This is a genomic window from Roseivirga spongicola (assembly GCF_001592965.1).
Classification (GTDB): Bacteria; Bacteroidota; Bacteroidia; order Cytophagales; family Cyclobacteriaceae; genus Roseivirga; species Roseivirga spongicola.
This window is the reverse complement of the sequence record NZ_LRPC01000001.1, coordinates 1,441,786-1,499,456: the sequence shown is the minus strand read 5'-3', so window position 1 is coordinate 1,499,456 and position 57,671 is coordinate 1,441,786. Positions and strand designations below refer to the sequence as shown.

Genomic DNA, 57,671 nt, shown 5'->3' with positions numbered 1-57,671 from the left:
AAAACTCAAAATGTTATGAAAAAAGTAGTTGTAAGATTAATAGCGATAATCGCATTTGTAGTTGCCTTGCAAGTTCAGGCTTATACTCCCTCTAAACTGAATGTTAGAGTCATTGGTGAAGGCCAACCCATGATTATGATTCCAGGTCTTACTTGCGATGGTGCCGTTTGGGACACAACCATTGAAGCTCTGGGCGATCAGTATCAGTACCATGTACTCACTCTACCAGGCTTTGCTGGTCAGGCACCCTTAGAGAATCTGGAAGCTGGCTTCTTCGATCAGGTAAGAACCTTGGTTTACAATTACATCGATGAGAAACAGATAGAAAAACCAATAATTGTTGGTCATAGCCTTGGCGGTTTCCTTGCGCTTCAAATAGGCATAGAAAAGCCAGATTTGGCTGAAAAGCTAGTAATTGTTGATGCTCTACCTTTTATGACAGCCATTCAAATGCCTACGGCAACCGAAGAAAGTGCCAAGCCATTTGCTGAAAACATGAAGCAACAAATGAGAGCTGCTGCAAACCAGACAGACGAACAAAAAAGAACCTTCCAGCAAATGCAGTTGCAAAGCCTTATCCGCAACAAGAAGTACATAGAAACCGCAACCAACTGGGGTGTTTCCAGCGATATGAATACCGTAGCCCAAGCTATGTATGAAATGTACACCACCGATATTCGTGCCGATTTGGCCAAAATTAAAGTACCGACATTGGTATTGGGAGCTTGGGCAGCTTACGAGTCTTATGGTTCAACCAAAGAAAGTGTCATGAATATGTACCAGGCACAATACTCCAAGCATCAGCATTTGGATTTAGACCTCTCTGAAGGTGGTTATCACTTCATCATGTGGGACGACCCAGAGTTCTTTCACAACTGGTTGAACAAATTCCTATAAAGCTAAACCCGATTGGTGAATGATTTAATGTTAAATTATTCACCAATCAATTTCTAAGATGAGCAAAAGAGTCATTTATTGGATCTGTCAGGTATTAGGTTGGGGACTTTACACCCTTTTCCTCATAGGTATGATGGCGCTCTTCGGTGGAGAAGGCTACATCACTTCCTCTTCATTGATTCTCCAAGGTATCATTTACGTATCACTAATCCTCTTTTCACACCTTTTCAAACTACACATACAACGCAGCAATTGGCTCGAGCTAAGGCTGAGCAAACTCATACCCAGGGCCTTTGTAGGCACACTAGTTACTGCTATTGTTACTCAAGTTTTTATCCACCTGATCATCTATCTGATCTTCCCTCTATCAGGAATATCAGGCTTTAGTTGGAGTGGTTTTATTGGCTATGTCTTCAACATATATATAGTACTCATACTTTGGGCGTCCATTTACTTCATCATCAAGTTCATGGAGAAGAACCGCAAGTCTGAGCTAGAAAAACTAGCGCTAAAATCGGCCTTACAAGAAGCTGAGCTAATGATTTTAAAGAATCAGGTTAACCCTCACTTTCTCTTCAATGCCTTGAACAACATCCGCTCGCTTATACTGATTGAGCCAGAAAAGGCTAGAAAAATGGTTACGCACATTTCAGACTTACTGAGATATTCCATTCAATTCAACGCTTCTGAAAAGGTGGCTTTAAAAGAAGAGATTGAGATTGTGAAAGACTACCTACAATTGGAGTCAATCCAGTTTCAGGAGAGGCTCAGTTACACTTTCAACATATCATCAGAAACACTGAAAGTGCAGATACCTCCAATGGCTATTCAACTATTGGTTGAAAACGCAATAAAGCATGGTCTTTCAACCCAGAAAAATGGAGGCCAAATTTTAGTTAGCACATCATTGATTGAAAACTACTTACTCATTGAAGTAAAAAACTCTGGCCAACTACGCTCTAGCCAAAAGAGAGAGGGCATTGGCTTGAAAAACTTAGTAGAACGAATGAAAATTCTGTTCGGCACTTTTGCAGAGTTTAAACTCGAAAACAGCTCTAACCAAATGGTCTCAGCCACCTTAAAAATACCAACCTCATGAAAGCCCTTATCATAGACGATTCTCATTTAGCAAGGCAAGAACTCAAGCATTTACTGAAGGCTTTCGATCATGTACAGGTTCTGGGAGAAGCCGAAAATGTGGAACAAGCGCTGGAGCTAATAGAAGAAAAGCAACCGGAATTGCTATTCTTAGACATTCAGATGCCAGATAAAGATGGTTTCGAACTATTGGAGGAATTGGTTGATGTGCCAGAAGTTATTTTCACCACGGCATTCAATCAATACGCCATGAAGGCCTTTGACCACAATGCCTTGGACTATCTACAGAAGCCTATAAAGGAAGAGAGACTCGGTTTAGCCATAGAAAAGGCCTCCGAAAAAATTAGGCAAAGAAAAGATCGGGAGTCCAAAGCCAAACTTCTAGGTTTAGACAATCAGGTATTTGTAAAAGATGGCGAACAATGCTGGTTTGTAAGTCTTGCAGAAGTTAGAGTGCTGGAGATTATGGGCAGCTATACACGTATTTATTTCAAGGAAGAAAAGCCAATGATTCCACGTTCGCTCAACTATATGGAGTCTCGGTTAGACCCTGAAGTATTTTTTAGAGCCAACCGCCAGCAAATCATCAACCTCAAATACATCGATAGAATCGAACCATGGTTCAGTGGCACACTTAAACTATACCTCAAAGGTGGAGAAGAAGTGGAAGTAAGTCGCAGACAAAGTATTCGTTTTAGAGAAGTAATGAGCTTTTGATGCTAAAGCCTTATAGGGTATAAAACGAAATGAGTTTTGCCTTTGCCATCCATCCAAAACCACCTAATTTTCGCCCATGAATAAGGTGGAGATCAAGGCGAGGCTAGAAGAATCTTACGATCATTTTCTAAAGTATCTCGGCAAACTTTCCGAAGACGAGTTCGAATATGCTCCTGATGGCAAATGGAATGCAGGTCAACAAGCCGAGCACTTAATTAAAAGTACTCGTCCGCTGATACAAGCATTGGGCTTCCCTAAGTTCATGATCAGCTTTAAGTTTGGCAAGTCCAATAGACCTTCTAGGACTTATGATGAATTGGTTGCCAAATACAAACAAAAGCTAACCACGATGGAGGGCGATCCTCCAGGTTCGTATGTACCAAAAAAGGTGAAATACTCGGAGTACTCTAAGCTCTCCAAAACCCAAACCGAGATTATTGAAAAGATAGAGAACAAGCTCAGTAAGTGGTCTGAAGATGATTTAGACCAATACATTTTCCCTCACCCTTTGCTTGGAAAAGTGACCGTAAGAGAAATGCTCTATTTCACCATCTACCACGCAGAACACCATCAAAACGTGGTAAAGATATACTTGAAGGGTATCTAACCCCCTCCAACTCCCCCTAAATTAGGTGGAGAGTTAGCCTCGTCTACGACAATCAAATTCCAAGAGCAGAATTCAATTCCCCTCCTTGTTTTAAGGAGGGGTTAGGGGTGGTAAAAGTTTTTCCTAAATTCCGTCATGAAACGCGTATTTACTTTTATCCTAGCTATTTTTTCATTGACAATCATGAAAGCTCAGGAACAGAACCCTCCCGTAAAAGTGGCTGTAATAGGCCTTACACATACCCATGTGCATTGGATTCTCGGCAGAGAAGACCGTGGCGATATCGAAATAGTAGGTATTGTTGAGCCCAACACCGACTTAGCCGAAAGATACACCAAGCAACATGGATTCTCCATGGATATAGTTTACCCAACTATGGACGCATTGATGGAAATCGTGAAGCCTCAAGCAGTGACTGCCTTCGGTACAATTTATGACCACCTAAGCGTGGTTGAATTCTTTGCCCCAAAGGGCATCCATGTAATGGTTGAAAAACCTCTGGCTGTTTCTTTAGATCATGCCAAAAAAATGCAAGCCCTCGCTCAAAAGCATAACATTCACCTGTTAACCAACTACGAAACCACTTGGTATGGTAGCACCCTGAAAGCCTATAAAATGGTGCATCAAGACAATATGATAGGCGATATCCGCAAGATTGTGGTGCATGACGGCCACCCCGGGCCTAACGAAATTGGTGTAAATGAAGAGTTTCTCGAATGGCTCACTGATCCAAAATTGAATGGTGCCGGAGCCCTAACCGATTTCGGCTGCTATGGAGCCAACTTAGCTACATGGTTAATGAAAGGAGAAAGACCACAATCGGTTTTCGCCATGACTGCTACCAATAAGCCTGACATCTATCCTAAAGTAGATGATGAAGCCACTATTGTTCTACAATACCCAAAAACTCAAGTGATCATTCAGGCCTCATGGAACTGGCCGGTTTCCCGAAAGGATATGGAAGTTTATGGCGTGACCGGCCAAATCATTGCAGACAATGGCAGCACCATTCGCTACCAGCTAGGAGATAATGCCCAGGAACAGAAACTAACCGACCTTAAAAAGGAAAGCCCGAATGATGATCCTTTCACTCTATTGGCAGCAGTTGTTCGTGGACAGATTACCCCACAAGACGCAGACCTCTCTGCTCTTCAAAATAATATGGTGGTGATGGAAATTCTAGATGCAGCGATGCAAAGTGCTAAGAGTGGGAAGGTAGTTAAACTTAAATGACCACCCCTAGCCCCTCCTAAAACAGGAGGGGAATCAGTGCCAGTAACTGTCTGGATTAAGTAATCGATGGTTTTTCCAGAGTTTCCCGGACTTCTGTCCTCTGCTGGAAGAGGTACGGTCTCGAGACTTCGGGAAGCAGAGGGGAAGTTTACAAACAGGATAGATCAACCTTATTGCATGGCCCAGTTTCTCAAACTATCGAAGTCTTCAGGGTCAACTGGTATTTCTCTGATATCTTGGGTCGTATCTCCATAGGTCATTACCAGCGTAACTTCCCAATGCGGTTCATATAGATAATTGAATTTCCTCTCAAGAATATAACCAGTATCAATATAATTGACCCTGTAACGATCTATTTCGTAGATCAACTTATTGTCAAATCTTCTTATCTCCTTCTCAAAATGACCCAGAGTTCCGCTTACCTCATAACCTGAGTTCCAAACCTGAGTTGTCCAATAATGATCCTGCAGCCTCCTTCTCCTAAAATAAGGCCCAGGCTTTTGTGAAGTTGATTTTGTAAACCAATCATCTGGTAATTTCTCGAGACCTACGCTATTCCTGAAGTCATTATACTTTACACCATAGGGTTCAAACTCCGATTGATTTTGATAGAAAATGATCGTATCACCATAAAGCACGGTATCTCGGTATATTCTATAAGCATAGAATATGAAGATTAATAAGGCTCCGATAAAAAGAACCTTCTTCTTGATCACTGACCCAGGAATTTAATACAAACCGGAGTTGGTACTTCCTCAATGTATCCGGTATCAATCAGCTCACCGGTTTCTTGATTGATCTCATAAGTAACAATGGTGTTAGTATCTTGATTGGCTACCAGCATAAATCGACCTGAAGGATCAATCTCAAAGTCTCTTGGAGTTTTTCCTTTTGATGGATAAGCTCCAATTTTTATCAATTCACCATTATCACCAATTTTGAAGGCAAGAATTTCATTGATCTCACCTCTATTGGAGGCATAAAGGAACTGCCCACTCGGATGAATCTTAATGGCTGCAGCAGAAGATTCTCTATCATCTCCATTTTCTTGTAAGGCTATCATCTGTACCTTTTGCTCTAAACGAAGGCTATCAGAGAAAGTAGCTACTTCAATAGTGCCAATTAATTCATTCAAGACATAGACAATATCTTTCTCTGGGTGAAAAACGATATGCCTTGGCCCCGCCATTCTTGGTGGATTGATAAAGTCTCTCAGATAATTGAGTGTTTGCCCAACAGTGTCCAACTCATATGCATAAATCTTATCAGCGCCTAAATCAACAGCAGCCACCAATCCATTCCTTGGGTGCTGAATAATCTGATGCGCATGAGGTGCGTCTTGCCTAGGGTGAGAAGAACCACCTTCATGCTTTTTGTATGAAGAGTAGTTGCCCAACATTCCGTCTTCCATAATGGGTAAAAGCACAACGCTGCCACCCACATAATTAGCAGCCATTACAAACTTGCCTGAATTGTCTATGCTCAAATAGCAAGGATATTGCCCAACACTACTCACTTCATTGAGGTAGGCCAAACTGTAATCTTCCGGATTGTATTCAAAAGCCGTTACTGCTGCAAAACTATCCTCTCCTCCATCGAATTCATTCACAGCATAGACATTCTTACCATTTGGATGCACAGCTAGATAAGACGGACTAATAACCGCATCACTTGTGGCTTTGTAGCTTATAGCGCCTGTTTTCTTGTTCATGGAATAGACATAAACGCCTTCGCCCTGCCCATCTACATGACCTTCTTTTTTGGTGTAGGTTCCTACAAAAAATATGGCTTCGTTGCTTTCTGGCTTTGCCACTTGTTGTTCAGTTTTCTTCGACCCACAAGCCGTAAAAAAAGCCAGTAGAGCAAGGAGGATTATCTTTTTCATTTATAGTTTTTTCAGAACCTCAATTGTCTTGGTAAGGTCATCATCAGTAAAATCGTAATGTGTTACGAAGCGAATTAATTGAGGACCAAAGCCAAAAGCCAGAATATCATTTTCTGCTAACTTATCCAGAAAGCTCTGATTGGTATACTTATCTGTCAGTTTGAAAATGAGAATATTCGTTTCGCAAGGCAATACTTCTTCAACATAATCAAGCCCTTCAAGAACCTTAGCCATTTCTTTGGCTTTGTTATGGTCGTCCACCAATCTATCTACGTGGTTTTCTAAAGCATAAAGCCCTGCAGCAGCCACATAACCAGCTTGCCTCCAAGCTCCACCCATTACTTTTCTAATGCGCTTAGCTCTTTTGATATCTGCGTGACTTCCAATTAAGAGTGAACCTACAGGAGCTCCTAATCCTTTACTTAGGCAAATAGAAATAGTATCGAATACCTCACCATATTGCTTAGTAGTTTGGCCAGTAGCTACCAAGGCATTGAACAGCCTAGCACCATCTAAATGTAACGCCAAACCATGTTCATGACAGGTCTCACGAATGGCCCAAATTTCCTCGAAGTCGTAGCAACTTCCTCCACCTTTGTTGGCCGTATTCTCCAATGAAACTAGCCTAGAAACTGGTGAATGAATATCATCTGGCTGAATGGCAGATTCTACCGCCTTGGCTGTAATCCTACCTCTTTCTCCTTCTAATAACCTTACAGAAGCACCAGCATTAGACATTATTCCACCTGACTCATAGAGGTAGATGTGTGAATACTTATGGCAGATTACTTCATCTTGAAGATTACAATGCAGCCTGATACCAATCTGGTTAGTCATGGTTCCTGAAGCACAATAAATAGCGGCATCCATTCCAAACATCTTGGCAGCCTTTTTCTCCAATGCGGCCACTGTTGGGTCTTCCCCAAACATATCATCGCCTACTTCTGCCTCCATCATCGCCTGATGCATAGCAGGTGTGGGCTTGGTTAAAGTATCGCTTCGTAAATCAATAGCCATAGAAATATTCTTGTTTGGTACTTGTAGTCTTAATTAATGGTTGAATGGCTTCGAAAGCCTCCAAAGGCCTATCCGTAGCCAAAATATCTGCACCGCGTTGAATATACCCCAAATAAGTTGAATCTCCCTGTGCGATGGCCTTTCTATCCAAGTTTCCCAGAACACCTAAAATACAGTAGATTCCCTTTTCATGGAGGAAGTTATAAAGCGAGGCTTCGGGCTCAGAAACTCCTACGAAGGCAATCATTCTATTGTCTGGCACACCCAGATTGCTATGCGCCTCATAAGCCTCTTGCGACCCAATGCCTACAGATATCATTAGGGAGCCATCTAATTGATTGACCTTCGCAGCATCTCTAGCATTATAAGTGATGATGGCAGCGTAGTCTTGTGCATTATGGGCTTGCACGGCAGCCACCACTTTCTCGAATGGCACACCACGCTTCACATCTAGTGTAAGTACCGCTCTTCCATCGGCCCATTTTAATACATCATCTAAAGTCGGAATGTCTAAAGTGGTGGTACTACCTTCGTTGTCTACCAACTTCATCTTTTCAAGTTCGTCATAAGTGACCTCCATAACTTTCCCTTCACCGGTTGTCGTTCGGTCCAAAGTGTAATCATGCATCATCACCAATACTGAATCTTTTGTCATGGCAATGTCGCACTCAATGATGGTTGGAATTTGATCGGAAATGTGTTGAAAGGTAGCGATGGCATTTTCTGGGTAGCCGGGGTATGGCCCTCCCCTGTGTGCACTGATCAACGGAACCCTATCTGGAGACCAAGTAAAGAACTCAGGGCCAGCGCCATTAGCTATCCTGATTCCCTTTTCAACATCTGAGGTATTTGCCTTAGAATCTGAGCTTTGAGGAGTGCATGCTGCTATAGCTGATAAAAATATGGCTAAAGCCATTAATGAGGAAAAGCGTTTCATTGGGGCAATGTACAGTGCTAGAGAAAAAAGCACAAGAGAAAAAAGTAAGTCATTTCCGAGGCAGTAAATCTTATATCTACTGCCTCGGTAATCATCTCCGTTTCAACCTAAACATATGAAGAGATCAGGTGCTTGGGTCTTGCACCATAAATGACCGGACCGTCTGTCACTTAATGGGTGTGTAATCTCCTAGTTTGCTTCTCAACTGAAGCAACTCGTTTCTTATACCATCATGTAATTCTTTAGGCACCTCTTGTAGGTAGCTATTAAAATGATTGTCTAGGCTGATAATCATTTCATTTTTACTTTTTCTTCCTTTCTCGGTCAGTTGTACGTGAAATGAACGACCATCGTCCTCATTTTCTACTCTTACAATCCAACCATTCTTTTCCATTCTCACCAACATACGTGAAATGGACGGGAGATCTTGGAGCGTAACCCTGCTGATCTCTGTCGGTGTTACGCTCCCATGATTCCAAAGAATAATCAAGACCTGCCACTGCTCAGGCGTCACAGAGTACGCCTTTAACCCACGAATAAGCTCTCTATGAAAGAGCAAATAAGCGCGATACAGATTATAGCCGAGATTATTATTAAGGTGAAAGAGAGCCTTACCGAAATCCATGTTTGTGGTTGTAAGTCTGGTTGAAACTAAGTAAAAATACTTGTCTAAACAAGTATTTGATTGACAAAACTCTTCACTGAACGATTTTCTTATTTTTCATGCAGAGCGAAGCGCAGGCGTCCTTGTATCGGCAGCTAAGAACCCCAAGTTCTATCGACTAATTCAGTGAGATTCTCCAGTCGACCTTAAGGGCCTCGCTCTGGATGACGCACGAATAGAAAAATGAATGAGAAGTAAATATGGGGCTCAGCCCTTAGAAGAGGTATTTTCTTCCAAATCCTTCAATTCAAGCTTGATGGCTTTAGTACTGATTTGGGTTTCGATAAAGGAGAGAAATAGTGAGCCAAGTAATAGAAAAAGGCTTGCTCCAAAAATATACTCGGCAACTACTTGTCTGCCTAAGTACATAAGTACCATGCAGAGCACGCAGCAGAAAAAACTGGCAATACCAAGCGCTTGCATATTACGAATCAAGATAAGCCTAAGCCTTAGGTTCTTGATCTGACTGAAAAGTGTGGTTCGCATTTCTGGCGACTCTTTATACCGAACTCTTAGGCCTCTAGCTAGAGTAGCCAAAGCCACAAATCGATTGGTATAGGCCAAAAGCAACAGGGTGATTGCAGGGAATAAAAGTGCCGGAGTAGAGATGTCTATGTTCATGAATTATCCTTTCTAGAAGAAATTTTTTTGTCGAGAGTTTGCTTCCAAATTCCCCTTAAAACAACAAGACCAGAAATATACATTACTGCTTCCGTGATGTATTGTGCTAAATCTGGGTTAGACAGCCACTGAAGGCCAATAGCATACACTAATAAGAGCGAAATACTCAGGCAAATTGCAGCAATAATTAGCAGTATTTTCTCTAGTCGATCACTCATATTCTCCCTTCAATTTAAGGTTTCTTCTACTCATTTCTGAAAACCCACTCGATCCAAACCACCAAGCGGCCTCGTAAGTAGCAGCAAAGAAAATACAAATCTTAACCTTTTGGTGGACACTGTTCATCAATCTCACAACAAAAATTATGAAAAAGAAAACAATCCTATCCCTTGGCATCTTGGCTCTGCTAGCGACTGCAATAGTCTATGCTGCCGACCACATTGATGCGCCCGGAGTAACAGGCACTAGCTCTGATATTACCGATTACTATGCTTTTCAAAGCCCAGAGAACAATTCAAACATTGTATTTGTAGCCAATCTTCAAGGTTTGCTATCTCCTTCGGCATCTACTTCTGCTGCCTTCGATGAGAATGTAATGGTTGAATTCAACATTGATACCAATGGTGATGCCATGGAAGACTTGGTGATACAGTGTACTTTCAAAGATGGTATGGTAACCGCTTACGGCCCTGTAGCGCCAATTGCTACAGGAACAAGCAGCACTCTTGTAACCACCGGCACCTCTGTGTCTACTAACATTACAACTTATGGCTCTGCTGCGAGTATTGGTAGCGAAGGAGGCATAAAACTCTTCGCAGGTCCGAGAGATGACCCATTCTTTATGGATTTTGCCCAATACGGAGAAATTATTGGCGGCAACGCATCAAGCTTTAACGATCCGGGAGCAGACACTTTTGCAGGCACCAATGTAATGTCGGTAGTGGTAGAAGTACCTAAATCAATGATTGGTGGTTCAGGAACCATTAACACTTGGGTAACCAGCAACAGAGAGCAATAATATTTCAACCTTAAAAGAATATAAAAATGAAAATCATAAATAATAAAATTTGGATGTTGGCTGCGGCTCTATTGTTAAGCGTTGGATTCACTTCTTGTAGTGATGATGACGATGAGATGCCCGAAATGCCAGTGAACTATGCTCAGGAAGATCAGATGGGCAGACCAGCTATTAACACAGTATTTGTTAGCAGTTCTATGAAAGATAATTTCAACACTACTGCTCCTAGTGCGCAAGGCGCGGCATATCAGGCTGCTTTTGAGTCTCGGCTTTTAGCTTTGAACCCTAACTATAGCACTAACGCACTTGGTATGGATGCAACTACATTTACTACTGCATTGGCCACAGATGTACTAAGCGTTAGCCTTGATGGTACCACAACTTTCTTTGATGGAACCAATGTACTAACTGGAAGAGCCCTAGCGGATGATGTAATTTCTGTTGAGTTGCTACTAATATTTGGTGGCCCTGACGGAACTGCCAACCCTGGTTTATCTGACGATAATGTAGACGCTAATGACAAAGCGTTCTTAAGTTCTTTCCCTTACCTGGCCACTCCATGGTAATAAATATGCTGTGCTTGCCCTTTAGGTAAGCACAGCCATTTTCTTTGACCCAACCCACTGAATTATGAAAAATATAATCCTTACCCTCCTCTTTCTTGGTGTTATTTCTTGCCAAGAACACAACAATCAGACACCTGTAGCCTCTACTCAAGACTATGAGGCATTAATGGCCAAAGCTGCCGAGCCACAGCAGAATCTGACCCAATCAGACATAGAGTTTTGGCAAAACAAGCTCAAAAACGAACCTCAAAATATTACCTACCTCTCTAAACTAGCCTCCCTTTACAGCAGTCAGTTTCGAGTTGATGGTAACATCGACCATATTTACAAGGCAGACAGCATTTTTGAGTTAGTGGCCGAAAGAAATCCATTCTCTAATGCCGCAACCTTTCAGGCGCTGGGAGTAAACGCCATTACCAAACACGAATTTCAAAAAGCTAGGGAATATGCGAAGTCAGCACTTAGCGAGGGCGACCAGCAGGGTGCCTCTTACAACCTTCTGTTCGATGCCTCCATGGAAGTTGGAGATTATGCTACTGCTGAAGGTATACTAAATAGATACGAGCAGAAAAATAGCTTTCAATACTTAATTAGAGCTTCAAAAATGGCCGACCATAAAGGCGACTTAGATTTGGCCATTCACTTAATGGAGAAAGCGCATGAAAGAGTTAAGGGGAACGAGAACCTTTACCTATGGTCTAAATCGAACCTTGGCGATATGTATGGGCATGCAGGAAGAATTACCGATTCTTATAATGCCTATTTAGATGTGCTCAATAAAAATGTTCAGCATTGGCATTCATGGCAAGGCCTGGCTTGGATAGCTTATGCTAAAGATGGTAATGTTAGCGAGGCAAGAAGAATTCTAAAGTTTGTGGATCAGCACCACTTCGACCCTCAATTGAAGTTAAGCTTGGCAGAACTAGCCGATTTTGAAGGCAATGCTGAAGAAGCCCAAAACCTAAAAGAGGAGTATCATCAGATTGTATCTGATCAGAAATATCTTGCCATGTACAACAAGTACTTAATACTTTTGGAGGCAGAAGATTTGAACTACCCAGAAGTGGCTTTAGCTAGAGCGGAAAGAGAAAAAAATTATAGACCCACGCCCGATATGTTTGACCTATTGGCTTGGAGTCACCTAAAGAATGGCGATAAGCAAAAAGCGCTTGAAATTGCCCAAACTCAAGTTGAAGGAAAAACCAGTGAACCAGATGTGATTTTTCACTTAGGCATGATTTACCTAGAAAACGGTGAGTCTAAAAAAGCAAAGACCTATTTAAACGAAGCTCTTGAAGCCTCTTACGAATTAGGTCCAATTACTACTCAAGCAGTTCAAACAGCTTTAAGTTCGCTTTAAGTGAAACAGTTGGTATCAGGTACTTTGTTGGTTTTATTTAGTGCACTTATTTTCGGATATGCAGGCGCTTCTTTAACCCACAAAGTACTTCACCTCTATCAAAACTCTCTTCACCACCATCACCATGGACATAGCCATGATCATAGTGATGAGGACACTGGTAATCAGCACGATGTTGATGACCATAGCAAAGCGCTAAAAAACCTCAACCAGAAAGAACAAGACAATACCAAGCAATCAGCCGACTTCATCAGCTTTTTTGCTGTAGATATCATTCATGAATATATTCTAGATGAACCTTCTGAGGAAAAGGCAGAAAAAGCAACTAGCTTTTACGTAAACCTTTATAAGGCAAGAGACCTCAGTACCTCCACCCCTCCTCCGAGTTTATAGTGTATCATATCAGCTTTACACTCAAGAGCCATTAGCCCTTAAGGCTATCTATTGCTCAATTTTTAACACCAAAATACACTCTGATGAAATCAGTAAGAATATTATTATGCCTGATCTTTTTGGCATCAGGCACACTTGGCTATGCACAAACCAATATGGTTCAAGGCACAGTACTCAATGCAGAAACCAACGAAACACTCCCTGGAAGTAACGTTTATATTAAAGAATTAGAAATTGGAACTTCAGCCAATGCACTAGGTTCTTTTAGGTTTGAAGAACTTAATTCTGGCACCTACACAATGGAAGTTAGCTTTGTAGGTTTTGCCAAAAGGTCTGTACAAGTTCAGGTTCAATCGGGAACCAATCAGAAACTGCAGATAGCCCTTCAGCCCTCTTCCATCCAGATGGAAGATGTGGTGGTTACACAGAACTTAGATCAGAATTCCAATACCATATCGGCTGTAGACATTCAGTTCAGACCAATTAACACATCTCAAGATGTACTGAAAATTGTACCCGGCCTCTTCATTGCTCAACACGCTGGTGGAGGAAAAGCCGAACAGATTTTCTTACGTGGATTCGATATTGACCACGGAACAGACATAGAGCTCAATGTAGATGGAATGCCTGTGAATATGGTTTCGCATGCTCACGGCCAAGGCTATTCAGACTTACACTTTGTAATTCCTGAAACCATTGAGCAAGTAGACTTTGACAAGGGACCATACTATGCCAAGCAAGGTAATTTCAACACTGCTGGCTATGCCAACTTTTTTACCAAAAGAAGGCTAAGCGAGAGTATGTTTAAGGTTGAAGGTGGGCAGTTTGGCACCTTCAGAACTGTGGGTCTATTCAACTTATTAAAAGCACAGAAAACTGAAGACCCAAGCCTTTATTTAGCAACCGAATTCTTCAGAACAGATGGATACTTCGAGAGCCCACAATACTTCAACAGGTTTAACAGTCTTTTGAAATACCATCAAAAACTGAACGACACACAAACTCTTGAGCTTTCATTCTCTGGTTTTACTAGTAGTTGGGATGCTTCTGGCCAAATTCCACAACGAGCTGTAGACAACGGAACCATCACCCGTTTTGGTGCCATAGATGATACTGAAGGTGGTGAAACCAGCAGAATTAATTTAAACTCAAAGCTTACCACAGAACTCAGCAACGGAGGTTACTTTGAAAACCAAGTATATTTTAGTCAATACAACTTTAACCTAGTTTCTAACTTCACATTCTTCTTGAATGACCCAGTAAACGGAGACCAAATAACCCAGTCTGAGAATAGACAAATCTTTGGATCTAAGAATAGTTATTGGGTTGAAAACATGCTTTTTGGACTACCAGCAAGTACCGAAGTAGGAATAGGTTTCCGCTATGACAAGAACAATGATGTTCGTCTTTCGAGAACATTGCAGAGAAGTGAAGTACTATCTGATTTAGCCTTTGGCAATGTTCAGGAAGCCAATATTTTTGCTTTTGCTGAAGAGCAAGTTGATTTAACGAAAAAGCTATCGCTAATAGCTGGCTTAAGGTTCGATCAGTTCACCTTTGATTACAGGGACAAGCTGAGCAATACTTACGACCGTGAATCTGTAAATAAAAGCACTGTAAGTCCTAAGCTTCAGATTGGTTACCAAGCGAACAGCAACCTAAATCTATACATGAAATCGGGCATCGGATTTCATAGCAATGACACGCGTGTAGTCGTAGCTCAGCAAGGCCAAGAGATCTTACCTCAAGCATACGGAATTGATGTTGGAGCTATATGGAAGCCAACAGAAAACCTCTTGATTAACGCTGCTTTGTGGAGGCTAGACTTAGACCAAGAGTTTGTTTATGTAGGCGATGAAGGAATTGTTGAGCCTTCTGGAAAAACGCAAAGACAAGGAATAGACCTAACCGTTCGCTACCAAATAACCGATTGGTTATACTTCAATTCTGACGTTAACTTTACTGATCCGAAAGCACTCAATACAGCGGAAGGAGAAGACTACATTCCTCTTGCGCCTACCTTTACAAGCATTGGAGGATTCAACTTCAATTTTGACAGTGGTTTTAGTGGCAGCTTACGCTACAGATACTTAGACGATAGAGCGGCAAACGAAGACAACAGCTTAACGGCAGAAGGTTATTTCTTGCTAGATGCCACCTTAGGCTATGAGATTGGCAGATTTCAGTTAGGCCTTAGTGTAGAGAACATTACAGATACTGAGTGGAATGAGGCACAGTTTGAAACAGAATCTAGACTGAGAAATGAAGTAAATCCTACTTCTGAAATCCACTTTACGCCTGGTACTCCTTTCCAAGCAAGACTTTCTCTAGCAGTTAAGTTCTAATACCTTTTAATATGGGTTGGAATGAAAAACAATGCCAACCCATATTTTTTTATCTCTACTAGATCCAAAGGTGAATATAAGTTCGTAAGTCTAACCATAGATTCCTTTTCACCTAAAATGGAATCACTACTCACCAAACTAATGCACTCAAAATATTAAGTGACTATTGTCGCTTTAGAAATACAATCAAGTCCCAATTCTACTTTGGTTGAGGTGTTGGAGCTTACCAGATGGGTAAGCTCCTATTTTTTTGACCAAGCATAGCCCTTCTTAACAGACCGATATCTAGCCGCAAGTAAAAGCAAGGCACAACGGAAAAACACTTGTGAACCTCTCTCGGCAAAGGAGAAACATTCTTAGCTAAACATTGAGCAAAGCTCCTATTCAAATACGTAAGTGAGAAAATAATTAGACGGTACCGAGCACTTGCATAGACTCTAGCGTTGGGTTTTCGCTACCTCCTTTAGGCTCAATGGTTACTGCAAAAGCTGCAGAATTAGACATGTTCTTCATTCTTACCAGACCTTCAGCATTCCAATCGAATACACCAGCATCTACAGGCTTTCCATCTACAATGGCCCATAGTTGATACTGCTGATCTTCAGATAGTTCTTTTAGGTTTCTGATATCCAAGTAGAGTTCTTGGCTTAATTGATTCCAGTAAACGCTGGCAAATGCATCTTTGGCATTATCTGTTCCTGGCATTTCAATTCTTCGGAAGTCAGGGTTAGTAAGTACAAGTAAGTCGCTTTCAATATCTCCAAGCTCTTGCCTTACCCTATTATATTGCTCAGCCATTTGCTCATTATTAGAAAGCAATTCAGCATAAGCCTTATTAGTATTTTTCCACTTGGCTCTATAGTCTACAGCTAAATATCCGCAAACAAGCGTAAGGGTTAGTGATGCAGCTACAGCGTACTTCAACACTGGAGAAGGCTGCATTTGAACCACTTTTGGTTCCTCTTTAGGGCTAGCCTGAGGTTGTGGCTTAACCACAGGTTTTTCCTCTTCTTCTATTAAGTCTAAGATAGAAGACTTTAAATCCCTTTTTGGAGTTTGAGCCGTAGCCATAGCCATATCTTCAAAGGCCAACTCAATATTATTGAGCTCATCTTTGATCTCTGGGTACTTGGCCATCATAGCCTCAACCTCCATTATCTCTTCAGACGAAAGAGCACCGAGGGCGTATTCCTCAAGTATTCCGGACGATATGTATTCTTCAATATTCACGGCTATGCCACTCTTTTTCTCATATGGTTAAGTGCCGAACGTAGCCTGGACTTGACTGTACCCAAAGGTATATCATATTCTTCGGCTATTTCGGCATGAGTAAACCCTTCGAAATATATCTTTTGGAGTATAAACTTCTGATCCTCAACCAAACTATCCATTAGTGTTTTCACACCAATCGCATCAGTACTCATTTCAGTACTATTCTCGCGATCGAAAGTATATACGTAGTCATCAATCGAGTCGGTTTTAGAAGACCTAGAAATTTCCTTAGACCTTAACTTATCGATTGCTGCGTTTCGGGTGAGGTTCATCATCCATGTGAAGAACCTCCCCTTAGACGCATCATATTTGTCTATCTTATTCCAGATTTTAACGAAGACGTCTTGCAGCACTTCGTCTGTAATGTCATCGTTCTTAATTATTCTAGAAGCCACGCCATACAAAGCAGCATTGTACTTATCGTACAAATAGGAAAGAGCACTTTTATCTCGGTTTCTCAACCGCAGTACTAATTCGCTTTCTTCTATATGTGTTGGCGTTGGTGAGATAAAAATTCTTATAAATGTATCACTTCATCATATGCTGCTGCAGCTGCTTCCATTACAGCCTCAGACATAGTTGGGTGAGGGTGAACCGTTTTAATGATTTCATGACCAGTAGTTTCTAGCTTTCTAGCTGCTACTACCTCAGCAATCATTTCAGTTACGTTGGCACCAATCATGTGTGCGCCAAGCCACTCACCGTATTTGGCATCGAAAATTACTTTTACGAAACCATCGCTAGCTCCACCAGCCTTAGCTTTTCCTGAAGCAGAGAATGGGAATTTACCCACTTTGATTTCATAACCTGCATCCTTGGCCGCTTGTTCAGTCATACCTACAGAAGCTATTTCTGGTTGGCAATAAGTACAACCAGGAATGTTACCGTAATCTAATGGCTCAACATTCTGACCTGCAATTTTCTCTACACAAATAATTCCTTCGGCAGAAGCTACGTGAGCTAAAGCAGGACCATGAACAATATCACCAATAGCGTAAATGCCTGGGATGTTAGTTTTGTAGTAGTCGTCTACAATTACTTTACCCTTATCGGTGGCTACGCCAACATCTTCTAAGCCAATTCCTTCAAGATTGGTAGAAACTCCAACAGCAGATAGTACTACATCGCACTCTAGCGTTTCTTCACCTTTCTTAGTTTTTACAGAAACCTTACAAGTTTTTCCTTTAGTGTCTACAGAAGTAACTTCTGAGTTGGTCATTATTTTCATTCCAGCTTTCTTGTAGGTTCTTTCTAATTGCTTAGAAACCTCCTGATCTTCTACTGGAACAATTCTGTCCATATATTCAACAATGGTTACTTCAGTACCAATTGAGTTGTAGAAGTAAGCGAACTCTACACCAATAGCACCAGAACCAACCACTACCATAGACTTAGGCTGCTTTTCTAGCACCATTGCCTGACGGTAGCCAATAATTTTCTCTCCATCGATTGGCAAGTTTGGCAACTCTCTTGAGCGACCACCTGTAGCCACAATAATGTGCTCAGCAGAATAGTCTGTAGTTGAACCGTCTTCAGCCTTCACCTCTACCTTCTTACCTGCTTTAAGCTTCGCGAAGCCAGAAATATGATCGATTTTATTTTTCTTGAACAAGAACTGAATACCCTTGCTCATGCCTTGGGCAACGTCTCTACTTCTTTTTACCATGGCACCGAAATCGGCTGAAGCCTTATCTACTTTCACACCATAGTCAGCAGCATGCTGAATATATTCAAATACTTGAGCACTTTTTAATAGGGCTTTGGTTGGAATACAGCCCCAGTTAAGGCAAATTCCACCTAGCTCAGCTTTTTCAACCACACCTACCTTCATACCGAGTTGAGAGGCTCTGATTGCCGCTACGTAACCACCCGGACCACTACCAATTACAATTAAGTCGTATTTAGTTGCCATATTTTTACTTTACCTGTTTTTGGGAGAGGCAAAGTTAAGCCAAATACCATCACATCAAAACACGGAAATTGGAGGAGTTGTGGGTTTTGGTTTTATTTGAAAGTTGAAAGCCAACAGGGCTCAAAATCGACCATAAAGATAAATAACTGAATATGGGTTTATTAACCGGAAAAACAGCGCTCGTTACTGGAGCATCTAAAGGAATTGGAAAGGCCATTGCCACCAAGTTTGCTCAAGAGGGAGCCAATGTGGCATTCACTTACCTCTCTAGTGTAGAGAAAGGTGAAGCGCTTGAAAAAGAACTAGCAGAGTTCGGCACAAAAATTAAAGGCTACCGCTCTAATGCTGCTGAGTTTGCTGCGGCAGAAGAATTGGTAAACGGAATTGTTGCTGACTTTGGAAGCTTAGATGTAATTGTAAATAATGCTGGTATCACTCGCGACAATCTCTTAATGAGAATGACCGAAGAGATGTGGGATGAGGTAATGAACGTAAACCTAAAATCTTGCTTCAACACTGTTAAAGCGGCTACCAGAACCATGATGAAGCAAAGAGCTGGCTCAATCATTAACATTACTTCTGTAGTGGGTATTAAGGGAAATGCTGGCCAGGCTAACTATGCCGCTTCTAAAGCAGGTATCATTGGCTTCACAAAATCTGTGGCTTTAGAACTTGGTTCTAGAGGTGTAAGATCTAATGCTGTAGCTCCTGGTTTTATTGAAACTGAAATGACTGATGCATTGGACGAAAAGACCGTTCAAGGATGGAGAGATGCTATTCCTTTGAAGAGAGGTGGCGCTCCTGAAGATGTAGCTAATGCATGTGTTTACTTGGCTTCAGACATGTCTTCTTACGTAACTGGCCAAACCATAGTGGTAGATGGCGGAATGCTGACCTAAGCACCGCTCATCAAAACATTGAAATTTTAACTATCGGTTGATGACCAAGTTTCGTAGTAATGCGTTAATATGGCATCAACCGATTTTCATTTCAGATTGATAGCCATTGCGTAGCTTACCTGCCTTACTTACGAAAATCACACTTCAAACAGACTTTTCACTTTGGTTTCTACCATTGTGTTTGGTGGTAGGTATTGGATACGCACTAATTCTTTACTCCAAAAAAACACCTTGGAGCAAGGGAGTAAACAGGCTTTTGTTCTCCTTCAGGGCTATAACCGTTTCTCTGCTTTGCTTTTTATTACTGGGGCCACTGATTAACCAAATCAGTTTCTTTGAAGAAAAACCGATTGTGGTTTTGGCTGTAGACGATTCCGCATCTATAAAAGATGCTTACGATAGCGTTCAGTTTCAGCAAGTAAGAGAGTCAATCAATCAGCTTCAGGCTCAGCTAAAAGATGAAGATTACGACTTAAAGATTAGAGGGCTCGACCAGTATTATGATGATTTCGATGAAATCACTTTTCAATCTCAATCTACTGACCTACACAAGATACTAAAAGGCATTCGCCAAGATTTTGAGCAGCAAAATTTAGCAGCTACTATTCTTGCCAGTGACGGTATCCATAACTACGGCAGCTCTCCGCAATTCCTTACTTTAAATTACCCCGTCTACAGCTTGGCAATGGGCGATACTATTCCAGCACAAGATTTGAGCATCACAAAAATTAACTACAACAAGATTGTTTACCAAGGAAACCAATTTCCGTTGGTAGTAGACATTTTTAACAATGGCTATGTGGGAGAAGAGGTTTTTATAGATGTGCTGAAGAGTGGCTCTGTGCTAAAAACCCAATCTATTACACTAGATGCCGACCAAGAGATTAACAGTTTTGAGTTTATTCTAGATGCTGAACTCATAGGAATAGACAGCTATCAGGTAAATATTAGGCCGAAGGCTGGTGAAAGCTCTACCAACAATAATGCGAGAACAGCCTTCATTGAAGTGGTGGATAGCAAACAGAAAATTTTGATTGCCGCCTCCTCTCCTCACCCTGATGTAAAAGCTTTAAGATCTGTGATTGAATCGAAGGAAGGCGTTGAAGTCTCAACCTTTTTAAGTGGCATTACCGAAGACATTCCAGAAGGGCCGTTTGACCTGATTGTATTACATCAACTCCCGCAGCTAACAGACCTACCTAGTTGGTTGAATGCCGCGGTTGAAAACTCTAATACTTGGTTTATAACGGGTGTAAATGACCTCAATAACATCAACAGGCTGAATCCTGTAATAGCTTACAACAATTTTGGGCAATCCGATGCAGTAAGCATGAATGTAAACCCAAACTTTGAACTCTTCCAGATTGATGAGGACTTAAAATTTAGAGCTGCCAACTACCCACCAATACCAGCGCCTTATGGCAACTTCGAAATAAAAAATAACGCAAGTATTTATCTCTACCAGAAGATAGGGAGCGCTGAAACTAGCCGACCGTTATTGACTATCTACAATGGTGACGACAAAAAGTCTGCAGTATTTTCTGGTTCAGGCTTTTGGAAGTGGAGGCTCCAAGAAAGTGGTCAATACGATGAACCTGAGCTTTTCGATGAGCTTTTCGGCAAACTTATTCAGTACCTAGCTACTAAAGATGATAAGCGAAACTTCAGAGTTAATACTACGGATGAAAGTTACTTCGACACAGAATCAGTTGAGTTCATAACAGAGGTGTACAACGAACTTTATGAGAAAGTTTATGACTACAACATAGACATGAATATCACTAATAGTGAAGGCGAGGTAGAAGAGTATAATTATGTGAACTCTCCTACTGAAAATTTCAAAATCAGAGGCTTAGCACCTGGCGTATATAACTACACCGCTTCAACTAGTTTAGCAGGAAAAAGAGAAACCGCTGAAGGTAGCTTCTCTGTGGAAAAACTAGCTTTAGAAGACATTAACTTAACAGCCAACCATCAGCTCCTTCGTAACATCTCCAATAACTCAGGCGGAGAATTCTTTCTATTAGAAAACTACAGCAATGCACTAGAAAGAGTTAAAGCACTCAACCCTCGACCTATCACTAGGTCTAATGAAACGCTAAGTTCAATTATTGAAAACCCCATTTGGCTAATTGTTCTAATTGCCTTGCTATCAGCCGAATGGTTCCTCAGAAAATATAACGGGAGCTATTAAAAAAATCACCTAAAGCACTTGCTTACTAAACTAATTAATTAGTTTATTTGTGTATGCACACTAAGGTCATATCTCTATTATTTCTTTTCCTGGCCATTTGCTCTTGCGATATGTCCGCAACCCGCGAAGAAGCTGATGAATTCTTAAAGCAAGGCGAATACGAGGCCGCTGTAGCCACTTACGACCGAGTGATTAAGCTTGAACCAGATGACATTTACTCCCTATTTAATAGAGCAACTGCCAAAGAAAAACTAGAACTATGGGACGAGGCCTATGATGATTACGACCGACTAGTAAAGCTTAGGCAAAATGTAAAACTGGCTATGTTAGGCAGGTCTAGATGCCTCTTTGCTCAAGAGAAATACGAGTATGTGGTACTAGACATGAATACACTCCTTACAGGAGACCCAAAAAATATTGAGGCACTTGACTTACGCGGTAGAGCATACACCAAGATGGGCGAAAACAACAAGGCTGTAGACGACCTTACCATTGTAATTGACAAGGAACCTAATAATGTACAAGCCTTAATAAGCCGAGGGGCTGCTTATGCTAGAGGCAGAGCTGGTTCTTGGGCCATTCAGGATTTCGATAGAGCATTGAAAATAGAACCGAACCTTCCTGTTGCTCACTTCAACAAAGGAATGGTCTTTTTCCTTTACAGCAACTTTACCGAGGCGGCAGAAACATTCGACAAAGCAATTGAATTAGACCCTGAATATGCAGAAGCCTACACCAGAAGAGGTATGTCTAAATTCGAGTCTAAATGGCATAGCCTAGAAGATGGTTGTTCAGACTTTAAAAAAGCAGAAGACCTAGGCGATGAATTAGCTGCCGCATATGTAAAAAAATATTGCAAATAGCCGATTACCTCGTTATCTATGGTAAACGCTTAGCTATGATCAAAAAATTTCTGAGACACGGAAAGTACCCTACGAATGTTAATCTCGGCCTATTGATTTTTAGAATAGGTATTTCTGCCATGATGATAACACATGGCTGGGGCAAGTTTCAGAAAGTTCTCAATGGAGACTTCAGCTTTGGAGACCCGCTGGGCATTGGTGTGGAAGCATCTTTGATTTTAGCCGCTTTTGCAGAGTTTATCTGCTCATGCTTACTCATCTTGGGTCTCACAACACGTTTTGCGGCAATACCATTAATAGTAACTATGCTTGTTGCTTGGCAAATTGCCCATGGAGACGACCCATTCTCTAGCCAAGAGAAGTCTGTGTTTTACTTACTTTCTTATGTTTTCATTCTGATCACTGGCCCTGGGAAGTACTCTCTCGACCATAAACTGTTTGGGAAGAAGGGAGTTCGGAGTCTATCATAGCAATAGTCTCTCTTATTTCTTCCAATACACTTTCTACAATCACTGCTGTACTGGCCTTATAAGAAAGACCAAATTGCACCAAATGCTTAAACTGATCTGACTTGATCTGTTTGGCCAATTCTCGCTTCACACTGTTATCGGATTGGCTATACCTCAAGCCTATAGCAAAGGGAAAGTTTTCTTCTACAAAGGGAATCAGCTTCTGTCGTACATGTTCAGCGTCAATCAGCGTCCAAGTAGTAACCAATTCAAAGCTACTTTCATACAGTCCTACTAGGCGATTGGCCAAAGAGTCGTTTTCAATTATACCTATTCTACCAGAGCTTTTCATTTGCTGATAAGTGATATCATTAGTATTGAAAGGCACATAATTGAGCAATGAAATGGAGTAATTAGCTAAACTATCTATTGGTAACGCATCATCAGACATGAGCAGCTTTTGTGCATTTTCTACTTGCAGTTTTAGCTGTTTCATTCCTTCATGAAGTGCTAGGCTATCTACCTTTAAATTCTGCTTGAAATTGAGAAGCAACTCCGTTTCTTGAGAACTCTCTTGTTTGGATACACGCCACTCGTTTAAAGCGAACGATGCGGAAATACCGAGTATCAGAATAAATATTTCGGCCAAAAAATACCCGAACCTTCTAGGCTTTTGCTCTCTTCTCATGGTTACTGCTATTGACTAAAGCTAGCAATAATTGAAACTAGAAGCTAGAGGCTTTGAAGCGGGAAGCTGGAAGCTGGGAGCTGGGAGCGGTAAGTTAAACTTCAATCTGAAAAATGGAATTCGAACTTACTTAAAATGGCAGTCCAGCCGAACGCTTGATTTCAGACATTACAAAAGAGCTCTGCACGTTGCCGATATTGTCTAGCTCAGAAAGCTTTTGAGACACAAACATTCTGTAAGTCTCCATATCCTTCACCATTACCTTTAATAGGTAATCGAATTGACCACCAATATGGTAACACTCCAACACCTCTTCCAAAGCCATTACATCTCGCTCAAATTGCTCTATAAACTCCTTCTGATGATCTTTCAGCGAAACACTACAAAATACGTGCAATGCCAAACCTACCTTTTGAGGGTTCACTACTGCCGAATAATGCGAAATGTATCCTTCCCTTTCAAGCTTTTTAATCCTCTCATGTACGGGAGTAATAGTTAAGCCCAATTGAGCCGCTAACTCTTTATTAGTAAGCTTCGCATTTTCTTGAAGAGCCCTTAAAAGCGCCTTGTCTGTTTTGTCCATTAGATAAAATTTCTGGGAGACACTCAGAAAGTATCTCAAAATAGATATTTATACTACTAATCTATATCAAAGCAGTTTCATTTACCAATCTATTGACTAATAATAGACTCCTAGTCTAACTTGAGTAAATTTTACAGAAATGGACGAGAAAAAGAATTTCATGCAACCGGAGAGTCTAATGATGTCTTACGGTTATAAGCCGGAGCTATCGGAAGGAGCAATTAAATGCCCAATTTTTCAGACAAGTACCTTTGTTTTTAAAACTGCCGAAGAGGGTAAAGCATTTTTTGAGGTAGCTTATGGGCTTCGCGAAAAGCAAGAATCCGAAGAGCTTGGCCTCATCTATAGCAGACTCAATAACCCCGATTTGGAAATTCTTGAAAACAGATTAACTCTTTGGGATGGTGCCGAAGACTGCGCTGTTTTTGAAAGTGGAATGTCGGCCATTACCACGGTTCTGATGGAATTCTTAAGCCCGGGTGATGCCCTTCTTTACAGCCAACCTGTTTATGGTGGAACCAGCCATTTCATTGAGCAGATTCTAACTCGTTTCGGTATTCATGTAATTGATTTTGACTCAACCGACACTGCTGAGACTATTCTTCAAAGAGTGGAAGCGGCAGGCCTGATGGATAAAGTAGCGATGATTTATGTAGAAACTCCTGCCAACCCAACCAACGCGCTGATAGACTTGAAGATGTGTAAAAGCCTGGCTGATCAATTCGGTACTGAAGAAAGAAAGACTTTAGTGGCTGTAGACAACACCTACATGGGGCCACTTTGGCAACACCCATTAAGGCATGGAGCAGACCTTATTCTCTATTCCGCTACCAAGTACATTGGTGGCCACAGCGATGTAATTGCCGGAGCTTGTTTAGGTTCCAACGAATTAATGGCCAGAGTTAAAGGCATGAGAACCTTCTTAGGCAACATGGCTGGCCCATGGACAGGCTGGCTTCTTATGCGCAGCTTGGAAACCCTGAAGGCACGCATGAACATTCAGGAGTTTAATGCAGGCAAAGTGGCCGAATTCCTTCAAAATCACCCTAAAGTGGAAAAGGTCTACTATTTAGGAATGATTGAAGACCAAGAGCAAAAGAGAATCTTTGATGAGCAGTGCGAAGGCAATGGAGCTATGGTTTCATTCGATATTAATGGCGGAGAAAAAGAGGCCTTTCAGTTCTTAAACAACCTGAAGTTGATGAAGCTTGCGGTGAGTCTTGGCAGCACCGAATCGTTAGCTGAACACCCTGCTTCTATGACTCACGCGGGCGTGCCTCCTGAAGACAGAGTAAAATACAACATCTCACCAAACTTGGTTCGTTTGTCAATTGGCGTAGAAAACGAGAAAGATATTATCTGGGATATCAATCAGGCTTTAGAAAAAGTTGGGTAGGAGCTGGGAGCTGGGAGCTGGGAGCTGGGAGCTGGGAGCTGGGAGCTGGGAGCTGTTAAGTTGAACTTGATTCAGGAAAGGTGGTTTGTTGTTTTTATTCTTTCTATACTTCTTTCTTTTGTATTAGAACAGTATTTATTTTTAAATTAGAGGATATTAGTCAATTTGGTTGCCTTTTAGATAAAGTGCCAATGTTGACTTTTGATCTATTTGACCTAGGTAATTTAGGATTCGTGGTTATTGTTAAATGTTTAATCAGAATGATCAAATCACTTGTTATGGATATAATAGAAACAATTATTCGCGAAGCAGCCTCCGTGCGAAGACTGGCATATTTGCTTAGTAATGATTGGTCGAAAGTTAACTCGGTACTTCTTTAGGATAGGAGGTGTTGGGGGTTCGAATCCCTCGCTTCGCACCATGCATTAACAGTCACCCGACTGAAAATCGAATATCTCTTTAAAAATATTCCAGAAGATCTTCAAAAAACCAGAGTTAATACGGGTTAATATTTTCTTGACGTGTATTTACGTAAGTTTTAAAGTAATTATAGGGCGGTAGAGATATCAATTTTTGATAAAATACGTATACTTGCACAGACGCTTTTAAATGTTCGAAGATTCACGTGCTACGTGGAAGGCTATTAGAACATCTAGGAGCGTTTCCTTTTTTTGCTACCTCCTATATTCTCAGATTTTTTAGGTACAAAAATCCAATGTCTATATTGATCTGTAAACTTATCCAGTTGATCTTGAAAGGAAGTACTAACCCCAATATTGAAATTGGGCTTAATTGATCTGATATTTTGATTAATATGTTTGTATACTTTCTCTTTAGCTAAAGTGCGCTTTCCTCTTCTTCTCTCGCCATCGGGTTTGTCTAAATGATGATCATTTAGTCTAAAGGCAATTGAACCCAAAACAACATCAACACACTGTAAAATTAAATGCTTTTTAGAGTCCACTTCATAAATCGAATCTTTTTTTATGAAAAGGTTTGAATCTATTAACTCAGGCAGAAACTGAATTCCGTATATGTATTTTTTGAAATCGATATTACTCTTTTTGGTTTGTGGCAGTATATCAAAAAAAAGCTCAAGGTCAATTGGGTAGTCGGAATCTAAATGCGAAAACCCGAAGGCATGCTTAATAAATTGATAATAGAGTAAGTGGTAGGATTTTCTTTTATGATCAGATGTAAGTTCTACTGGAACATTGCGATTATCAGTGAACATGATTCTAACCTTAATTTTACCCTCTCTTATAAGCGAAAAAAAAGCAGAAATGATCTTTTTGTATGATTCAACCCTGTGCGTATTTATATTCGACCATTTCAGCTCAGAATCTTCAAACTCTAGTTCAGAAAGCGTTTGATTCAATCGGTTCTTTACATATTCATAATCCTCTTTAAAAATAAGAGCACCTCCATAGAAGTTTGAATAGTGCCTGTCTTTCTTGACAGACTCATCACAGAATATCAAAAAACCTTTTCTCATTTATTCATCGCTTATATAACGATCTTTATTCTTAAGCTGACCATACGTCCCTAGTCTACTGCTGTTATCATCTTACAGCCAGCGGCAACTCGCTATGCATAATCTATCAGTGCTCTCAATCAGTATGAAGTCTGTTAATACCAATCTTTATTAAGGATACTACTTGTATTCCTCTTTGCCCTCTGCAGCTAAGGGTACTTCCGTTTCTTTTTCCTTGTAGGCTTTAGCTGCTTTTTTAGAACCTGTTTTAATTCCATTTATACGCTCCAACAAAACACTGGCGGGCTCATCATTGGGGTTTTGAGGTACCAGCTCTCCTTTAAAGGCTTTGTTTAAAATGGCTTGGGGTAAAGTGTCTATTTTGGTTTTAAGGCTATTGTATTGCGCTTCTATCTTATCTGCCACGGCAAACAAGCCTTCTACTCGCTTAACGATTTCTTGTTGTTCTTGAATTGTTGGAACCGGAATTTGAAGTGCCTTAATCTCAGAGGTATTGATATTATTTACTCCACTGGTCGATCTTGCAACCTCAACAATCTGAGATCTTAGAAATCCGCTCGATAATGAATAGTTTAAGTATGGAGCTAGAAGTTTTTGATCAGTTCTTAACCGAACAAGATAACCAGCATAGGCCATATCTGCTTCCTTCTCTGAAACTATTGCTGATTGCCCAACTAAAGAAACACTTCCATTAGATCTAATTATCAGTATATCTCCGACTTTTAATCTAAGTTTATTGAATTCTTTTGACTCCAATTCAGAGAACTTCAAATCCTTTAAATCTAAATGACCTTTCTCAGTATCAATATTCGGAATCCTTAAGACGGGAACACCTTCAATATCATAATGAGATTTTTTTGATGTTCCATACTTTATATCCGATAAGCAATCACCTAAGTCCTCTACAGGAAACGGATCCATACTAGTCAGCTTACCAGTAACCGCTTGGGTAAGTACTTGCTGGCGGAAGTTTTTTAGTAGCGCTGGTATGCGGTCTAGCTTGGTTGTGAGCTCATCTAAATGCCCAAAAATCTGATCTAACTTGGCTGCAATACGCTTTTGTTCGGGGAGTGGGGCAAGGGGTATTGAAATTTTGGAATACTCCTTAAATTTCAGGTTGCGTAAGTTATTACTTCCACCTTGGTAATTTACTACCTCACCAGAATAATAGAAAAACTCCAGATAGCTGAATAGGTATTTGCTATGAATCTCTTTATTTGGTCGTATTAACCTTAGAAAGTTGGTAGGTACTTTCGGGTATTCAGAGTTATGAGTAAAAACTTCTTTGTCGATAAATACTACTCTACCTACTGGCTGATCAGGTCCTCCTCCACTTATTTCAAGAAGAATATCGCCCTCTTCAAGTTTTCTTTTTTCAAGGCTATTTGTCTTTATTGCTCTAATCGATGCGCTTTGCCCTTTTTCTGAACTCCATTTTTTTATTTCGCTACCTCTTATACATGCCACTAAAGAATAATCTTCTTCAGAAATTTTTTCAGGGTCCTTACCCCAGTCTCCCCCTATTACGAAAGCGATCAAAGAATCGAGTTCATCAGATTCCCATCCTAATGGTAATTTCTTCTCCATTAACCCAGTAATTCAATAATTCGGTTGAGTTCTTTTTGAATGTCGTTTAGCTCTTCGGCTGCTTCTTTGGCAATATCCAACGGTTCACCCAGATTGGCATTTTTGCTTACGCTTTCATCTTCTATCAGGCCAATATCCAAAGAGTCGTTTTTGGCGGCAATATCTTCTCGACTAAACTGTTGCCAGCGTTCGTCTTTAATGGCTTCGCGCTTGTTATGGTCTATTGCGCCATTGTAGCTTTCTGCTACTTTTTCTGGCTCAATACCACCGGTGTAAGCTTTTATAAAACCATCAAAAGCCTTTCGGGTAAAGAGGGTGCGCTTGCCATAGCTTTCTACATTGGTGCGCATATCGTAAAACCAGATATTTTTGGTGTTACCAGTTTCTTTAGTGCCTCTGTTAAAAAAGAGCACATTGGTTTTTACACCAGCCGCATAGAAAATACCTGTAGGCAAACGCAAAATGGTGTGCAGGTCGCACTTGTCCATCAGGTCTCGCCTTACCCGTTGGCCATCACCATCTTCAAACAACACATTATCGGGCAATACTACGGCTGCTCTGGCTGTTCCCTTTTTGTGCAAAGAGCGGTAAATGTGTTGCAAAAAGTTAAGCTGCTTGTTGCTGCTGGGGAAGGTAAAATCATCGCGTGTGGGTTTTTCGCCTCCCTTCTTGGTGCCAAAAGGAGGGTTGGCCAAAACGCCATCAAAATTTTTAAAGTCTTTGCCCTTGTTGGAAAGGGTATCGTCTAAATAAATGGTGCTTTCCAGTCCGTGCAGCTTGGCATTCATTAAGGCCAGGCGGTGGGCATCTTGCACCAACTCACAACCGCTAAAGGCTTTCTTTTTCTGGAATTCAATTTCCGCAGGGCTTAAATCAAAATAGTCATCGGTTTTGGCCTTTAGGTATTCATTGGCGGCAATCATAAAACCGAACGTGCCCGCTGCTGGGTCATTCCATTTTTCGCCCACTTTTGGCGCCAAAAGCTCCACCATAATATTAATTAATGGTCGGGGCGTAAAGTATTGCCCAGCACCACTTTTCTTTTCGCCCGCATTCTTTTCCAGTAGGTCTTCATAAACATGGGCAATCATGTCTTGCTCCTGGTCATCATACCAATCTATGCCATCAATTTGGGTAATGAGTGTGCGCAGGTTAACTGGCTTGCGCAGTGTGGTAGAAGCATTCTCGTAAATCTCTTTAATACTGGCACTGGTAGATTCTCTACTAATGTTGGCCAATAAATCGCGGTACAAGTCGAATAAAGCCTTATTGTCTTTCTCCTCTTTAAGCTTTTTCCATTGGTATCTTTCAGGAATGTCTCCTTCAAAGTTTTTGATCTCAGAGAGTTTAAGGAAGAGTATAAAAGTAAGTTCGTTAAGGTATTGGTGATAGGTTACGCCATCATCGCGCAACACATTACATAAGTCCCATAATTTTTTCGCTATCTGTTCTGCGCTCATAGGTTGTTGTATTCTTTTAGATGCTGAATAAGTGCATCTATTTTCTTTTCTTCAGATTGATCGATCGCTTCAGCACCCAGTATTTTCTGGCTTTCTAAGTACAGTCGCAATATTCTGACTCTATTTAAAAATTCCAGTTGCTCAGTTTCTGCATTGGCCTTTCGGCTTAGGGCTCTGTCTTTTTCTGCTTCGGCCAGCAATTTGGTAATTCTGGCTGCAATTTCTTCGTTTTCTAGCCCACTCTTTTTCAGTCGTTCCTTTAAGCTGCTGATGGACTCGTTAATAATTTCATGTGCCTCACTACCGATGGTATTGCCCTTGGTGGGGTCAATAACGGTATCCATCATGTCTTGGAAGGTTTGCTCTAGCTTGGGTCCAATGGTTTTAAGAAAGCCAGCAAGCTTCTTACCGCCTTTGGGCATAGCAGATTGGTTTTGCTGAATTTCTTCTTGTGTGGCTATCACCTCGCGCATTTCAACAAACGCCCTAATTACAAAAACTGAAATAGAGTTGGCCAGAGGCGAATGGATAACATTGGCTACTTGTAATGCGCCATGTTCGGTAAAAGCATAGGGCAAGGAGCGTCTGCCGCCCCACTGACTTGAGGTCGCAGATTGCGACTTCAAGTTTTCGAACTCTTCTTTGGTGAGTTGAAAGCGGAAATCATCAGGGAACTTACCAATATTCCGTTTTACCTGTTCATTGAGTCGTTTGGTTTCCACTTTGAAAACACGGGCCAGATCTTCATCGAGTAAAACATGCTGCCCCCTAATGGTTTGAATAGCGGCTTTAGTTTTCGATATGGTGTCTAATTCCTTCAAAGTCTGCTTGTGGTCGCAAGTTGCGACAGCAAGTTTAGCTTACATTGGCGTATAGTGCCTCATTTAGCTTACTAATGAGTTGGTCGAGCTCATCATCAAAGATTCTATTTAGGCGGTCGAAGCCACCTTTATCAATAAAAGGCGCATCATTCAGGTCTTGCACGGTTAATATGTTCTCCTGCAAAAGTTGCTTTTCAAATCGGTCGATCCACTTGGCCTGAGTTACATTCCATTGCTTTAGTCCTCTAATGGTATCAACCGCTTTCTTTATTCTTTCTTCGTGACTAATGAGTGAGCTACCCAAAGCCATGGTTCTGATAAAGGAAATTATATCGGCCGCTATGTCTTCATTTTTAGCATTCTTCCAAGCAATATTCAGCCTATTAGCGCTAAAACCAGCCTGATCTAGTTCAAGCATGAGTTTTCTAAGTGATTGCCTATCGAGCGAAGCAGGTTTGGTACAAACTAGATTGAGCGCTTCGATTTTCGTTTGGTTCTCAATAACGAACGCTCTAAAACTCTCCAGATAATCTTCTGGCTTCTTTGCCCTACCATACCCTCGTTCAGTTTCTAAGTGTTCATCTTCATGGTCAGAAACCAGAATGGCCGATAAAGGAGGCCTCATTTCATCGAGCACTTTCCAAAGGCTTGGTAATTTCTTAACCAGCTTTTCAGCTTCCTGTGGAGTTGAAGTTAAAAGCTCATTGATTAGCTCATCGGGGTCTCTATTTTCTGCATTGTAGGCAAAAAGCTCCAGCTGATGATCGGTTAGCCTTCTTCTCTTTCTCTGTATTTTAGCCACAAGCTGCTCTACTTGTTTGCGTACTCTTTCTTCAGTTTCAAAGTGCTGAAATTCCTTCACCAAATCTTCAAAGCTTTGTTTGGGGTTGGCCACCACAGGCTTCATTTGAGAATACTCCTGAAGCGTTTCATAGATTTTAACAGCATCGAAAATCTGAAATACCTGTTTATCTATTTCATCACACTTTCGAGTGGCTCTGCCCAGCATTTGTTCAAAGAGAATTCTAGATTTGATTCTCCTCATAAACACCAAATTGCAAATGGCTGGCACATCAATACCAGTGGTTAGCAAGTCTACCGTAACTGCAATGTTGGGGTATTTTTCATTCTTGTAGCGTTTTACCTGCTCTTCTGGATTATAAGATTTACCAGTGATCTTCTGAATGGCATCGTCATTCAAGTCTACGCCAATAAGATCAAATTCTTCTTTCAGGTATTGGACTATGTCGTCTGCATGATCATCAGTAGCGGCAAAAATGAGTGTTTTCTCTTCTCCTTCGGGGTCTAGATATTTCACCAATTCTTTTACCACAGTACGGTTAAAGCTTTCTGACAAAACCAGCTTGTTAAAGCCAGAGATCTCAATTTTCAGTTCATCTTCTAGCTGTTCCAGTTCTATAATACTGTTGGTTTCCTTATCGTAGGCTTTAGGCTTTTCACCTTTCTCCCAAACTATACCTTCTTCTGACAATTTGGTTTTGATAAGGTGAGGCGGGTCATGATCGATCAGGTAGTTATCAATAACAGCCTCGCGATATGAGTAAGTAAAAATTGAGTCGCCAAAAATCTCTCTTGTGTGCAAAGCAGGCGTTGCGGTAAGCCCAATGGCAAAGCAATCGAAGTAATCGAGCACCATTCTGTACTTACTTACATAGTCTTTCTGGTCTTTGAAATTGATGTCTTCTTCATCTATTTCTCTATCCAAAAGGTAACCTCTGTGTGCTTCATCAATAATGATACAATCGTATTGATCTACACTCGGTTGTTTTTCGTCATCGGCATAGAAAAGGCGCTTTACCATACTTTGCACAGTAGCAAAGTGCAGGCGTGTATCTTCTTCCGGGTTCAATTCTTTCAGCCCTTTTACATCATATATTTCTGCAAAAGTGTTGAGGCCTACCAATTTATTGTCCTGAAAAGCATCGGCTGCCTGTTTGGCTAAAAGGGTTCTATCAACTAAAAAGAGAATCCGTTTGAAACGGTTGGTTTGAATTAGGCGATAGCACAAACCAATGATAGTTCTGGTTTTACCAGTACCAGTAGCCATGGCAATAAGCGCACGCTTTGTATCAGGTTTTTTCAATAGCAATTCCTCCACCTTTTGAATAGCTTTCACCTGATATTTTCTAAGCCCTAGCCCTGCCTTGTCTTCCAGAAAATCTCTCGACTCGGTTCTTAGTCTTTCTTCTGCCTCCTCTAAATTCTGTTCGTAAAGCTTTATAAGCCCCTCAGGACTATACCAATTGTGAAGCGCCTTAGCACGGTTTCTTTCCTTTCGTACATCCAGAAACCAAACTCCACTTTTCGTTTTGATCTGTTCTAGATATGGCCGTCCGTTGGTGGAGAAAAGAAAAGGGACTTTGTAGTCAAACCATTCTCCCAACAGTTCTGCATCATGGTCTGCACTGACCAACCCTGCATAAATTTTTGATTGTCTGAGATCGGTTGAAATGTCTGTTGCGTACTTTTTAGCCTCAATTATTCCATATAACTCAGTGCCTATAAACAAGGCATAATCGGCCCACTTTCCTGAACAAGGCCACTCTGCTATGGCCATATTTCTACCTCGTTGGGGTAGTGTTCTTTTGAGTTTGAAGTTCAGCTCAGTTGTATTGGCTTCCCAACCTGAAGACCTAAGTTGCTGATCGATCAACACCCTAGTCTGCTGCTCGTTCATTTCAATTTTACTAGCAGCCTTTTCTGACCTTTGTTTAATTTCAATTGCCCGATCTTCGTCCATGCTGCCCTTTTCCCTTTGTTCCAGCATCTGATTGAATCGAGCTTCCAGTTCACCATATTGCTTTTCTAATTCATGCAAGGCATGCCTGGCATCCAAGTTTTTAGGTGGGCTGAATTTTACAGAGGTAATATCTTCATTGCTGCTAGAGTAGGCTTCATAGAACCACTTTCCAACTTTAAATGCAGAAAACAGTGTTCCTGTAGCTTCTTGGACAGAGCCTCTGTTTTGATGTATGGCAAGGTTACCAGAGTTTTTTATAGCAAAGAGTAAATCCTTAACAGTGTTAGGTAAAACCCCTTCGAATTGTAGCGCCTTTAACTGATTATGGAGGCTATTCTCTCTGGGAAACTCTAAGTGATGTTCTTCAAAAAGCTTAGAAGTAAGCTTCTCTATAAACAACCTTAGTTTAAATAAACTAGAAACGGGGTCCGTATGCAGATTAAACTCAGCCGATTGTCCGATATTAAAAAGTATCGGGTATTCCTCTTCTAAAAAATCAAAGTTAGAGTTTTGCATTGGTGCGTGTCGAGAATCGAATCAAAGTCTAACTATTTCCCTTCAATTCAGATCAATTACTAAAATTTCAGTTAATAATAATGAAAAGTCTTTATAGACTAAAACCACTCAGATAAGAGAATCTGAACCCCCAACACTTCGAAACTTCAACACTTAACTTTAACTTTGCGGCATGCAGAACGATCCGGAGTTGAATGGTAAATACTTGGGTACAATCACAAAAGACTTTGTGGTAGTATCTGACACTTTGAAAGAAGCTGCCTATCAGGTAAAAAAAAGAGGCTTCTCTGAGTTTCCTATTTTCCCTATCGCCAAAACTGAGATTCCAATTGGCCAGAAACTGATTGGCAAAGAAGACTTGGCTACTAACTGGAACTACTACATCACTTACATCGATGAATTTGTGCAACGTAAGCTTATTGAAGACGAAGAGGCTTTCAAAAAAGCGTACAAAAACCCAGATGAATTCTGCTGTCTTTTTGTGGTAGAGCCCGATTTTACCAACTTTTTATTCGTTCCTTACCCAGAAGACGAGTAGGTTCCGAGCAGCCTTGTCTGGTAAAATTTACTAAACTAAATAAGGCGGATAGCGTTGTGTAATTATATTGTGCCAACGTTATCGCAATGATTCAGCTATTTCACGAGAAAAAAGAAACCGTCAGAAGCCTGCTTAATAAGCTGGTTGAGATTGGTAACAACGTGACATGGCGCATCAATAACAGTTACAGTAACGGCATCGACCAAACCATTTTGGAAATTCAAATCTTCGAAAACAAGATGCAGACTGGCAGAATTGCCTTTCAGCTAGAAGATGGCCACGTAATCAATTATCGCTACAAGGAAATGGAAAAGAGAATTCCAGTTCAGATTGTAGATATGTTGCTAGATGTGATTGGCTACGAACTACAGGCCGCTTAAGCTTTCAAATAATCTTCAATATACTGATCGAAAATCTCGATCATTTTTTTTGTCTGAACCCCAGGCTTTCCATCCCCTATCAACTGCTCATCTAACCTAATTATAGGTAGAACCTTTTTGGTTGTACTTGTAATGAACACTTCGTCTGCTTCCAATAATTCCGATAAGCTGACAGCACCAATTTCAACCTCGAAATTACTCCTTGCAGCCCTTAAAGCATGCATTCGAGTAATTCCACCTAAAACACCATCTTCATTGGTTTTAAGCACACCATTCTTAAACACAAACACGTTGCTTCGCGAAACCTCAGAAATTTCCTCACCATTATGGTAGAGCACATCTATATGACCTTTAGACTTCCACTCACTTTGTAGGGCCACTGTTGTGGCATAATAGAGTGACTTGATAGCTGGAAAATCTCTTTGGTATTTGTAGAGCATCAGGCTGGCACCATCTTGGTAAAGATTGTCAGAAGCATCAGTAAACGTATTATTCAGAATAATTATCTCAGGTTCCCCTGGAGTAAAACCATCGACTGAATCGCCACCTGTAAGCAAAATTTTAACCGAAGAATAAGCAAAACCATTCCTCCTCAACAACTCATTGACCAAGCCAGCAATCTCCTGTTTAGAAAGAGGAACAGTCATATTCATACCCCTAGCCGAACGGAAAAGCCTATCCAAATGATCTTCCATAAAGAGCGATTGTTTTCCATGTGCTTTGAAAAACTCAAATACTCCATAACCTCTTAAAAAGCCAACATTATCTACTGAGATATGAATGCGTTCTTTTTCTACAAACTCACCCTTGAAATAGTGTACCGGATTCATGGCTTATGAATTATATTTTTCATTTTTATCTAGAGTAAAGGTCAACCTCTGCTCTAGTTTTGCCTAAAGTTATGTCTAAAGACTATTACGCCATACTGGGAATTGAGAAAACAGCTACAGAGAGCGAGATTAAGTTGGCTTTCAGAAATAAGGCAAAGCAATTACACCCAGACATCAACAAAGAAATAGCCTCCAAAACATCATTTCAAGAGCTCAATGAAGCCTACAGTGTACTTAGTGACCCTGAGTCTAGAAGAAAATACGATGAAGGCGAATTGGAGTCAAGTGAGATAAGTTTCACATGGGAAGAAGTGGAGCAAATTCTTAAACAACGAGAAGAGCAAAGAAGACGAAACCAAAAATACAGTGATGAGTTTGGTTACCCTGGAGAAACACAGTACCCTCCTACCAACTACGAAGCAAACTCTAGAGTTGCCATGATGATTAACCTCTTTATTCTTCTTTTTGCTTTCAGTTTTGTGCTAGACTTTTTCGTTTTCAAAGACAACGGTTCTGAACCCATTCTTAGCAAGAACACCATTATTATAAGGATGAAAAAAGGGCCTATGCAATCGTGGCATGAGCTCAAAACAGCTTCTGTAACTTTCTACATCTCTTATGAAAAGCCAAGCCCAAATATTGGCGATATGGTAGAAACCAAGAGAAGCATGTTTTATGGAAATCATAAGTACCGAGTGAATAACTCTGGCAATTTTCAAAGAGCCGATGATTTACCAATGGTAACTTACATTATGGCACTCATCTCTTTATTGATCTCCTACTTTGGTTACTCAAAGTTTTCGAATGCGGAACAAAAGTTCAACTCGGCCATTATTGCTGGCTTTCTCTGTTTAGCCATGCTAGTAATGCTGCTCTACCCGAGATGATCCCAACCTTGCGCCTTAAGCGGCACTTGGTTGCCATTCTTGGTCATTAGTAAATTGCCTTTCTCTAATGCCTGTGCATGACCTATAAAGTGAATATCTCTGTGCTTATCTAGTTTAGCATGATCTTCTTGCTTAATTGTAAACAATAGTTCATAGTCTTCGCCACCATTTAGCACTGCCGTTATCGGGTCTAGATTAAATTCAACAGCTGTGTCATAAGTCTGCTTGTCGATTGGTAGCTGGTCTTCATAAATAGCGAAGCCTACACCAGAGTTTTTAGACAAATGAAAAACCTCTGAAGCCAAACCATCAGAGATATCCATCATTGAGGTTGGTACTATATCAAGCTCAGCCAACTCATGAACAATGTCCATTCTGGCCGAAGGCTTCAATTGTCTCTGAACTATGTATTGGTATTTATCTAATTGAGGCTGCATATCAGGATTGGCCAAAAAGGTTTGTTTCTCTCTTTCTAGCACTTGCAAGCCAATAAAAGCTGCACCTAAATCGCCAGTAGCACAAAGAATATCATTGGCACCAGCACCCTTTCTGTAAACTACTTTATCTTTTGCAGCCTTTCCGAGTACGGATATGGATATTACCAAGCCACTTTGCGAAGCTGTGGTGTCTCCCCCTACAATATCTACATTATAGTCGCTGGCTGCGGCTCTCATTCCATCAAAAAGCGCATCCACTGCCTCTACTGAAAAGCGATTGCTTAGAGCTAAAGAAACTGTCACTTGCTCCGGATTACCATTCATGGCAGCAATGTCTGAGACATTCACTGCTATGGCTTTGTAACCTAAGTGAGGAAGCGGGCAATAAGACAGATCGAAGTGAATGCCTTCTACCAACATATCTGTAGAAAGGAGGCCAAACTCTTCCTCACGGTCAATTACCGCAGCATCATCACCAATACCCAGCACCGAGCTCTCATTTTTCAACTCAATACTCTTCGCTAGCTTGTCTATTAGACCAAACTCTCCTAGTTCTGATAATTCCGTACGCTTCTCTTCCATAATTCTATATTCAGGGGGCAAAGATACGATTTCAGTTTGTGAGTTTTAAGTTTCAGGTTCAAAGTTCAATTAGACTTTGATATAAGTAGAAGCCTAAAGTTGGGATTTGGAATTTGTGCATTGGAATTCCTGAATGTGACCCCTAAATCCCCTTAAGGGGACTTGAGCTTCATCAATTCGAAAAGCTTCAACACTCACCCTCCCGAAGCCTCGGGAAGGGCTGGCTATCACCTTATTCGATATCCAACATTAAACATTAAACATTAAACTAACCAGCATCTTGGCAGAGCTCAATCAACACTCCGTTGGTAGTTTTGGGGTGAAGGAAGCAGACCAACTTATTGTCGGCACCGCGCTTGGGCTCTTCATTAAGCAGAGTAAAGCCTTCTTCCTTAAGTCTTTTCATTTCTGCGCGAATGTCTTCTACATCATAGGCTATATGATGAATACCTTCACCTTTCTTTTCGATAAACTTGGCAATGGGGCTATCTTCTTTAGTAGCCTCAAGTAGTTCAATCTTATTCGGGCCTATTTGAAAGAAGCTTGTATTTACGCCTTCAGAATCGACCTCCTCAATTTTGTAGTGGGCTCTTCCAAAAAGCTTCTCAAATAACACATTAGATTCCTCTATGCTTTTTACGGCAATCCCTATGTGTTCTATCTTTCTCATTTCGTAGTTTTTAATCAATTGATTTTCATTGGTTATCTTTGCAGAACGCTTGAACTTAATAGGTATGCAACCTGTTAAGTAAATCGCTTCAATATAGTGAAAGAAGCGCTTTAACCTGACAATAATGATGACAACAGGAACGGACATACATGTAGAAAGTGTTAAGCTCCAAAGAAAGATTGAGAGCTACTTGGGCATACAGGGCAGCGAGTTAAGTTTTGAATTTCAGCAAATTGAAGGCAAAACTAAGCTAGATTTGATTACCATTAACCCAAGACACAACCAGTCGTTTTTGTTTCAGTCGGAAGTTGGGGTTGATAAGCTCGATGCATTGAAGAAAATGTATGAGTACGTACAGTCTTACAAAGACAAGTACAGCTCTTATACCATTCAATGGATTGCCAAAGGTGATAATGAATTACATACTTCTTACTTTAGAGCAAGCAATATGTACGATGCCCTAGACAAGCTGTACTACGGCAGAGACATTAACACCATTACAGTTTTTAGTGTAGTATTAAATCCAGTAGCATAATGATAACGGTAACAGACATAGCAAGAGAGAAAATTATTGAGCTACGTAGCAAAGAAGGCAAAACGGACAATCATAACATTCGTGTAGCTGTGCAAGGTGGTGGCTGCTCTGGCCTGATGTATGACCTAGAGTTTGACGCAGAGATTAGAGAAAAAGACGAAGTGTTTGAAGACAAGGGAGTAAAGATTCTTGTCGATAGAAAAAGCCTACTATACCTACTAGGCACCACGCTCGACTTCTCTGATGGTTTGAATGGCAAGGGCTTTCAGTTCGTGAACCCCAACGCTTCTAGAACCTGTGGTTGCGGAGAAAGCTTCTCGGTGTAAGGTAGAATGATAAATTTTGAATGATAAATGAAGAGGCTGTCTCATAGGGGACAGCCTCTTTTTATACTTTCAGCTTTTTAGACAGGACTTCGGGTTGTTCCTCCTTCTAAATATCGGTTCTACCAGTCTAAATACTTAAGTCTCGGTACTTTGTACTTAATATTCTCTACCCAATGACTAATACGCTCTTACCGTCTTACCCTCCATAAAGTTAACGAAGGCCTTATTCACCACTCGCATACCTCCATTAGTCGGATAGTCTCCTGTAAAGTACCAGTCGCCTTGGTTTCCAGGGCAAGCCTTATGCAGATTGTCTACCGTTTGATAAACCACTTCTAGCTCAGCCTTTAACCCTTCAGGACGAATAATTTCTGTGATTTTAGCAGAAATCTCTTCTTGGGTGAACTGGTTATACAACTGCTGAACGTAGTTAGCCTGATTGTCAGAGTCTAGATTAGCCAGAATCTGGTGGTAAGCTTCATCGAGCAAGTTTTCTTTGTACCTGTCTTTAAGCAGTTGAAGCATCGCTCTGAAAGCAACAAACTCCCTGATCTTACTCATATCGATACCATAGCAATCTGGGTATCTGATTTGAGGCGCTGATGAAACAACAACAATTTTCTTAGGCTCTAACTTGTCGAGCATGGTTAGAATACTCTTCTCTAGCGTAGTACCCCTTACAATAGAGTCGTCAATAACCACCACTGTATCAACACCCTTTCTAATCACCTCATAAGTAGTGTCATACACATTGGCCACCATATCGTCTCTACTAGCGTCATCGGCAATAAAGGTTCTCAGCTTGGCATCTTTGATTACCAACTTTTCAACCCTTGGCCTAAAGCTCAACATCTGATCGATGTCATCTAAAGAAGGTTTCTTATCAATAATTACCTCTTTCTGCTTTTCCATGAGGTAATCATCCAGCCCCTGCATCATTCCTAAGAATGAAACCTCAGCCGAATTCGGAATGTAAGAGAATACAGTGTTCCTTAAGTCGAAATTGATAGCCTTGAGAATCTGAGGCACCAGTAACCTACCGAGTTGTTTTCTTTCCTGATAAATTTCAGGATCGTTACCTCTAGAGAAGTATATGCGCTCGAATGAACATGCCTTTAACTCCTTTTGCTTCATAATTGGAGTCTCGTCATACTCACCGTTTTTGTGAACGATTAATGCATGACCTGGCTGTACTTCATTGATCTTATCGTAATCGACATTGAAAGCCGCTTTTATTGCCTGCTTTTCTGAAGCTACTACAATCACTTCATCATCGATGTATTTGTAAGCAGGACGAATTCCGTGCGGATCTCGCACTACAAAAGAAGCACCGTGCCCTAACAAACCAACCATAGCATAACCGCCATCGAAGTCTTTGAAAGAACGCTTAAGCACCCTTTGAAGATCCATCTCATTTTCAATGATTTCGGTAATCTCAAAGTTGTCCTTCTTCTTTTTATACTTATCGAAAATTCTCTGATTTTCTTCATCGATAAAGTGACCGATTTTCTCCATCACTGTCACCGTATCGGTTTTTTCTTTGGGGTGCTGACCTAGTTCAATAAGTAGCTCAAAGAGCTCATCAACATTGGTCATGTTAAAGTTACCGGCCATTACCAGGTTACGGCTTCTCCAGTTGTTCTGTCTTAAGAAAGGGTGACAGCTTTCAATACTGTTTGCACCGTGAGTACCATAACGTAAGTGTCCCAACCAAGCTTCACCAGTGAATCCCATGTTGTTTTTAAGCCACTTAGCACTTTTAGGGTTATAGCCTTCCTTCTTCTTCGCCTTGTTGAACTTCTTAGCAATTTTGCCAAAAATCTCTTCTACTGGCTCCGAATTGATGGTTCTATACCGGCTAATGTACCTTTTGCCTGGGTCTACCCCCATCTTAATATTGGCTACACCAACTCCATCCTGCCCACGATTCGACTGCTTTTTCATCATGACGTAAAGCTTGTTTACGGCATAAGTGGCCGAACCATACTTATCTATGTAGTATTGAAGGGGTTTTCTTAAGCGAATGTGGGCTATACCACACTCATGTTTAATAGGCTCAAGCATGTTAACTTTTCAAAACACAAAATTAATACTATTCAATAGGTCAACAAACCAATCGGACCTAAAGAATAATAGGAACAAAGGCAAAACCAAGAAAGTGCCCCAAGCCATGTGCCACCTAAAACCCTCTTGCTTTGTAATTATTTGATCTCCTGTTTTGAAGAAAAGCAGATAAGGTATTCGGATATAGTAGAATAATGACACCACCGTGTTAAGCAAACCGAAGATAAAAACCCACAAAATTATTTGATCGCCAGTAGAAACATAACCTTCATAAACGGCAGAAAACAGGAACAACTTTGCATTGAAGCCTGCAACAGGCGGCAAACCTGTGAGAGAAATCATTACAACCAAAAGCAGTATAGCTGTATAAGGCATGGTTTTTCCCAAACCTCTGAAAGAGTCGAAGTTTACCGAACCCGTAGCATTCTCAAAAACCTGAATAAGGTAAAATGCAGCTAGGTTCATGATCAGGTAAATAAACGCATAGAAAACAGTTACCTCTATACCAGCCCTATTGAACAGCAAAACGCCAGACAGCATAAAAGCGGCATGGGCAATGGAAGAATAGGCCAGCATGCGTTTGGCATTGCGCTGCCAAAGGGCAGAAAAATTACCAATTGTCATTCCGCCTATGGCTAAAATGCCTAGCCACTGCTGCCAATTAAAGTCAGTAGTTTCTGTAGATGAAATAAGCCTAAACAGCACAAAAACAGCAGCCAACTTCGGTACAATTGAGAAAACCGTTACTGTTGGCATTGGAGCCGACTCGTATACATCTGGTGACCAAATATGTAAAGGGAATGCACCTAACTTAAACAGCACACCGGCCAAAACCATAAAGATGGCAATGTTAAGCGTGAATGGCTGTGCAGCATTCATTCCTACAATAAACGTATCTGTATTGATATCTAATGAACCCGTGAGCCCATAAAGCCAGCTCATTCCGTAAAGCATTACCGCAGAAGCCGCAGCTCCATAAAGCAAATACTTTAAAGCAGCCTCTGACTTCTTCAAGCCTTTTCCTAAACCCGTGAGGAGGTACGAACTAATAGAAACCACTTCTATAGAAACATAAATCATTAATAAGTTCGAACTGGCCGTCATCAGGAATGCCCCTAAAAGCAGACCAAACAAACTGACCAACCATTCACTAGAGCTAAAATATTGCTGAGCATATTTCTTGGATTGTGCGGCCATAATAAGAGCAAACAAAGCCGTAAGGGTAAAGCCAATTTTAAACAGGTTTGCTCCTGAGGAAACAGTAATCAGCCCTACGAATAAATCTTTTGCTTCAAGGTTCGGCACAAAAGAAAGGCATTGTGCCACTAGCAAGAATGACAACACTGAGATGGAAATAGCAGCTATTCCTACCTCCTTTTTATTCTGAAAAATCAGATCGAAGAGAAGCACCAAAAGCAACCCAACAACTAAAGTGATTTCAGGCCATAAAAAAGCTACACCTTCAGTAAGCGACTGAAGTTGCTCCTTTAATCCATCTGCCATTTGCATTGCTGCTCCAACCATCAAATAGAAGCTGTTAGGTGATCGATGAATGATTCAACTCCCGAATTAATTAAATCAAGAAGCAGCGAAGGGTAAACACCAAAAGCGATAATTAGAATTACCAATGGCACCAGCATTAAGTATTCATGAATGGTTAGATCCTTTAGTGCGGGAACCCATTTCTTCTCTTTCACCCAAAACTTACCCAAGAACATTTTCTGGAAAGTCCAGAGGTAATATCCTGCAGCTAAAACCAGCCCTAAGGTTGAAACCACGGCCATCCACGCAGGTATAGCACCAATCACTGAGGCAGACTTAAAGGCTCCCAAAAACACAAACAGCTCTGCAATGAATCCACTAAAGCCTGGCAGACCTAGTGAAGCAAAGAAGGCAATTCCTACGAACACGGTATACTTAGGCAGCTGATGAGCCAACCCACCGTAATTCTCGATCATACGATCGTGAGTTCTATCATAAATGACTCCCGCAATAAGGAAGAGCATAGAAGAGATTAGTCCGTGAGAGAACATTTGGTAAATGGCCCCGCTCACTCCTTCGCTTGTCATAGCTGCTAACCCAAGCAGTACAAATCCCATGTGAGATACTGAACTAAAGGCAATCAGCTTCTTCAAATCTTTCTGAGCCAAGGCATTCATAGCTCCATAAATAATAGAGAACATCCCGATGAACCCTATGAGCCAAGCATAATGGAATGCGGCATCTGGGAACATGGCATAAGCAGTTCTTATCAATCCGTAACCGCCCACTTTCAGAAGAATTCCAGCTAAGACTACAGACAGAGGTGTTGGCGCTTCTACGTGTGCATCTGGCAACCAAGTATGGAAAGGGAAAGCAGGAAGTTTAATAGCGAAACCAATAAGTATAGCCAAAAACGCAATCCATCGAATGGGTTGGCCGAATAATGTTCCTAAACCTGATTTATCTAGCAAAGAACCTGGAATGTAATTCGCAGAATCTGCCATGTGCAGCATATTGAAAGACTTCACTACTTCTGTCTTGTCAATTTGTCCTTCTAACACCATTGATTGGATATCTGAGATAGCGTATTCGGCCATGCTCAAACCAGCCATTTCTGCCGTCTTTATTGGGTCGTATACTGAATTATACAAGCCAATCATAACGATCAGAATTAAGATAGAACCAGCTAGTGTGTAGAGGAAGAATTTAATAGCTGCATATTCTCTTCTTGGCCCTCCCCAAATTCCAATAAGGAAATACATAGGGAGCAGCATAAACTCGAAGAACAGGTAGAACAAGAAGAAATCTAGTGCAACAAAACAGCCTAGCACAGAAGTACAAAGCAGAAGGTATAAACTAAAATAGGCCTTCTTCTTTTCTTTGATATTCCAGCAAGCAATAGCACCAATAAAAAGGACTATTCCCGCCAACAGCACCATACTTATGTTTAACCCATCTACTCCTAAAAAGTAGTCTACCGATAGCGCCCCTAAAGAACCAAGCTTCAGACTGAACCAAGACGCCTTCTCCATCATTTGCAGATTTCCTTCACCAGAAATCTCTGGCACCAGTGCTCCATTAAATGAGGTGACAGCAAATAGAATCAAGAGCAGGGTTAGGCCTGTCGAACTAATCGCTAGTACTCTATACAAATGTTCATACGCCTTTGGCGTAAGCAAAACCAGTGCAGCACCAACTAGCGGAATAAATACGATATATGATAACAGATGCTCCATGGGCTAAACAACTAGCAGCAAAATTAAGGTTAATAAAAATATGAAAGTCACCAGAATTTGAGCCTGAATATTACCTGACTGAATACTTCTGGTCAATTGCCCCACTTTTCCAACAGAAGCGGCCGTCAGATTCACAAGTCCATCAACAAAAACCTGATCGAACCAGCGTGTAACATGGGCAATAACCACATTCAGCTTAGCCAAGAGATTAACAGCCTCGTCCAGCACGTACTGATCGAACCAAGCCAGTGCTCTAGACTTCGCCAATATGGCTTTCAAAAATATGTTCTGATAAAGTGAGTTCTGATACCAATGGTAGAATGAAATCTGACCCAGAACCCCAACAGGCTCCCTTCTTTCAATAAAAGTCTTCTCTAATTTGGCTCCTGGCTTGTACGATAGCCAAGCAATGAACAAACCCGCCAGTGCTAAAAGAATGGAAACAATATTCACCGTTTTATGAAGGCCGTGAAATGTTTCTTCAGGCACATCTAACAAACTAGTGGCTGCATAGCTTTCAGGCACCAGATACATTGGTGTTTTTAGTGCTTCCATCACCCAGCTATGGTCAGCGTTAAGCGTAAACCCAAATGGGAAAGTAAAAGACAACAAGGCGAAAATGACAGCAGGCACTGTAACCCACAAGTTCCCTTCTTTCAGTTTATTTGGGAGTGATGCATCTCCTAGAATTTTTGGTAATCGGAACTCTCCGAAAAAGACCAGATAAATCATTCTAAATGTGTAGAAAGCTGTAAGCACCACCGTCATAAAAGCCAAAACTTCTGGTATGTAGAAGCCTCCACCTTTAATATCTGCCCAAACCGCTAGGTCTAGCAAAATAGCGTCTTTAGAAAGAAAACCAGAGAAGCCTGGCAAGCCAGCCAAAGCCAAAGAGCAAATAACAAAAGCGAAGAAGGTGACTGGCAGCTTTCTTCTCAATCCGCCCATGACTCGCATATCTTGCGGATCGAATTTTTTTCCGCCTTTCTCCAAATGATGTAACTGGTGAATTATAATTCCTGCACTTAAGAACAACCCTGCCTTAAAGAAAGCATGTGTAATTAGGTGGAAAAGCCCAGCGCTATACGCCCCAACCCCCATGGCCAAAACCATATAACCCAGTTGAGAAATGGTACTATAGGCCAATACTTTTTTAATATCGAACTGAGACAACGCTGCAATGGCCGCCATAAAAGCAGTAACCGCTCCAACAATAGCCACCACCTCCAGTGCCTGAGCATCGAGCAGCACGAAAATTCTTGCTAGCATATATACACCCGCTGCCACCATGGTTGCCGCATGTATAAGAGCGGAAACTGGTGTTGGACCTTCCATGGCATCTGGTAGCCAAACTTGCAGTGGAAACTGTGCAGATTTACCAACAGCCCCACAGAATAAAGCAATACCTCCAGCACTCAGCCAACGGCCATCCATGCTGCTAATAACTTCTTTACCTCCCTGCATAAAATTCACCACCCAATTACCATCTTCAATCTCCGACATAATCATTAGGCTCTTTACAGCATCTAAATCGAGTGAATGGAACTGAGTGAACAGTATCATTAAGCCAGTGATAAAACCGAGGTCTCCAATTCTGTTTAAGATAAAGGCCTTATTGGCCGCAAGAGAAGCTGATTTCTTTTGGAACCAGAAACCAATGAGCAGGTAAGACGATACGCCTACTAATTCCCAGAAAATAAAAATAAATAGAAGGTCATTGAAGAGCACAATACCCATCATTGAGAACGTAAACAGACCTAGGTAAGCAAAATACCGTGGCTTATTGGCATCTGTGCGCATGTACTCTGTAGAGAAAATATGCACTAGCAAAGCCACAAAATTCACTATAAGCGACATCGTCAGTGCCAACTTATCTAAGTAGAATGAATACGTGAACTGATTCTCTCCAAGCTTAAACCAATTGCCTCTAATGGTTAATGGCTCATTCCAGAATACAGTAGCAAGATAAGCAGCCACTAAAAGGTTGCTGGCAATTATGGCCGAAGACCAATAAGGTGCCTTTCCCTTCATAAAACCTGTGGTAGCAAAAGAAAAAATAGGCAATATCAACAATGCCAGAATCCATGGCAGGTAAGCTGAGCTTTGGGGCGATATGATATCCAACAGATCTATCATCCCTTCATGGAGTTAATTTTATCTAGGTCAGAGGTCTTGAAGTATTTGTAGACCTTTACCACTATGGCCAAAGCCACTGCTGCTTCAGCTGCTGCAATGGTAATAACAAAAAGACTAAAAATCTGACCTTGCAAGGCTTGAGGGTCGAAGCGACTAAACGTAACTAAGTTGAGATTGGCAGAATTGAGCATTAGTTCAATGCCAATAAGTACCATAATGGCGTTTTTTCTGGTAAAGACCACAAACAAGCCCACGCAAAACATTAAAGCTCCTAACAGCAGCATGGTATTAAGCAGCATCTGTTCCCTCCTTTCTTGCGTTACCAGCTATTCGCACTGCTCCAATTAAAGCTACCAAAAGTAGTATACCTATCACTTCAAAGGCCAACACATAATCAGTCATTAGACTCAGTCCAAATGACTTAAGCTCTACTTCTTGCGAGTACTCTTGATCTACCCAAGGCAAATTGGAAAATGCTCCTGAATGAATTGATTGTATGAACAGGCCGAAAATTCCTGCTGATATCAAAAAACCAAAGAGCATTTGATACCTATCGGTTTTAAGTTTTTGCCCTTTCAACCTATGCGTTAGCATTATACCAAATACTAAGAGCACCAATATTCCGCCTACATAAACAAGAATCTGGGTAATGGCAATGAATTCGGCTCCCATGAAAACGAATAAGCCAGCTACTCCAATGAAAGTTAGAATGAGCGCAAAAGCAGCATAAAGTATGTTTCGGGTTACTGCAATAAAGAGCACCGAAAACGCTGTAATGCCAGCAAAGAAGTAAAAAAGTATTGCTTCTAACTCCATTTATTCTTCCTTATCGCTATCCGTGTTTTTAGGTTTAATCTTTGGTTTTATCACTGGCCTTGCAGCCTTTTTTGGCAGTTCCGTCTTGCTCTCTGACTGGTTAGCCTCGTCCTTTTTTTGCTGAACCTTCGGTTTCATTACAGGTCTTGGCTTAGACTTAGCTTCTTGCTCTTTAGGCTCTTCTGCAACCTTCTTGGTAGGCACCTTTGGTTTCACTACCACTTTGGGCTTAGCCCCAGGCACTTTCGGCTTTATCACAGGTCGCGGAGCCTTGTCTGAAGTTTCATTTGACTCTTCGCTCTCTTGCTTCTTCGGCTGAACTTTAGGCCTAACCACTGGTTTTGGCTTAGACTTTGGCTCCTGGCCAGACTCTTCTTCAGCAGCTTTTCCAGGAGACATTTCAGGCTTCACAACCACCTTAGGTTTTGCCCCAGGAACTCTTGGTTTGAAAACCGGTTTCGGTTTACTCTGAGATTCTTCGCCACTAGGTTCTTCACCTTCTTTTTTAGCAGGAATTTGTGGTTTCCCCACCACTTTAGGCTTAGCACCAGGCACTCTAGGTTTAAATGCTGGTTTGGCAGCTCCTACCTTTGGTTTCGCACCCGATGCTGCTTTTTCTTCCGGTACTACCTCTTCCCTTTTAAGCGCCTTGGCAGCCTCTTTCTGCTTATTAAACTCTTCCAATTCCTTCTTCTTCTGAAGAATCTCAAGAGGCGTCATATTGGCAAAAGGCACGTTATGCTCTTCAAAGTCGTATGCACTAAAGTCATACTCATCGGTCATTGTCAGGCACTCGGTTGGACAAACTGTTGTACACAGGCCGCAGAAGCAGCATTTGGCCATGTCGATGTTGAACTTCTCGGCATAAATTCTTCTGGGCGTTCCATCGCTAGTTTTCCCTATTTCTTCAACCGCTCTAAGAGGAATAATATCTATACAGTCTACAGGGCAAACTTTTGCGCATTTATCACAGACAATACAATCGTCAATTTCGTTGTGCAACTTGTAGCGGCCATGGTCCGGAACTGGTAGTTTTTCTTTAGGATATTGAACCGTAAAAATGGCGTTCTGCTTTTCAAAGTAATTATCAGCTTCAGGCACAATAGCTGTTCTTTGAGTACGCGCATCTTTCATGTGCTTGGCAGTTACCTTCAAGCCCGTTTTTAGCGTATCTACAGCAGTCCGTATGTTTCTCCAATAGCCCTTCATATCATCAGCAGCCTCCATACTGCGCTCAACAAAACTAAAAGAATTGAAGCAGGAGTAAGGTACTTCCAACTCAAGTTCATCAGTTGGTCTAGCCTTAGCCTTGGGTATGTCCATCTCACCCACATTTGCACTGCCACCAAAAACAAGGCTTTAGAAATCATCCAGAAAGCTCCCCAAAGGTGACCTGCCAAAGTCCCAGGCTCACCGCTGGTCCATTCTGCCAGTTTTACTGAACCGATATTTGGCAAAAAAGAATTCCAGCCACCTAAGAACAAGATTACGGCTAAGAAAGAAACCAGCAGCATCATACCATATTCCGAAAGCATGATTAACGCCCACCTAAAGCCCGAATATTCTGTATGAAAACCACCTACAAGCTCCGATTCGGCCTCTGGTATGTCGAAAGGAGCTCTGTTACTTTCAGCCAAAGAAGAGATAAAGAAGATGACAAAACCGATAAGCATCAGTGGCGACCTCAGTATGTTCCAAGTAAGAATGCCGCCTACATTTGTGGTTTCAATGCCAAGTGCTTTAATGCCAAAAAGATAATTCTCAGCTTCGGGATTAATCTGATTCCACCAAATACTCTGTTGATAAGTAATTTCTTGAAGATTGAGCGTTTGCGAAATCATAACCACACAAACCACCATTAAGCCAAGCGGTATTTCGTATGAAATAATTTGAGCCACAGAACGCATGGCACCCCAAAGGGCATACTTGCTATTACTCCCCCAACCGGCCATAAGAATACCCACCACATCTAACGACACGATGGCTAACAAGTAGAAAATTCCAATTTGTGCCGATGAACCAGCAAAGTCTGAAGTGAGCGGTAGCACAGCAAAACCAGCAAATACAGCCAAAAAGATAATTACAGGCGCTGGTTTAAAGAGTTTTTTATCAGCCTTAAAGGGAACAATATCTTCTTTCTGGATGAGTTTGAGTAAGTCAGCTACAGTCTGAAGCAGGCCGTAATAGCCAGTTTCCATCGGACCGTATCTATCCTGAATGAAAGCAGAGATTTTACGTTCGGCATAAACGGCAAAAACCGTGTAGATCAGTAGAAAAATAAGGAAAAATAGGAATGCGTACACGCTATAATTCTGCCCTTGGTTAATGCAAATAAAACACTTAATTCTCGGATGTGATAATCTGTATCCTACCGAATTACTAGGTTATTAATTATCTCGCCCCAAATTTAGTTCAGACACGCTAATTGAACCTACTCCCAGAGAATATGTTTTTCCAACGGCACTTTTCTTCCAAAGAAGAGCTCAGCTGCTTTTTCAAAGGAAGGCGTAATATCGGAAACTAAGAATTCATGGTCTTTAGAAAGCTTTTCAGCTGCAAGGCCTTCTGTCTCTAAATAAGCCTCTAGAGCTTTAGCAACAATTACTGAAGAATCTATTACTTCTATCGCTCCTCCATAAAACTTATCAATTGCATCTTTTATGAGCGGATAATGAGTACACCCCAAAATGAGGGTATCAATACCTTCCAAAACAGAATCACTGAGGTATTGCTCAATGATGGCTTCAGAGATGTTATTGTTATGAAAGCCCTCTTCAATCATTGGGACCAATAATGGAGTAGCCAAGGCAGAAAACTTTATAGAGGGATCTTTGAGCTTAAGTTGATATTCATAAACGCCAGAACCCACCGTTTGCTTAGTACCAATTAGCCCTACATGTTTTCCTGCATATTTTTCGGCCACATAATTCACTACAGGATCTATTACATTAAGCACTTTAGCTTTTGATCCTACATAGGCCTTTACTAACTCATAGGCTGCCGCAGAAGCAGAATTACATGCTATCAGTATAAGCTTGGCATTCTTCTGAAGTAGAACATCGCAGATTTTAACCGAATAGGCCTGAATGGTTGCAGCAGACTTATCTCCGTATGGCAAATGAGCAGAGTCTCCAAAATACACTAACTGCTCATTTTTTAGCAAACGATAAACTGCATTAGCTACGGTTAAGCCACCTAAACCACTATCGAAAATACCTATAGGATTATCATTTTTCATTGGTTGCTAAGATAACGCGAGTTTATCAGAACAGTATTTAAGGGTTACAAAAAAGCGCAAACAAAACCCACCGCCAGATTGCACAATGACGGTGGGCTGTAAACTTAATTGATTGCTTAATCTATAATCAGTTCATGTCTTTTCTTTGGTTCAAAATTTATTTAATCAAGTAGCTTGATGGGAATCTTGGGCATTGACTCCACATCAATTGCTACCTGTTAAAACCCGAATACAGATTACTAGCAAAAAATAGAAGCGAACAAACACCTCTGCTAGGGCGGTTTAACTTTTGGTAAACACAATTCCTATCCATTCAAAGACAGAGCCCATGAACTTCATTTAAAAAACATGTATTCAGGATTAAATGACTGCCTTGGTAATAGTGCCCAACAGCCTGTCATTACTCACAAAGTATAGCTGAGCATTAAAAAAATCTGAACCCGATAAAAAATAGATCAAGGGAGGCAAAATGCCTTTTTTAGCTCTTATAAATCCTCTGGAATAATGACCAAGAGCATCATCAAATGCTCTCAATAGTAGGAATGATTACACCTCGCGCGGGGGTTCAGTAGGAACATCTAGCTTTAGAGTAGAGTAAAAATGATTGCTTTCGATTGCTTTAGTGGCCTCTACCAAGCCAGAAAAGGGTCTTTCACCCAAGATTGATTTATTGTAATTGAATTCTTTAGAAATAACTTTTGCTTGCAGCTTACCCACAGCATCTAAAGGTGAGTCTGCTTCTGTGGTTGAGATCCATTCATTGATTACCGACTCTAAAAATATCTTGTAGTTATCGGCAACTACTTTCATCTCCAAAGTATCGTTTCTGTAGCGCTGCTCTAATACTCTATAGAACTTACCTCCTTCTTCATAAGAAGTATTTACCACTTTGAACTCTTGATCATCTGGCATGTAAGGCACAGAGATAGGCACCTTAATCAGTTCAATATTACTTTCATCGAATGATTCGGCATAGATTTTCTCAGACCACTTGTTATCAATATGCTTGCCCACCCAATAGTCTGCCGCAAAGTATCCGAACTGATACATTGCCAAACAAAGAAGGAGCAATATGGCCGAGAGTTTCTTCAAGAGAAATGTTAATAATCACTAAATCTAAAGAAAACTGTTTAACTAAAAAACATTATCCCGGCTAATGATTCGTAGATTTCGAATATGCTATTATCACCAGTTTTCTCGGAGAAATTGAAAAGCCCTCAACAGAAAAGCACTTTACTTATCTGGAAAATTGTTTTAGATAGCGAACGGTTTCTGAACCAAGAGGCAATAAAAAAAGCCTCTGAAAATTCAGAGGCTTTTAGGAGATGTGATCTGGCTGGGGCTCGAACCCAGGACCCTCTCCTTAAAAGGGAGATGCTCTACCAACTGAGCTACCAGATCAAGAATTTTTTTTGTGTGATTAAGGTCGTTTTCCTTAATTGCGAGTGCAAAGGTAAGACCTTAGAAACAAAATGCAAAACAGAGCTTTCAAATTTCTACATTTAATATTCATCGGAATCATTTTTATTTCTCAAACCGCTGTTTCACAGTCGGTTACAAATGAAATAAAAGAAGCAGATTCTTTATTCTCCGCGAGAAGATATACTCAATCGCTCAGAATTTACGAGAAAATCTACACCGAATCACAAGAAGCAACGCCCGCAATGCTGCTAAAAATGGCTTACAGCAATGAGGCAATGGGCAATCTTGGAAAAACTTTTCTCTATCTGAACGACTATTATCGCTTAACTGCAGATGAAGACGTGCTAAAAAAAATGGAGCAACTCGCCACGGTAAATGGTTTAGAGGGCTACAACATGTCTCAGTTTGAGCAGGCTAAAAAGATTGTAGAAGACTATAAGCTTCAGATTTTAGGAGTGCTATTCGCGCTATGTATTCTGATACTCGGAATGATGTTCAGGAAAATCAGGAAGCACAACATCAAATCACCTAGCCTGGCCATTAGCCTTGTGATTGTACTAGCCTTAGTATTCTATGTCACCAACCTGAACGCTAATAAGACAAGGGCTTTGGTTATGCAGAGTAACGCCTACCTAATGACTGGCCCTTCGGCTGCCGCAGAACTCATTGAAGTGGTTGGACAAGGCCATAAAGTAGAGGTAATAGGGAAGAAAGACATTTGGTACGAAATCAAATGGAGAGGTCAGAGAGCTTATATCAGGGAGAATAACCTGAGGGAACTACTCTAGCGATCTACTTCGCCCAGCACTATATCAATTGAGCCAATTACCGCTATAAGGTCTGCTATTTGACCACCTTTAGCGAGCTCATTGATGATGGAAAGGTTGACAAAGCTGGCTCCTCGAGCTTTGCATCGGAAAGGAATATCCGATCTTCCGTCTGCTCTAAAGTAGAAGCCAGTTTCACCTTTAGGATTTTCTGCTCGTACATATAAATCTTGGGCTTTAGGACGAATCTTTTTCGGCACCATAGCACGAGGGTCAAAATCACGATCTCTTTTGTGCTCTTTAGTGAGCTTTTCTAGTGACTGCTCAATGATTCTGATGGATTCATAGCACTCTTGTACACGAACCCAAGTTCTGTCCCAACAATCACCTAACTGCCCCATCTGACCCTTTCCTATAGGGATTTCGAAGTCAATTTCTGGGTAAACCGAATAGGCATCAACTTTTCTCAAGTCATATTTTAGGCCAGAGCCTCTGAGCATCGGGCCAGTAATGCCATAATTAATGGCCAAATCTATTGGCAACACACCCACATTGGCTGTTCTATTGACGAATATGGCATTATCGATAACTACATTTTCTAGCTCTTTAAGCTTAGGTTTTAGGTATTGAACAAACTCCAAGCACCTTTCCTCAAAGCCTACAGGCAGATCGTAAAACAAACCTCCTACCCAAATGTAGTTGTAAAGCATTCTAGCACCTGAAACCCACTCAAGTAACCTGAGAATATGCTCACGATCGCGCATCATCCAGAAGAAGGCGGTTACTGCCCCAATATCCATTCCGTAGCTACCGAGTGCTACAAAGTGAGAGGCTAACCTATTCAACTCAGCCACAACCACACGAATGTACTCTACGCGCTTCGGAATATCTTTATCAATGCCCAGCATGCGCTCTACTCCCATAGCAAAGGAGTGTTCGTTATTCATGGCAGCCAGATAGTCCATTCTATCCGTAAATGGTAAAGTTTGATTGTAAGGCAGATTCTCCGCATGCTTTTCAAAGCACCTATGCAAATAGCCAAGGTGAGGCACAACCTCTACAATCTGTTCTCCAGAAGTAACAACCTCCAAGCGTAGCACTCCGTGGGTAGACGGGTGTTGCGGACCAATATTCACAATCATCTCGTCATGCTTCAGGTCTTCCTGACGGAATTTCTGAGGCGCTGATCTATTCAGATTCTCGTTGTCGAATATGTATTGAACTTGATTGGCCACTAATATTTTACTTTCATTCCACGGTAATAGGTCTGCTCCTCGTAATCTTTTCGCAAAGGGAAGCCTTCCCAATCTGCAGGCATTAGAATTCTTCTTAAATCTGGGTGATTGTTAAAATGAATGCCGTACATATCGTAAACCTCACGCTCTTGCCAATCGGCAGTTTTCCAAAGCTCTACCAATGAATCCACTTCAGGCTTCTCTCTGTCAAGTAATACCTTGATCATTAAATGAAGGTCATTGGGAATTGAATAGAGATTATAAATCACCTCCATCGTTCCAGCTTCAACGCCATTATCTAAGCCTGTAATACAGGAAAGCATATCGAAGTAAAGCTGCTCATTCGCATGAAGAAAAGTCATCACCTCCACCAAACTTTCTGTAGGTGCAACAATGCCTTGAGGAGTGGCATTTTCAACCAACTCAAATGGTTTGTTGGGGAAGCTTTCTTCCAGCAATATTTTGATTTCTTCAGCCTTCACTTTCTGCCAATAGTTTTTCTACTGCTTTAGGAGCCACAATAGACTCACTTCTAATTTTATCCTGAAGTTTAATGAGACCTCCAATCAATGCTTCTGGTCTTGGGGGACAGCCAGGCACATACACATCTACCGGAATGATTCGGTCTACTCCTTTCACTACATGGTAACCATGCTCCCAATATGGACCACCACAATTGGAACAAGAACCCATTGAGATTACGTAACGAGGCTCCGCCATTTGCTCATAGAGTCTTCTTACCCTATCGGCCATTTTAAAGGTTACTGTTCCAGCCACAATCATCACATCGGATTGCCTTGGACTGGCTCGAGGAATTACTCCGAATCTATCTAGATCGTAAGGGGTAGACTGAGCGCTCATAAACTCAATTGCACAGCAGGCAGTACCGAAACCCATTGGCCACATAGATGATAACCTCGCCCAATTGATAAGGTCTTCCAGTTTGGAAATTATAATTCCGCCTTGCCCCAGTTGCTGATCGAGTAACCCCATTAATTCATGTATTTTTTATAGGCTTCCGAAGGAATTTTCGAAACGAAATCTGAAGTCCTTTGCTGCGGCTTCACCCAATCCAAGTAACCTTTTCTCCAGGCATAAACCAAGCCCAAGGCAAGGATAAAAATGAAGATGAACATTTCTACCAAGGCGAACCATGCCCATTGCCAATCAGTTCCCTCAATCATTTCCTTATCGCCAAAAATGATAGCCCAAGGAAACAGGTAGATAATCTCAACTTCGAACAAAAGAAAGATCAGAGCGACTATATAAAACTTAAGATTGAACTGCCCCCACGCAGAGCCTACAGTATCCTCTCCCGATTCATAAGTAGTTAACTTCTCATAATTGGGACGATCGGGACGAATTACCTTTGCAACGAATAACATGATCGTTCCGAAGACCAAGGCCCCTAAAATAAAAATGAGAATGGTACCGAACTCAGAAAGATTACTTTCGATCATATTTAAAAATTCAGCGGATCATGATGCTGAAAATGGCCGTTCATCTTAATCTTCTCCTTGGCTCTTTCCATTTCACTAACCAACGGCAAAGCCCTTTTGAGATGATTAATCATATAAGACTGTCTTTGAGACTCCCTAACCATCTGAAGCATGTCATACTCCTGCTCCAAAGATAAGCCTAATTTATGTGCTAACTCAAACGAATTCTCAACGAGATCTACATCAAAAGTACTTTCCATCTTTAAAACCTCAATCAATCGCTTAGCTAGCGTGCGTAGTTCCTGCCATTGTTCGGGGTTCTGATCATGAATATTCTCAATTGGCTCAACCTCTCCCCCAGCATAAAGCTTGGACTCTAACTTCTCTTGAAAGGAGAAAATTTGCACAGCATTAGTACATCTGGTAATAACATCCATCTCACCAGTAGGGTAGCGCTTCACCAACTTCTCAACCTTCATTTCGCTACCGAAATCTCTAATCATTTCATTGAACAGAGGGATAACAAAAGTCTGGTTTGACTCTAGACACTCGTTGATAAGCTGCTTGTACCTTGGCTCGAAAATATGCAAGTTGACTTGCTCTCCGGGAAAGGCAACCAGCTTTAGCGGAAAAAAAGGAACAACTCTTTTAGCCATGAAAAAACACTTTATTAAAAAAGCCCCTGAACGGGGCTTTTGTTTACATGTTTTTCACAATTTCTTCTCCGAATTCGGAGCACTTGAGGAGCGTTGCTCCGTCCATCAGTCGTTCAAAATCGTAAGTAACTCTTTTAGAGGCAATAGCCTTTTCCAGTCCTGAATAAATAAGGTCTGCAGCTTCTTGCCAGCCGAAATATTCTAGCATCATAGCACCAGAAAGAATTACTGAACCAGGGTTCACCTTGTCTTGACCAGCATACTTTGGTGCAGTACCGTGAGTTGCTTCAAAAATTGCAGTACCTGTTTTGTAGTTGATGTTTGCACCAGGAGCAATTCCGATACCTCCAACCATAGCAGCTAAAGCATCAGAAACATAGTCTCCATTAAGGTTCAAGGTAGCAATTACTGAATATTCAGCAGGTCTAAGTAGAATTTGCTGAAGGAAAGCATCGGCAATTACATCTTTGATAATCACTCTGTGACCATCCTTTTCGATCACTTGCCAAGGTCCTCCCTCATAATCTTGAGCACCATATTGGTCTTTAGCCAATTCGTAACCCCAAGATTTGAAGGCACCTTCAGTGAACTTCATGATGTTACCTTTATGAACAAGGGTAACTGAATCTCTTTTTTGGTCGAAAGCGTAATCGATAGCTCCTTTAACCAATCTATGAGTTCCTTCTTCAGATACCGGCTTAATTCCGTAGCCAGCTGAATCTGGGAATCTTACTTTTTTGAATCTAGTTGGGAAGTTCTCTTTCAACAAGTTCGCAAACTTAGCAGCATCTTCTGTTCCTTTTTCGAACTCAATACCTGCGTAGATATCTTCCGTATTCTCTCTGAAAATAACCATATCACAAAGACCTGGCTCTTTTACCGGAGAAGGAGTTCCTTGGAACCATCTAACAGGGCGCACACAAGCATAAAGATCTAGCTCTTGACGAAGCGCTACGTTGAGTGATCTGATTCCGCCTCCAACTGGAGTTGTAAGAGGCCCCTTAATTCCCACCAAGTACTCTCTAAAAGCTTCTAATGTAGCAGCAGGCATCCACTCACCTGTTTCATTAAAAGCTTTCTCACCTGCTAAAACCTCTTTCCACTGAATGGATTTAGCTCCATTATAAGCCTTAGCTACGGCACTATCCAATACGTTTTTTGCAGCAGGCCAAATGTCTACACCCGTACCATCTCCTTCAATGAAAGGAACCGTAGGGTTATCAGGAACATTCAGCACACCG

The 57,671-nt window shown here is 41.2% G+C and carries 57 protein-coding genes and 1 tRNA gene (1 of these 58 running past the window's edge); 21 read left to right on the top strand and 37 right to left on the bottom strand.

Translation table 11 applies throughout. The features are described 5' to 3' along the window. Positions 1-15: 15 nt before the first annotated feature. The 5 genes from AWW68_RS06580 (at position 16) to AWW68_RS06560 (ending at position 4,552) form a co-directional block, all read left to right on the top strand. A complete protein-coding gene (locus AWW68_RS06580; protein ID WP_068218183.1) occupies positions 16-897 on the top strand; it encodes an alpha/beta fold hydrolase in 882 nt (293 codons plus the stop codon). Positions 898-955: 58 nt separating this feature from the next. Then, positions 956-1,996, top strand: a complete 1,041-nt coding sequence (locus AWW68_RS06575) for a sensor histidine kinase (RefSeq protein ID WP_068218180.1) — start codon at positions 956-958, stop codon at positions 1,994-1,996. Next, positions 1,993-2,712 (top strand): LytR/AlgR family response regulator transcription factor, encoded by a 720-nt coding sequence (locus AWW68_RS06570; RefSeq protein WP_068218177.1) that lies wholly within the window; start codon positions 1,993-1,995, stop codon positions 2,710-2,712. The genes AWW68_RS06575 and AWW68_RS06570 overlap by 4 nt, the downstream gene beginning before the upstream one ends. A gap of 76 nt (positions 2,713-2,788) precedes the next feature. Next, positions 2,789-3,319 carry a DinB family protein gene (locus AWW68_RS06565; RefSeq protein WP_068218174.1) on the top strand — a complete coding sequence of 177 codons (531 nt, stop codon included), beginning with the start codon at positions 2,789-2,791 and terminating at the stop codon, positions 3,317-3,319. A gap of 183 nt (positions 3,320-3,502) precedes the next feature. Then, positions 3,503-4,552: a Gfo/Idh/MocA family protein gene (locus tag AWW68_RS06560; protein ID WP_245660219.1), complete on the top strand. Its 1,050-nt coding sequence runs from the start codon at positions 3,503-3,505 to the stop codon at positions 4,550-4,552. Between the two features lie 170 nt (positions 4,553-4,722). On the opposite strand, the gene AWW68_RS06555 is transcribed toward AWW68_RS06560, so the two are convergent. From AWW68_RS06555 to AWW68_RS06525, 7 genes are all read right to left on the bottom strand, one after another. Next, a complete protein-coding gene (locus AWW68_RS06555) occupies positions 4,723-5,268 on the bottom strand; it encodes a hypothetical protein (RefSeq protein WP_068218168.1) in 546 nt (181 codons plus the stop codon). Then, positions 5,265-6,437 (bottom strand): lactonase family protein, encoded by a 1,173-nt coding sequence (locus AWW68_RS06550; protein ID WP_068218165.1) that lies wholly within the window; start codon positions 6,435-6,437, stop codon positions 5,265-5,267. The genes AWW68_RS06555 and AWW68_RS06550 overlap by 4 nt, the downstream gene beginning before the upstream one ends. Continuing rightward, a complete protein-coding gene (locus AWW68_RS06545; RefSeq protein ID WP_068218162.1) occupies positions 6,438-7,454 on the bottom strand; it encodes a threonine aldolase family protein in 1,017 nt (338 codons plus the stop codon). Then, positions 7,444-8,391: a glycerophosphodiester phosphodiesterase family protein gene (locus tag AWW68_RS06540; RefSeq protein ID WP_068218159.1), complete on the bottom strand. Its 948-nt coding sequence runs from the start codon at positions 8,389-8,391 to the stop codon at positions 7,444-7,446. Before AWW68_RS06540 ends, AWW68_RS06545 begins: the two co-directional genes overlap by 11 nt. Before the next feature lie 166 nt (positions 8,392-8,557). Continuing rightward, positions 8,558-9,016 carry a MarR family winged helix-turn-helix transcriptional regulator gene (locus AWW68_RS06535; RefSeq protein ID WP_068218157.1) on the bottom strand — a complete coding sequence of 153 codons (459 nt, stop codon included), beginning with the start codon at positions 9,014-9,016 and terminating at the stop codon, positions 8,558-8,560. A 246-nt stretch (positions 9,017-9,262) separates the two neighbouring features. After that, positions 9,263-9,676, bottom strand: coding sequence for a DUF2721 domain-containing protein (locus tag AWW68_RS06530; protein ID WP_068218154.1), 414 nt, complete (start codon positions 9,674-9,676; stop codon positions 9,263-9,265). Further along, positions 9,673-9,894 carry a hypothetical protein gene (locus AWW68_RS06525; RefSeq protein ID WP_068218151.1) on the bottom strand — a complete coding sequence of 74 codons (222 nt, stop codon included), beginning with the start codon at positions 9,892-9,894 and terminating at the stop codon, positions 9,673-9,675. The genes AWW68_RS06530 and AWW68_RS06525 overlap by 4 nt, the downstream gene beginning before the upstream one ends. A 146-nt stretch (positions 9,895-10,040) precedes the next feature. Here AWW68_RS06525 and AWW68_RS06520 point away from each other — a divergent pair, with 146 nt between their 5' ends. From AWW68_RS06520 to AWW68_RS06500, 5 genes are all read left to right on the top strand, one after another. After that, positions 10,041-10,694 (top strand): DUF4331 family protein, encoded by a 654-nt coding sequence (locus AWW68_RS06520; protein WP_089082267.1) that lies wholly within the window; start codon positions 10,041-10,043, stop codon positions 10,692-10,694. A 26-nt stretch (positions 10,695-10,720) separates the two neighbouring features. Beyond that, complete coding sequence (locus AWW68_RS06515; RefSeq protein WP_068218144.1) at positions 10,721-11,260, top strand: DUF4331 family protein; 540 nt, start codon at positions 10,721-10,723, stop codon at positions 11,258-11,260. A 64-nt stretch (positions 11,261-11,324) separates the two neighbouring features. Continuing rightward, positions 11,325-12,620, top strand: a complete 1,296-nt coding sequence (locus AWW68_RS06510) for a tetratricopeptide repeat protein (protein WP_068218141.1) — start codon at positions 11,325-11,327, stop codon at positions 12,618-12,620. After that, the gene (locus AWW68_RS06505) at positions 12,621-13,013 is read left to right on the top strand and encodes a hypothetical protein (RefSeq protein WP_068218138.1); all 393 of its coding nucleotides are present in this window, start codon (positions 12,621-12,623) and stop codon (positions 13,011-13,013) included. Between the two features lie 83 nt (positions 13,014-13,096). Continuing rightward, complete coding sequence (locus tag AWW68_RS06500; RefSeq protein ID WP_068218135.1) at positions 13,097-15,358, top strand: TonB-dependent receptor; 2,262 nt, start codon at positions 13,097-13,099, stop codon at positions 15,356-15,358. Positions 15,359-15,766: 408 nt separating this feature from the next. Here the strand turns inward: AWW68_RS06500 and AWW68_RS06495 are convergent, their stop codons facing one another. Genes AWW68_RS06495 through lpdA form a run of 3 tightly spaced genes read right to left on the bottom strand, consistent with a single transcriptional unit; the run spans position 15,767 to position 18,542 of the window. After that, a complete protein-coding gene (locus AWW68_RS06495) occupies positions 15,767-16,588 on the bottom strand; it encodes an anti-sigma factor (protein WP_157717547.1) in 822 nt (273 codons plus the stop codon). Between the two features lie 2 nt (positions 16,589-16,590). Continuing rightward, positions 16,591-17,118, bottom strand: a complete 528-nt coding sequence (locus AWW68_RS06490) for an RNA polymerase sigma factor (protein ID WP_068218128.1) — start codon at positions 17,116-17,118, stop codon at positions 16,591-16,593. Positions 17,119-17,147: 29 nt separating this feature from the next. After that, on the bottom strand, positions 17,148-18,542 hold the full coding sequence (lpdA, locus tag AWW68_RS06485; RefSeq protein WP_068218115.1) for a dihydrolipoyl dehydrogenase: 1,395 nt from the start codon (positions 18,540-18,542) through the stop codon (positions 17,148-17,150). 152 nt (positions 18,543-18,694) lie between these two features. On the opposite strand from lpdA, the gene fabG reads away from it, so the two are divergent. The 4 genes from fabG to AWW68_RS19910 all read left to right on the top strand — a co-directional run bounded on the left by fabG (position 18,695) and on the right by AWW68_RS19910 (position 22,968). Further along, positions 18,695-19,441, top strand: coding sequence for a 3-oxoacyl-[acyl-carrier-protein] reductase (gene fabG, locus AWW68_RS06480; RefSeq protein WP_068218112.1), 747 nt, complete (start codon positions 18,695-18,697; stop codon positions 19,439-19,441). A gap of 106 nt (positions 19,442-19,547) precedes the next feature. Further along, a complete protein-coding gene (locus AWW68_RS06475; protein ID WP_157717546.1) occupies positions 19,548-21,635 on the top strand; it encodes a vWA domain-containing protein in 2,088 nt (695 codons plus the stop codon). 110 nt (positions 21,636-21,745) lie between these two features. Next, complete coding sequence (locus AWW68_RS06470; protein ID WP_068218106.1) at positions 21,746-22,498, top strand: tetratricopeptide repeat protein; 753 nt, start codon at positions 21,746-21,748, stop codon at positions 22,496-22,498. A gap of 35 nt (positions 22,499-22,533) precedes the next feature. Beyond that, positions 22,534-22,968, top strand: a complete 435-nt coding sequence (locus AWW68_RS19910; RefSeq protein ID WP_084375612.1) for a DoxX family protein — start codon at positions 22,534-22,536, stop codon at positions 22,966-22,968. On the opposite strand, the gene AWW68_RS06465 is transcribed toward AWW68_RS19910, so the two are convergent. Further along, a complete protein-coding gene (locus tag AWW68_RS06465) occupies positions 22,898-23,635 on the bottom strand; it encodes a DUF6090 family protein (protein WP_068218103.1) in 738 nt (245 codons plus the stop codon). The genes AWW68_RS19910 and AWW68_RS06465 overlap by 71 nt on opposite strands. 130 nt (positions 23,636-23,765) lie before the next feature. After that, positions 23,766-24,218 carry an Lrp/AsnC family transcriptional regulator gene (locus AWW68_RS06460; RefSeq protein WP_068218100.1) on the bottom strand — a complete coding sequence of 151 codons (453 nt, stop codon included), beginning with the start codon at positions 24,216-24,218 and terminating at the stop codon, positions 23,766-23,768. 139 nt (positions 24,219-24,357) lie between these two features. On the opposite strand from AWW68_RS06460, the gene AWW68_RS06455 reads away from it, so the two are divergent. Next, positions 24,358-25,614: a cystathionine gamma-synthase family protein gene (locus AWW68_RS06455; RefSeq protein WP_068218097.1), complete on the top strand. Its 1,257-nt coding sequence runs from the start codon at positions 24,358-24,360 to the stop codon at positions 25,612-25,614. Between the two features lie 652 nt (positions 25,615-26,266). Here AWW68_RS06455 and AWW68_RS06445 read toward each other — a convergent pair. From AWW68_RS06445 to hsdR, 5 genes are all read right to left on the bottom strand, one after another. After that, complete coding sequence (locus AWW68_RS06445; RefSeq protein WP_068218090.1) at positions 26,267-27,109, bottom strand: DUF3800 domain-containing protein; 843 nt, start codon at positions 27,107-27,109, stop codon at positions 26,267-26,269. Between the two features lie 159 nt (positions 27,110-27,268). Further along, on the bottom strand, positions 27,269-28,696 hold the full coding sequence (locus AWW68_RS06440) for a restriction endonuclease subunit S (protein ID WP_068218088.1): 1,428 nt from the start codon (positions 28,694-28,696) through the stop codon (positions 27,269-27,271). Further along, a complete protein-coding gene (locus AWW68_RS06435) occupies positions 28,696-30,156 on the bottom strand; it encodes a class I SAM-dependent DNA methyltransferase (protein WP_068218085.1) in 1,461 nt (486 codons plus the stop codon). Before AWW68_RS06435 ends, AWW68_RS06440 begins: the two co-directional genes overlap by 1 nt. Continuing rightward, positions 30,153-30,977 carry an ORF6N domain-containing protein gene (locus tag AWW68_RS06430; RefSeq protein WP_068218082.1) on the bottom strand — a complete coding sequence of 275 codons (825 nt, stop codon included), beginning with the start codon at positions 30,975-30,977 and terminating at the stop codon, positions 30,153-30,155. The genes AWW68_RS06435 and AWW68_RS06430 overlap by 4 nt, the downstream gene beginning before the upstream one ends. 34 nt (positions 30,978-31,011) lie before the next feature. Next, positions 31,012-34,254 carry a type I restriction-modification system endonuclease gene (hsdR, locus tag AWW68_RS06425; protein WP_068218079.1) on the bottom strand — a complete coding sequence of 1,081 codons (3,243 nt, stop codon included), beginning with the start codon at positions 34,252-34,254 and terminating at the stop codon, positions 31,012-31,014. Positions 34,255-34,426: 172 nt separating this feature from the next. On the opposite strand from hsdR, the gene AWW68_RS06420 reads away from it, so the two are divergent. After that, positions 34,427-34,792, top strand: a complete 366-nt coding sequence (locus AWW68_RS06420; protein ID WP_068218076.1) for a hypothetical protein — start codon at positions 34,427-34,429, stop codon at positions 34,790-34,792. Positions 34,793-34,878: 86 nt separating this feature from the next. Next, positions 34,879-35,172, top strand: a complete 294-nt coding sequence (locus AWW68_RS06415) for a hypothetical protein (protein ID WP_068218073.1) — start codon at positions 34,879-34,881, stop codon at positions 35,170-35,172. On the opposite strand, the gene AWW68_RS06410 is transcribed toward AWW68_RS06415, so the two are convergent. Next, positions 35,169-36,002: an aminotransferase class IV gene (locus AWW68_RS06410; RefSeq protein ID WP_068218071.1), complete on the bottom strand. Its 834-nt coding sequence runs from the start codon at positions 36,000-36,002 to the stop codon at positions 35,169-35,171. The genes AWW68_RS06415 and AWW68_RS06410 overlap by 4 nt on opposite strands. A gap of 71 nt (positions 36,003-36,073) precedes the next feature. Here AWW68_RS06410 and AWW68_RS06405 point away from each other — a divergent pair, with 71 nt between their 5' ends. Continuing rightward, positions 36,074-36,889: a J domain-containing protein gene (locus AWW68_RS06405; RefSeq protein ID WP_068218069.1), complete on the top strand. Its 816-nt coding sequence runs from the start codon at positions 36,074-36,076 to the stop codon at positions 36,887-36,889. Here AWW68_RS06405 and thiL read toward each other — a convergent pair. Further along, positions 36,877-37,908 (bottom strand): thiamine-phosphate kinase, encoded by a 1,032-nt coding sequence (gene thiL, locus AWW68_RS06400; RefSeq protein WP_068218065.1) that lies wholly within the window; start codon positions 37,906-37,908, stop codon positions 36,877-36,879. The genes AWW68_RS06405 and thiL overlap by 13 nt on opposite strands. 268 nt (positions 37,909-38,176) lie before the next feature. Then, complete coding sequence (gene mce / locus AWW68_RS06395; RefSeq protein ID WP_068218062.1) at positions 38,177-38,578, bottom strand: methylmalonyl-CoA epimerase; 402 nt, start codon at positions 38,576-38,578, stop codon at positions 38,177-38,179. A 124-nt stretch (positions 38,579-38,702) separates the two neighbouring features. Here mce and AWW68_RS06390 point away from each other — a divergent pair, with 124 nt between their 5' ends. Together AWW68_RS06390 and AWW68_RS06385 are read left to right on the top strand one after the other, a co-directional pair. Then, positions 38,703-39,113, top strand: a complete 411-nt coding sequence (locus AWW68_RS06390) for a hypothetical protein (RefSeq protein ID WP_245660217.1) — start codon at positions 38,703-38,705, stop codon at positions 39,111-39,113. Further along, complete coding sequence (locus AWW68_RS06385; RefSeq protein ID WP_068218056.1) at positions 39,113-39,439, top strand: HesB/IscA family protein; 327 nt, start codon at positions 39,113-39,115, stop codon at positions 39,437-39,439. The genes AWW68_RS06390 and AWW68_RS06385 overlap by 1 nt, the downstream gene beginning before the upstream one ends. 177 nt (positions 39,440-39,616) lie before the next feature. On the opposite strand, the gene AWW68_RS06380 is transcribed toward AWW68_RS06385, so the two are convergent. The 11 genes from AWW68_RS06380 to AWW68_RS06330 form a co-directional block, all read right to left on the bottom strand. Continuing rightward, on the bottom strand, positions 39,617-41,503 hold the full coding sequence (locus AWW68_RS06380) for an amidophosphoribosyltransferase (protein WP_068218053.1): 1,887 nt from the start codon (positions 41,501-41,503) through the stop codon (positions 39,617-39,619). Between the two features lie 9 nt (positions 41,504-41,512). Continuing rightward, entirely contained in the window at positions 41,513-43,027 is a 1,515-nt protein-coding gene (locus AWW68_RS06375) for an NADH-quinone oxidoreductase subunit N (RefSeq protein ID WP_068218050.1), read from the bottom strand. After that, positions 43,027-44,721 (bottom strand): complex I subunit 4 family protein, encoded by a 1,695-nt coding sequence (locus tag AWW68_RS06370; protein WP_068218048.1) that lies wholly within the window; start codon positions 44,719-44,721, stop codon positions 43,027-43,029. The genes AWW68_RS06375 and AWW68_RS06370 overlap by 1 nt, the downstream gene beginning before the upstream one ends. A gap of 3 nt (positions 44,722-44,724) precedes the next feature. Further along, positions 44,725-46,857 carry an NADH-quinone oxidoreductase subunit L gene (gene nuoL, locus AWW68_RS06365; RefSeq protein WP_068218046.1) on the bottom strand — a complete coding sequence of 711 codons (2,133 nt, stop codon included), beginning with the start codon at positions 46,855-46,857 and terminating at the stop codon, positions 44,725-44,727. After that, the gene (gene nuoK / locus AWW68_RS06360; RefSeq protein WP_245660215.1) at positions 46,854-47,141 is read right to left on the bottom strand and encodes an NADH-quinone oxidoreductase subunit NuoK; all 288 of its coding nucleotides are present in this window, start codon (positions 47,139-47,141) and stop codon (positions 46,854-46,856) included. The genes nuoL and nuoK overlap by 4 nt, the downstream gene beginning before the upstream one ends. Positions 47,142-47,145: 4 nt before the next feature. After that, positions 47,146-47,673 carry an NADH-quinone oxidoreductase subunit J family protein gene (locus AWW68_RS06355; protein WP_068218039.1) on the bottom strand — a complete coding sequence of 176 codons (528 nt, stop codon included), beginning with the start codon at positions 47,671-47,673 and terminating at the stop codon, positions 47,146-47,148. After that, complete coding sequence (locus AWW68_RS19905; protein WP_221405969.1) at positions 47,674-48,996, bottom strand: 4Fe-4S dicluster domain-containing protein; 1,323 nt, start codon at positions 48,994-48,996, stop codon at positions 47,674-47,676. Beyond that, positions 48,879-49,976: a complex I subunit 1/NuoH family protein gene (locus tag AWW68_RS06345; RefSeq protein ID WP_068218036.1), complete on the bottom strand. Its 1,098-nt coding sequence runs from the start codon at positions 49,974-49,976 to the stop codon at positions 48,879-48,881. The genes AWW68_RS19905 and AWW68_RS06345 overlap by 118 nt, the downstream gene beginning before the upstream one ends. 128 nt (positions 49,977-50,104) lie before the next feature. Further along, entirely contained in the window at positions 50,105-50,911 is an 807-nt protein-coding gene (murI, locus tag AWW68_RS06340) for a glutamate racemase (protein WP_068218033.1), read from the bottom strand. A 546-nt stretch (positions 50,912-51,457) separates the two neighbouring features. After that, positions 51,458-52,003: a hypothetical protein gene (locus AWW68_RS06335; RefSeq protein WP_157717545.1), complete on the bottom strand. Its 546-nt coding sequence runs from the start codon at positions 52,001-52,003 to the stop codon at positions 51,458-51,460. Positions 52,004-52,239: 236 nt separating this feature from the next. Then, a tRNA-Lys gene (locus tag AWW68_RS06330) sits at positions 52,240-52,312 on the bottom strand. A 71-nt stretch (positions 52,313-52,383) separates the two neighbouring features. Here AWW68_RS06330 and AWW68_RS06325 point away from each other — a divergent pair. Beyond that, positions 52,384-53,121, top strand: a complete 738-nt coding sequence (locus AWW68_RS06325) for an SH3 domain-containing protein (protein ID WP_068218028.1) — start codon at positions 52,384-52,386, stop codon at positions 53,119-53,121. Here AWW68_RS06325 and AWW68_RS06320 read toward each other — a convergent pair. The 6 genes in view from AWW68_RS06320 to icd are tightly spaced (at most 43 nt apart) and all read right to left on the bottom strand, a layout consistent with a single transcriptional unit that may run on beyond the window. Beyond that, positions 53,118-54,296 (bottom strand): NADH-quinone oxidoreductase subunit D, encoded by a 1,179-nt coding sequence (locus AWW68_RS06320; RefSeq protein ID WP_455430847.1) that lies wholly within the window; start codon positions 54,294-54,296, stop codon positions 53,118-53,120. The two genes, AWW68_RS06325 and AWW68_RS06320, sit on opposite strands and share 4 nt — an antisense overlap. A 38-nt stretch (positions 54,297-54,334) precedes the next feature. After that, positions 54,335-54,817, bottom strand: a complete 483-nt coding sequence (locus tag AWW68_RS06315) for an NADH-quinone oxidoreductase subunit C (protein ID WP_068218019.1) — start codon at positions 54,815-54,817, stop codon at positions 54,335-54,337. Continuing rightward, positions 54,807-55,328 carry an NADH-quinone oxidoreductase subunit B gene (locus AWW68_RS06310; RefSeq protein ID WP_068218015.1) on the bottom strand — a complete coding sequence of 174 codons (522 nt, stop codon included), beginning with the start codon at positions 55,326-55,328 and terminating at the stop codon, positions 54,807-54,809. The genes AWW68_RS06315 and AWW68_RS06310 overlap by 11 nt, the downstream gene beginning before the upstream one ends. Further along, positions 55,328-55,795 carry an NADH-quinone oxidoreductase subunit A gene (locus AWW68_RS06305; RefSeq protein WP_068218012.1) on the bottom strand — a complete coding sequence of 156 codons (468 nt, stop codon included), beginning with the start codon at positions 55,793-55,795 and terminating at the stop codon, positions 55,328-55,330. The genes AWW68_RS06310 and AWW68_RS06305 overlap by 1 nt, the downstream gene beginning before the upstream one ends. A 2-nt stretch (positions 55,796-55,797) precedes the next feature. Beyond that, positions 55,798-56,430 carry an LON peptidase substrate-binding domain-containing protein gene (locus AWW68_RS06300; protein WP_068218009.1) on the bottom strand — a complete coding sequence of 211 codons (633 nt, stop codon included), beginning with the start codon at positions 56,428-56,430 and terminating at the stop codon, positions 55,798-55,800. Between the two features lie 43 nt (positions 56,431-56,473). Further along, positions 56,474-57,671: the 3' portion of an NADP-dependent isocitrate dehydrogenase gene (gene icd, locus AWW68_RS06295; protein ID WP_068218006.1), read on the bottom strand. It continues 29 nt past the right edge of the window; only the last 1,198 of its 1,227 coding nucleotides appear in the window; its start codon lies off the right edge, out of view — the gene reads right to left on this strand; the stop codon is at positions 56,474-56,476.

What these genes read in the sequence shown, in the direction of transcription:
- AWW68_RS06405 (WP_068218069.1), top strand. Translation starts at nt 36,074, where the DNA reads ATGTCTAAAGACTATTACGCCATACTGGGAATTGAGAAAACAGCTACA.
- AWW68_RS06390 (WP_245660217.1), top strand. Translation starts at nt 38,703, where the DNA reads ATGATGACAACAGGAACGGACATACATGTAGAAAGTGTTAAGCTCCAA.
- hsdR (WP_068218079.1), bottom strand. Translation starts at nt 34,254, where the DNA reads ATGCAAAACTCTAACTTTGATTTTTTAGAAGAGGAATACCCGATACTT.
- AWW68_RS06325 (WP_068218028.1), top strand. Translation starts at nt 52,384, where the DNA reads ATGCAAAACAGAGCTTTCAAATTTCTACATTTAATATTCATCGGAATC.
- AWW68_RS06380 (WP_068218053.1), bottom strand. Translation starts at nt 41,503, where the DNA reads ATGCTTGAGCCTATTAAACATGAGTGTGGTATAGCCCACATTCGCTTA.
- AWW68_RS06515 (WP_068218144.1), top strand. Translation starts at nt 10,721, where the DNA reads ATGAAAATCATAAATAATAAAATTTGGATGTTGGCTGCGGCTCTATTG.
- AWW68_RS06435 (WP_068218085.1), bottom strand. Translation starts at nt 30,156, where the DNA reads ATGAGCGCAGAACAGATAGCGAAAAAATTATGGGACTTATGTAATGTG.
- AWW68_RS06500 (WP_068218135.1), top strand. Translation starts at nt 13,097, where the DNA reads ATGAAATCAGTAAGAATATTATTATGCCTGATCTTTTTGGCATCAGGC.
- AWW68_RS06470 (WP_068218106.1), top strand. Translation starts at nt 21,746, where the DNA reads ATGTCCGCAACCCGCGAAGAAGCTGATGAATTCTTAAAGCAAGGCGAA.
- AWW68_RS06460 (WP_068218100.1), bottom strand. Translation starts at nt 24,218, where the DNA reads ATGGACAAAACAGACAAGGCGCTTTTAAGGGCTCTTCAAGAAAATGCG.
- AWW68_RS06410 (WP_068218071.1), bottom strand. Translation starts at nt 36,002, where the DNA reads ATGAATCCGGTACACTATTTCAAGGGTGAGTTTGTAGAAAAAGAACGC.
- AWW68_RS06570 (WP_068218177.1), top strand. Translation starts at nt 1,993, where the DNA reads ATGAAAGCCCTTATCATAGACGATTCTCATTTAGCAAGGCAAGAACTC.
- nuoL (WP_068218046.1), bottom strand. Translation starts at nt 46,857, where the DNA reads ATGATAGATCTGTTGGATATCATATCGCCCCAAAGCTCAGCTTACCTG.
- lpdA (WP_068218115.1), bottom strand. Translation starts at nt 18,542, where the DNA reads ATGGCAACTAAATACGACTTAATTGTAATTGGTAGTGGTCCGGGTGGT.
- AWW68_RS06385 (WP_068218056.1), top strand. Translation starts at nt 39,113, where the DNA reads ATGATAACGGTAACAGACATAGCAAGAGAGAAAATTATTGAGCTACGT.
- AWW68_RS06525 (WP_068218151.1), bottom strand. Translation starts at nt 9,894, where the DNA reads ATGAGTGATCGACTAGAGAAAATACTGCTAATTATTGCTGCAATTTGC.
- nuoK (WP_245660215.1), bottom strand. Translation starts at nt 47,141, where the DNA reads ATGCTGCTGTTAGGAGCTTTAATGTTTTGCGTGGGCTTGTTTGTGGTC.
- AWW68_RS06445 (WP_068218090.1), bottom strand. Translation starts at nt 27,109, where the DNA reads ATGAGAAAAGGTTTTTTGATATTCTGTGATGAGTCTGTCAAGAAAGAC.
- thiL (WP_068218065.1), bottom strand. Translation starts at nt 37,908, where the DNA reads ATGGAAGAGAAGCGTACGGAATTATCAGAACTAGGAGAGTTTGGTCTA.
- AWW68_RS06310 (WP_068218015.1), bottom strand. Translation starts at nt 55,328, where the DNA reads ATGGGGTTACTCGATCAGCAACTGGGGCAAGGCGGAATTATAATTTCC.
- AWW68_RS06355 (WP_068218039.1), bottom strand. Translation starts at nt 47,673, where the DNA reads ATGGAGTTAGAAGCAATACTTTTTTACTTCTTTGCTGGCATTACAGCG.
- AWW68_RS06305 (WP_068218012.1), bottom strand. Translation starts at nt 55,795, where the DNA reads ATGATCGAAAGTAATCTTTCTGAGTTCGGTACCATTCTCATTTTTATT.
- AWW68_RS06565 (WP_068218174.1), top strand. Translation starts at nt 2,789, where the DNA reads ATGAATAAGGTGGAGATCAAGGCGAGGCTAGAAGAATCTTACGATCAT.
- AWW68_RS06300 (WP_068218009.1), bottom strand. Translation starts at nt 56,430, where the DNA reads ATGGCTAAAAGAGTTGTTCCTTTTTTTCCGCTAAAGCTGGTTGCCTTT.
- mce (WP_068218062.1), bottom strand. Translation starts at nt 38,578, where the DNA reads ATGAGAAAGATAGAACACATAGGGATTGCCGTAAAAAGCATAGAGGAA.
- AWW68_RS06510 (WP_068218141.1), top strand. Translation starts at nt 11,325, where the DNA reads ATGAAAAATATAATCCTTACCCTCCTCTTTCTTGGTGTTATTTCTTGC.
- AWW68_RS06535 (WP_068218157.1), bottom strand. Translation starts at nt 9,016, where the DNA reads ATGGATTTCGGTAAGGCTCTCTTTCACCTTAATAATAATCTCGGCTAT.
- fabG (WP_068218112.1), top strand. Translation starts at nt 18,695, where the DNA reads ATGGGTTTATTAACCGGAAAAACAGCGCTCGTTACTGGAGCATCTAAA.
- AWW68_RS06530 (WP_068218154.1), bottom strand. Translation starts at nt 9,676, where the DNA reads ATGAACATAGACATCTCTACTCCGGCACTTTTATTCCCTGCAATCACC.
- AWW68_RS06440 (WP_068218088.1), bottom strand. Translation starts at nt 28,696, where the DNA reads ATGGAGAAGAAATTACCATTAGGATGGGAATCTGATGAACTCGATTCT.
- AWW68_RS06465 (WP_068218103.1), bottom strand. Translation starts at nt 23,635, where the DNA reads ATGAGAAGAGAGCAAAAGCCTAGAAGGTTCGGGTATTTTTTGGCCGAA.
- AWW68_RS19905 (WP_221405969.1), bottom strand. Translation starts at nt 48,996, where the DNA reads ATGGACATACCCAAGGCTAAGGCTAGACCAACTGATGAACTTGAGTTG.
- AWW68_RS19910 (WP_084375612.1), top strand. Translation starts at nt 22,534, where the DNA reads ATGATCAAAAAATTTCTGAGACACGGAAAGTACCCTACGAATGTTAAT.
- AWW68_RS06540 (WP_068218159.1), bottom strand. Translation starts at nt 8,391, where the DNA reads ATGAAACGCTTTTCCTCATTAATGGCTTTAGCCATATTTTTATCAGCT.
- murI (WP_068218033.1), bottom strand. Translation starts at nt 50,911, where the DNA reads ATGAAAAATGATAATCCTATAGGTATTTTCGATAGTGGTTTAGGTGGC.
- AWW68_RS06370 (WP_068218048.1), bottom strand. Translation starts at nt 44,721, where the DNA reads ATGGAGCATCTGTTATCATATATCGTATTTATTCCGCTAGTTGGTGCT.
- AWW68_RS06420 (WP_068218076.1), top strand. Translation starts at nt 34,427, where the DNA reads ATGCAGAACGATCCGGAGTTGAATGGTAAATACTTGGGTACAATCACA.
- AWW68_RS06550 (WP_068218165.1), bottom strand. Translation starts at nt 6,437, where the DNA reads ATGAAAAAGATAATCCTCCTTGCTCTACTGGCTTTTTTTACGGCTTGT.
- AWW68_RS06560 (WP_245660219.1), top strand. Translation starts at nt 3,503, where the DNA reads ATGAAAGCTCAGGAACAGAACCCTCCCGTAAAAGTGGCTGTAATAGGC.
- AWW68_RS06575 (WP_068218180.1), top strand. Translation starts at nt 956, where the DNA reads ATGAGCAAAAGAGTCATTTATTGGATCTGTCAGGTATTAGGTTGGGGA.
- AWW68_RS06580 (WP_068218183.1), top strand. Translation starts at nt 16, where the DNA reads ATGAAAAAAGTAGTTGTAAGATTAATAGCGATAATCGCATTTGTAGTT.
- AWW68_RS06375 (WP_068218050.1), bottom strand. Translation starts at nt 43,027, where the DNA reads ATGGTTGGAGCAGCAATGCAAATGGCAGATGGATTAAAGGAGCAACTT.
- AWW68_RS06455 (WP_068218097.1), top strand. Translation starts at nt 24,358, where the DNA reads ATGGACGAGAAAAAGAATTTCATGCAACCGGAGAGTCTAATGATGTCT.
- AWW68_RS06545 (WP_068218162.1), bottom strand. Translation starts at nt 7,454, where the DNA reads ATGGCTATTGATTTACGAAGCGATACTTTAACCAAGCCCACACCTGCT.
- AWW68_RS06520 (WP_089082267.1), top strand. Translation starts at nt 10,041, where the DNA reads ATGAAAAAGAAAACAATCCTATCCCTTGGCATCTTGGCTCTGCTAGCG.
- AWW68_RS06415 (WP_068218073.1), top strand. Translation starts at nt 34,879, where the DNA reads ATGATTCAGCTATTTCACGAGAAAAAAGAAACCGTCAGAAGCCTGCTT.